This window comes from Candidatus Hydrogenosomobacter endosymbioticus (genome assembly GCF_021654655.1).
Classification (GTDB): domain Bacteria; phylum Pseudomonadota; class Alphaproteobacteria; order Holosporales; family GW7; genus Hydrogenosomobacter; species Hydrogenosomobacter endosymbioticus.
Window position 1 is genome coordinate 230686 of sequence record NZ_AP025225.1, and the last position, 57671, is coordinate 288356.

General features: G+C 41.7%; 46 protein-coding genes, 1 tRNA gene and 2 pseudogenes (2 of these 49 only partly in view). 21 read left to right on the top strand and 28 right to left on the bottom strand.

The genetic code is table 11. From position 1 onward, the window contains the following. The 4 genes from HYD_RS01115 to HYD_RS01130 all read right to left on the bottom strand — a co-directional run. Positions 1–1441, bottom strand: the 5' portion of a protein-coding gene (locus tag HYD_RS01115) for a Mur ligase family protein (protein ID WP_236865476.1). The gene continues 515 nt to the left of window position 1, outside the view; 1441 of the gene's 1956 nt are visible here — the first part of the coding sequence; the start codon lies at positions 1439–1441; its stop codon lies beyond the left edge, outside the window. A 223-nt stretch (positions 1442–1664) separates the two neighbouring features. Next, entirely contained in the window at positions 1665–2078 is a 414-nt protein-coding gene (locus HYD_RS01120; protein ID WP_236865477.1) for a hypothetical protein, read from the bottom strand. A gap of 34 nt (positions 2079–2112) precedes the next feature. Continuing rightward, on the bottom strand, positions 2113–3156 hold the full coding sequence (locus tag HYD_RS01125; protein ID WP_236865479.1) for a hypothetical protein: 1044 nt from the start codon (positions 3154–3156) through the stop codon (positions 2113–2115). A 71-nt stretch (positions 3157–3227) separates the two neighbouring features. Then, positions 3228–4241, bottom strand: a complete 1014-nt coding sequence (locus tag HYD_RS01130; RefSeq protein ID WP_236865481.1) for a hypothetical protein — start codon at positions 4239–4241, stop codon at positions 3228–3230. Between the two features lie 416 nt (positions 4242–4657). Between HYD_RS01130 and HYD_RS01135 the strand changes: the two genes are divergently transcribed. From HYD_RS01135 to HYD_RS01160, 6 genes are all read left to right on the top strand, one after another. Then, entirely contained in the window at positions 4658–5536 is an 879-nt protein-coding gene (locus HYD_RS01135) for a hypothetical protein (protein ID WP_236865483.1), read from the top strand. A 68-nt stretch (positions 5537–5604) separates the two neighbouring features. Then, positions 5605–6639 (top strand): hypothetical protein, encoded by a 1035-nt coding sequence (locus tag HYD_RS01140; protein ID WP_236865485.1) that lies wholly within the window; start codon positions 5605–5607, stop codon positions 6637–6639. 53 nt (positions 6640–6692) lie between these two features. Further along, entirely contained in the window at positions 6693–6989 is a 297-nt protein-coding gene (locus tag HYD_RS01145; protein ID WP_236865487.1) for a hypothetical protein, read from the top strand. Positions 6990–7065: 76 nt separating this feature from the next. Then, positions 7066–7139 (top strand) — tRNA-Arg (locus HYD_RS01150). A 520-nt stretch (positions 7140–7659) separates the two neighbouring features. Further along, positions 7660–8967: a UDP-N-acetylglucosamine 1-carboxyvinyltransferase gene (gene murA / locus HYD_RS01155; RefSeq protein ID WP_419469453.1), complete on the top strand. Its 1308-nt coding sequence runs from the start codon at positions 7660–7662 to the stop codon at positions 8965–8967. A gap of 288 nt (positions 8968–9255) precedes the next feature. Next, on the top strand, positions 9256–9603 hold the full coding sequence (locus tag HYD_RS01160; RefSeq protein WP_236865492.1) for an HU family DNA-binding protein: 348 nt from the start codon (positions 9256–9258) through the stop codon (positions 9601–9603). Between the two features lie 56 nt (positions 9604–9659). Here the strand turns inward: HYD_RS01160 and HYD_RS01165 are convergent, their stop codons facing one another. Next, positions 9660–10424: an ABC transporter ATP-binding protein gene (locus tag HYD_RS01165; protein WP_236865494.1), complete on the bottom strand. Its 765-nt coding sequence runs from the start codon at positions 10422–10424 to the stop codon at positions 9660–9662. A 357-nt stretch (positions 10425–10781) separates the two neighbouring features. Between HYD_RS01165 and glmS the strand changes: the two genes are divergently transcribed. The 3 genes from glmS (at position 10782) to fabF (ending at position 14525) form a co-directional block, all read left to right on the top strand. Beyond that, complete coding sequence (gene glmS / locus HYD_RS01170) at positions 10782–12692, top strand: glutamine--fructose-6-phosphate transaminase (isomerizing) (protein ID WP_236865496.1); 1911 nt, start codon at positions 10782–10784, stop codon at positions 12690–12692. A 247-nt stretch (positions 12693–12939) separates the two neighbouring features. Beyond that, a complete protein-coding gene (locus HYD_RS01175) occupies positions 12940–13182 on the top strand; it encodes an acyl carrier protein (protein ID WP_236865498.1) in 243 nt (80 codons plus the stop codon). An 80-nt stretch (positions 13183–13262) separates the two neighbouring features. Next, entirely contained in the window at positions 13263–14525 is a 1263-nt protein-coding gene (fabF, locus tag HYD_RS01180; protein ID WP_236865500.1) for a beta-ketoacyl-ACP synthase II, read from the top strand. A 1101-nt stretch (positions 14526–15626) separates the two neighbouring features. Here the strand turns inward: fabF and HYD_RS01185 are convergent. Beyond that, entirely contained in the window at positions 15627–16751 is a 1125-nt protein-coding gene (locus tag HYD_RS01185) for a hypothetical protein (RefSeq protein WP_236865502.1), read from the bottom strand. A gap of 155 nt (positions 16752–16906) precedes the next feature. After that, complete coding sequence (gene tmk, locus HYD_RS01190; RefSeq protein ID WP_236865504.1) at positions 16907–17545, bottom strand: dTMP kinase; 639 nt, start codon at positions 17543–17545, stop codon at positions 16907–16909. Positions 17546–17759: 214 nt separating this feature from the next. Here tmk and HYD_RS01195 point away from each other — a divergent pair, with 214 nt between their 5' ends. After that, positions 17760–18845: a septal ring lytic transglycosylase RlpA family protein gene (locus HYD_RS01195; protein ID WP_236865506.1), complete on the top strand. Its 1086-nt coding sequence runs from the start codon at positions 17760–17762 to the stop codon at positions 18843–18845. A 146-nt stretch (positions 18846–18991) separates the two neighbouring features. Further along, positions 18992–20389 carry a ribosome biogenesis GTPase Der gene (gene der / locus HYD_RS01200; protein ID WP_236865508.1) on the top strand — a complete coding sequence of 466 codons (1398 nt, stop codon included), beginning with the start codon at positions 18992–18994 and terminating at the stop codon, positions 20387–20389. A 24-nt stretch (positions 20390–20413) separates the two neighbouring features. Here the strand turns inward: der and HYD_RS01205 are convergent, their stop codons facing one another. Beyond that, a complete protein-coding gene (locus HYD_RS01205; RefSeq protein WP_236865510.1) occupies positions 20414–21406 on the bottom strand; it encodes an NAD(P)H-dependent glycerol-3-phosphate dehydrogenase in 993 nt (330 codons plus the stop codon). 53 nt (positions 21407–21459) lie between these two features. Here HYD_RS01205 and HYD_RS01210 point away from each other — a divergent pair, with 53 nt between their 5' ends. Then, complete coding sequence (locus HYD_RS01210; protein WP_236865512.1) at positions 21460–22536, top strand: hypothetical protein; 1077 nt, start codon at positions 21460–21462, stop codon at positions 22534–22536. Between the two features lie 126 nt (positions 22537–22662). Here HYD_RS01210 and dnaJ read toward each other — a convergent pair whose 3' ends face one another. Both dnaJ and HYD_RS01220 read right to left on the bottom strand, forming a co-directional pair. Beyond that, entirely contained in the window at positions 22663–23805 is a 1143-nt protein-coding gene (dnaJ, locus tag HYD_RS01215) for a molecular chaperone DnaJ (protein WP_236865514.1), read from the bottom strand. 134 nt (positions 23806–23939) lie between these two features. Further along, a complete protein-coding gene (locus HYD_RS01220) occupies positions 23940–24530 on the bottom strand; it encodes a YqgE/AlgH family protein (RefSeq protein ID WP_236865516.1) in 591 nt (196 codons plus the stop codon). Positions 24531–24624: 94 nt separating this feature from the next. Here HYD_RS01220 and HYD_RS01225 point away from each other — a divergent pair, with 94 nt between their 5' ends. Both HYD_RS01225 and HYD_RS01230 read left to right on the top strand, forming a co-directional pair. Then, positions 24625–26481 carry a protein-disulfide reductase DsbD family protein gene (locus HYD_RS01225; RefSeq protein WP_236865518.1) on the top strand — a complete coding sequence of 619 codons (1857 nt, stop codon included), beginning with the start codon at positions 24625–24627 and terminating at the stop codon, positions 26479–26481. A gap of 32 nt (positions 26482–26513) precedes the next feature. After that, entirely contained in the window at positions 26514–27005 is a 492-nt protein-coding gene (locus tag HYD_RS01230) for an RpiB/LacA/LacB family sugar-phosphate isomerase (RefSeq protein WP_236865520.1), read from the top strand. A gap of 88 nt (positions 27006–27093) precedes the next feature. Here HYD_RS01230 and HYD_RS01235 read toward each other — a convergent pair whose 3' ends face one another. After that, positions 27094–28203 carry an FtsW/RodA/SpoVE family cell cycle protein gene (locus tag HYD_RS01235; protein WP_236865522.1) on the bottom strand — a complete coding sequence of 370 codons (1110 nt, stop codon included), beginning with the start codon at positions 28201–28203 and terminating at the stop codon, positions 27094–27096. A gap of 264 nt (positions 28204–28467) precedes the next feature. Between HYD_RS01235 and HYD_RS03825 the strand changes: the two are divergent. Further along, a pseudogene (locus HYD_RS03825) lies at positions 28468–28782 on the top strand (DNA translocase FtsK 4TM domain-containing protein); the annotation flags it as partial. 324 nt (positions 28783–29106) lie between these two features. Beyond that, positions 29107–30600: pseudogene (locus HYD_RS01240) on the top strand (DNA translocase FtsK); the annotation flags it as partial. 90 nt (positions 30601–30690) lie between these two features. Here the strand turns inward: HYD_RS01240 and prfB are convergent. After that, positions 30691–31816, bottom strand: a protein-coding gene (gene prfB / locus HYD_RS01245; RefSeq protein WP_236865526.1) for a peptide chain release factor 2 whose coding sequence is annotated in 2 segments (ribosomal slippage) — positions 30691–31731 and positions 31733–31816 — 1125 coding nt in all. Because the reading frame shifts where the segments join, the coding sequence is not laid out codon by codon here. A gap of 215 nt (positions 31817–32031) precedes the next feature. On the opposite strand from prfB, the gene HYD_RS01250 reads away from it, so the two are divergent. Together HYD_RS01250 and pbpC are read left to right on the top strand one after the other, a co-directional pair. Next, positions 32032–33732 carry a TolC family protein gene (locus HYD_RS01250; protein WP_236865527.1) on the top strand — a complete coding sequence of 567 codons (1701 nt, stop codon included), beginning with the start codon at positions 32032–32034 and terminating at the stop codon, positions 33730–33732. Between the two features lie 281 nt (positions 33733–34013). Further along, positions 34014–36092 (top strand): penicillin-binding protein 1C, encoded by a 2079-nt coding sequence (gene pbpC, locus HYD_RS01255; RefSeq protein ID WP_236865528.1) that lies wholly within the window; start codon positions 34014–34016, stop codon positions 36090–36092. A gap of 246 nt (positions 36093–36338) precedes the next feature. Here the strand turns inward: pbpC and HYD_RS01260 are convergent, their stop codons facing one another. Beyond that, the gene (locus tag HYD_RS01260; RefSeq protein WP_236865530.1) at positions 36339–36611 is read right to left on the bottom strand and encodes a hypothetical protein; all 273 of its coding nucleotides are present in this window, start codon (positions 36609–36611) and stop codon (positions 36339–36341) included. 559 nt (positions 36612–37170) lie between these two features. Between HYD_RS01260 and HYD_RS01265 the strand changes: the two genes are divergently transcribed. Further along, complete coding sequence (locus tag HYD_RS01265) at positions 37171–38385, top strand: hypothetical protein (protein WP_236865532.1); 1215 nt, start codon at positions 37171–37173, stop codon at positions 38383–38385. A 40-nt stretch (positions 38386–38425) separates the two neighbouring features. Here HYD_RS01265 and HYD_RS01270 read toward each other — a convergent pair whose 3' ends face one another. The 10 genes from HYD_RS01270 to HYD_RS01315 form a co-directional block, all read right to left on the bottom strand. Beyond that, entirely contained in the window at positions 38426–39298 is an 873-nt protein-coding gene (locus HYD_RS01270; RefSeq protein WP_236865534.1) for a hypothetical protein, read from the bottom strand. Between the two features lie 223 nt (positions 39299–39521). Further along, positions 39522–40034 carry an SH3 domain-containing protein gene (locus tag HYD_RS01275; protein WP_236865536.1) on the bottom strand — a complete coding sequence of 171 codons (513 nt, stop codon included), beginning with the start codon at positions 40032–40034 and terminating at the stop codon, positions 39522–39524. Positions 40035–40069: 35 nt separating this feature from the next. Continuing rightward, positions 40070–41866, bottom strand: coding sequence for an aspartate--tRNA ligase (aspS, locus tag HYD_RS01280; protein WP_419469454.1), 1797 nt, complete (start codon positions 41864–41866; stop codon positions 40070–40072). Positions 41867–42124: 258 nt separating this feature from the next. Next, entirely contained in the window at positions 42125–44467 is a 2343-nt protein-coding gene (gene bamA / locus HYD_RS01285) for an outer membrane protein assembly factor BamA (protein ID WP_236865538.1), read from the bottom strand. A gap of 308 nt (positions 44468–44775) precedes the next feature. Continuing rightward, positions 44776–45372 (bottom strand): HPF/RaiA family ribosome-associated protein, encoded by a 597-nt coding sequence (locus HYD_RS01290; RefSeq protein WP_236865553.1) that lies wholly within the window; start codon positions 45370–45372, stop codon positions 44776–44778. A gap of 78 nt (positions 45373–45450) precedes the next feature. Further along, positions 45451–45939: a 50S ribosomal protein L9 gene (gene rplI, locus HYD_RS01295; protein WP_236865555.1), complete on the bottom strand. Its 489-nt coding sequence runs from the start codon at positions 45937–45939 to the stop codon at positions 45451–45453. Then, positions 45926–46825, bottom strand: coding sequence for a hypothetical protein (locus HYD_RS01300; RefSeq protein ID WP_236865557.1), 900 nt, complete (start codon positions 46823–46825; stop codon positions 45926–45928). The genes rplI and HYD_RS01300 overlap by 14 nt, the downstream gene beginning before the upstream one ends. Positions 46826–46829: 4 nt before the next feature. Further along, entirely contained in the window at positions 46830–47465 is a 636-nt protein-coding gene (rpsR, locus tag HYD_RS03820) for a 30S ribosomal protein S18 (RefSeq protein ID WP_236865559.1), read from the bottom strand. A 122-nt stretch (positions 47466–47587) separates the two neighbouring features. Next, positions 47588–48064 (bottom strand): protein-export chaperone SecB, encoded by a 477-nt coding sequence (gene secB, locus HYD_RS01310; protein ID WP_236865561.1) that lies wholly within the window; start codon positions 48062–48064, stop codon positions 47588–47590. A 99-nt stretch (positions 48065–48163) separates the two neighbouring features. After that, positions 48164–48490 (bottom strand): 2Fe-2S iron-sulfur cluster-binding family protein, encoded by a 327-nt coding sequence (locus tag HYD_RS01315; protein WP_236865563.1) that lies wholly within the window; start codon positions 48488–48490, stop codon positions 48164–48166. A 266-nt stretch (positions 48491–48756) separates the two neighbouring features. Here HYD_RS01315 and HYD_RS01320 point away from each other — a divergent pair, with 266 nt between their 5' ends. Further along, positions 48757–50145 (top strand): hypothetical protein, encoded by a 1389-nt coding sequence (locus tag HYD_RS01320; RefSeq protein WP_236865565.1) that lies wholly within the window; start codon positions 48757–48759, stop codon positions 50143–50145. A gap of 381 nt (positions 50146–50526) precedes the next feature. Here the strand turns inward: HYD_RS01320 and topA are convergent, their stop codons facing one another. Next, complete coding sequence (gene topA, locus HYD_RS01325; RefSeq protein ID WP_236865568.1) at positions 50527–52998, bottom strand: type I DNA topoisomerase; 2472 nt, start codon at positions 52996–52998, stop codon at positions 50527–50529. 585 nt (positions 52999–53583) lie between these two features. Here topA and HYD_RS01330 point away from each other — a divergent pair. Then, entirely contained in the window at positions 53584–53991 is a 408-nt protein-coding gene (locus HYD_RS01330) for a hypothetical protein (protein ID WP_236865569.1), read from the top strand. 43 nt (positions 53992–54034) lie between these two features. On the opposite strand, the gene HYD_RS01335 is transcribed toward HYD_RS01330, so the two are convergent. The 4 genes in view from HYD_RS01335 to atpA are tightly spaced (at most 46 nt apart) and all read right to left on the bottom strand, a layout consistent with a single transcriptional unit that may run on beyond the window. After that, on the bottom strand, positions 54035–54358 hold the full coding sequence (locus HYD_RS01335) for an ATP synthase subunit epsilon domain-containing protein (protein ID WP_236865572.1): 324 nt from the start codon (positions 54356–54358) through the stop codon (positions 54035–54037). Continuing rightward, positions 54355–55812 carry a F0F1 ATP synthase subunit beta gene (atpD, locus tag HYD_RS01340; protein ID WP_236865581.1) on the bottom strand — a complete coding sequence of 486 codons (1458 nt, stop codon included), beginning with the start codon at positions 55810–55812 and terminating at the stop codon, positions 54355–54357. Before atpD ends, HYD_RS01335 begins: the two co-directional genes overlap by 4 nt. 46 nt (positions 55813–55858) lie before the next feature. Then, complete coding sequence (atpG, locus tag HYD_RS01345) at positions 55859–56734, bottom strand: ATP synthase F1 subunit gamma (protein ID WP_236865583.1); 876 nt, start codon at positions 56732–56734, stop codon at positions 55859–55861. A 21-nt stretch (positions 56735–56755) separates the two neighbouring features. Continuing rightward, positions 56756–57671, bottom strand: the 3' portion of a protein-coding gene (atpA, locus tag HYD_RS01350) for a F0F1 ATP synthase subunit alpha (RefSeq protein ID WP_236865585.1). It continues 620 nt past the right edge of the window; only the last 916 of its 1536 coding nucleotides appear in the window; the start codon falls outside the window, past its right edge; it ends in the stop codon at positions 56756–56758.

Sequence of the window (57671 nt, forward strand, 5' to 3'; positions counted from 1 at the left end):
CGACCTCAATTCTTCCTCCACAAGCGACAAACGCGCCAATAGCGGCCGTAGCATTATCTAGCTGGAATTTACACGCCACCCCCTTAATTTTATCTATAAAAGATTCGCCAAAAATATTGAATCGCACAAAAGAGCTGTACTCGGACTCTTTTCCAATGGTATCTAGCTTTTCAATTGTTCCGCTCTCGTTAATAATTAAATCCCTATCGATTAAATACTGCGACGATTGATGGGGCAGATCTAGCTCTTCCTTACCTACAGATTTCCCTATAGAAAAGTCTTCGCCCCCATCGACTCTGCTAATAACAGAATACGAAAGCCCAACTTCACCGCTGCTACCATTGGTTTTCTCTCCATATAAATGCATGTCTATACACTTTTTTGAGCACATCTCCGATATACGTTCTATATACGGAATATCTTTATGAATAAAGGCAAGTCCATGTGGCTTTACGTGGCGAGCAAACAACAACATTTTCGCTTCAAAATAATTACTCATGCTTTTGTGGTAATCCAAATGGTCTTGATGGAACGAAGAAAATATTCCAACGTCAGATTTGATTTTTCCGAGCCGCATCTGGTGGAGTCCATGGCTGGTCGCCTCCATGACAATATTGCTAACCCCTTTTCTACCAAGTCCGCTAAGTATCTCATATAACGAAACAATACCTGGCATAGAAAAGCTGTGAGTTCCGCTCATAAGAAGTTGATCTATACCAATATTCCCACTCACACAATTTGCGGTCTGCACTCCAAGCGTTCCTATACTTGCCGCTCTTCTTCCGTCAGCCTTCCATAGTTTTCGAACGCACTCTGTTATCGAGGTTTTTCCATCCGTCCCAGTTATTGCGACTATTTTTTCAGGAATAGAGTCGTACAAGATATTGCATATCTCAGAGAGCGCGGCCCTGGCATCTTTTACAAGAATTGTTTTATTTTTTAATTCCGCGCATGTAAAAATTTTATTTTTCTTGTTTAGAGCTCCGGCGCAGTTTTTGCTTTTAGTAAATTCCTCGGCAAAACCAACTTCTGGCCTTTCTGCACCAATACTTCTGTCAAAATTGCTACAAACATGATGAAATTTGCTGATTAACAAATCATTCGTACAACTGCTCGGCCTGCTTACCGCATAAAATTTAGATTCATGGAAGGCGCTTTCTGCTGGATCGCCTATACATTCCTTAGGCAAAGCCGATGGTTCAATAACAACAGCAACCGCCCCCTTTGCCACCGCTTCGCATATAAAGTCGCCTCCATTAGACTGCGCACCAGAAACAGCGACGAAAACAAACTTCCCAACATGTTTATTTTGTATTTTTCGAGAGTCGTCGACTACAAATCCAACATTAGCGCTGGCCAGACTTAAAGGGAGGTCGCCACAAAAAACCAAGCTTTCCTCGCGCAAACGCACAACAATATCCGCAAGCGTTACGTAGCGCACGAGCCAGACCGCGAATCCCGATATGAGATGTTACTACAGTATTATTGACGCGTTCAAGAGTCTTAAAACGTTAAAATACGCCTCCCCCCCCAGTCACGAAAAACTCATCAAAGAATATTAAAATTCGAGAATTTACAAAGCTCGAATTGCATACTGCAAATAGTGCTTCCTATATAGAGGATCGAGCAAACATAATTTTTTTAAAAAGTCAATAATATTTCGCTCAAAGCTCTAACGCATGAAGCAAAGCAACCGCTGCTCTCCAATGACTCGCATCATCCTCAAATCTGCTGCAGTCACCAGATTCCGGGCAGTTGCAGTCAGGTCCGTTTTCCTTATCCTCGGCGAGCTGGGCCTGAAGAGATTTCACGTGGTTTGCGCATTTGCGGTATGCTTTTTCATAGAATTTAAGGCGCATTTCCAAGGGTTTACGCTGTTTGGCGGCGAAGATGCTCATCTTTTTGTTGGCCTTGTCGCCAGCGGCTGAGCGGATACCGCCCTCCACCGGCTGGTCAGCGTCCACTTCACCGGAAAAAAGTCCGCTCGACTGCGGGTATTTCTGCCTTTTCCGTGCGGTGCTCGATTTGACTTGACGAGACGTCTTGCCGCGAGACTGAGTGTGCGATGCCGACCTCATCTGTACGGACCGCGTGGCGCAGGCAAATAATAGCTCAGTAATCGTTCAAAACATCTTGATAATACTGCACAATCTTATAATGATTCGGTATACCTTGACCCGTTTTTCTATATAGTTCTTTGTCTACATTATTCAAATACATTATCTGAGTAGTTAAATCCTTGTCTCTGTGCGGAAACATGTTCCGTCGAGTCTGAATATCATTTACATACCTATCCGCAGTACATTTCAAATTCCTATACTTCTCCATATAGCTATTTACTATATCATTAATCGCCTTTTCTTGTGCTTTTTCTTGCGCATACTGCTTTTGTTGCTGAATCTGCATATTTTTCATTTGCTGCTGCATCTGCGCCTGCATTTCCGCCATTTGTTGCTGCTGTTTACGCTCTTCTTTTCTGGCTTTTTCCTCTGCTTTCTTCTCACGTTGCTGCGCCTGCCATTGCTGGTGTTTTAGATCATGTTCCTCTTTTATTCGTCGCTCATTTTCAAGGTATAATTCGTGATTTTTATCTGATGTTTCTATTATCGCTTCTATTTCTTCTTCTCTTTCTTTTTCTGCTTTTTGTTTGTAAATTGGATAATCAGCCATAATTTCATCTAATTTATCTTTTGTTTTATTTGCTGAATTAACTAATTCTATTTCCTCAGCGTTTAGTTTTTTGATTTGCCCAGAAAGATTTTCGCATTCATTCGCTTTTTCTTTTAATTCTACAGTCCTTAAATGATTCATTTGGCGAACAATAAGATTAGTTTCCTGCTTAAATTTTTCTTTTTCTGAGCCTTCAGTCATTTTTTCCCATAATTTCCATTTTTCCCCAATTTGCGCATCTATTTCTCGAATTTTTGCAGCAATTTGATGAGTTTGTGGAGCTATAAAGCTAATTTTTGCTTTTAAAGCATCTCTATTTTGCCTCAAAATTGTCAAATTATTAATCTTAGCTTGATGTTTATTTTTTAAATGATTTATTTTTTTAACTAATTCATTAAACTCGTCTTGAGCTTTACCTGCATTTGCATTTGCAAAAGCAAGAAATACGCCGAACAAAATCAGCGCCGTGCGATTATAAGAAAACATAAAAAAACCACCAATTAATGACTGCTTGGTGGTTGTAGCAGACTTTTTTAAAAATGTAAACTAGTTTTTTATTATTTTTCCGATGAATTAGAAGCTTGTTGATCTGCTGTCCATTCCTGATTTTCATTTGTAGGCTGTGTTTCCGTACCAATTTCGATCGTAGTTCCTTGATTTTGCACAGTTTGTTGAATAGCTTCGGTTTGTTGCTGATTTGCCATTTGCTGATTAATAATTTGTTGGTTAATTTCTGGATTTTGTGCTTGACTTTGCTGCGGCAAAGTGTTAATATTCGCCTGTTGTTGGTTAACGGGCGCCGAAATTACTTGATTTTGCTGAGTTTTTGCATGTTTTTGCTGATGAACTTGGGCCTGAACTTGCTGGGGTTGTTGAGCTCGGGGCTGTTTAGCAGCTTTAGCCTGTTCGGCCTGCTGCTCAGCTTCTTTCTGCCGCTCGGTGGGCCGCGCCATCATCTCACGCCCTTCACCAGGACCCCAGCCAGCCTGAACTTCCATTTCCTTCACTTCCGGTTTTTTAAGTTTTTCTTTCAGGTCTTTATTTTCTTTTACAAGTTGATCAATTCTTGCTTCTTTATTAGCAACCGCTGCCCTCCAATGACTCGCATCATCCTCAAATCTACTGCAGTCGCCAGATTCCGGGCAGTTGCAGTCAGGTCCGTTTTCCTTATCTTCGGCGAGCTGGGCCTGAAGAGATTTCACGTGGTTCGCGCATTTTCGATACGCTTTTTCATAGAATTTAAGGCGCATTTCCAAGGGTTTACGCTGTTTGGCGGCGAAGATGCTCATCTTTTTGTTGGCCTTGTCGCCAGCGGCTGAGCGGATTCCGCCCTCCACCGGCTGGTCAGCGTCCACTTCACCGGAAAAAAGTCCGCTCGACTGCGGGTATTTCTGTCTTTTCCGCGCGGCGCTCGATTTGACTTGGCGAGACGTCTTGGCGCGAGACTGAGTGTGCGATGCCGACCTCATCTGTACGGACCGCGAACGGGTAGCGGAAGGTGACTTCTTCACCAATGCCAGAGCGGTGTTCGTAGGCGCCGCAAGACCAGCAAAACCGCAGAGTCCTGCCATAATCGCCACCCAAAAACTTTTACTTCGATTTTTCCATAATACAAATTATACAACTTTATTTTTTCTTTGAGTTTATTATACGTCGTCGTGCATAAAAAATAGTTTTTTTTATCGGTTTTTGTCAAACAAAAATGCAAAAAAATTTCTTGCTTTTTTGAAAAGCTCAGATTTGGCTGATTTTTTTATATTGAGGAGTATTTTTTTTAACGCGCAATCTAAAATAAAATATAGAATTTCTAAAAGTAAAAATCGCGCTTTGAAATATTCGAAAGAATTCGTTTTTTTGCTTAGACGTTGGTGGAAAAATTTTTCGAGTTATTTTTGCAGGAAGAATGGCGGAAATCCTCGTGTTTTTAGCATTTTGTTGTATAATTTGTATTATGGAAAATCGAAGTAAAAGTTTTTGGGTGGCGATTATGGCAGGACTCTGCGGTTTTGCTGGTCTTGCGGCGCCTACGAACACCGCTCTGGCATTGGTGAAGAAGTCACCTTCCGCTACCCGTTCGCGGTCCGTACAGATGAGGTCGGCATCGCACACTCAGTCTCGCGCCAAGACGTCTCGCCAAGTCAAATCGAGCGCCGCGCGGAAAAGACAGAAATACCCGCAGTCGAGCGGACTTTTTTCCGGTGAAGTGGACGCTGACCAGCCGGTGGAGGGCGGTATCCGCTCAGCCGCTGGCGACAAGGCCAACAAAAAGATGAGCATCTTCGCCGCCAAACAGCGTAAACCCTTGGAAATGCGCCTTAAATTCTATGAAAAAGCATACCGCAAATGCGCGAACCACGTGAAATCTCTTCAGGCCCAGCTCGCCGAGGATAAGGAAAACGGACCTGACTGCAACTGCCCAGAATCTGGTGACTCTCGAGAGCTCCAAGGTGAAATCGGTCTCCTTCATGGAAGCGTTCAGCAAAAGGATAAGGATCTTGCAAAGCTTGCATCTAGTCTTAAAGAGAAGGAAGGTGAAGTTAAAGAGAAGGAAGGTAAAGCCAAAAAAATGGAAGACGATATTAATAAACTTAAAAGTACCGTTAGTAAATTGACAGAAAAAGTGGCGGCTTACAAAGCTAAATATGGGAAAATAGAAATTCCAAAGCAAACCCAGAAGCCTCATCACCACGCCAATAAAAAACAAAATATTAATAATCAGCAGGTTAACCAAAATTCTCCGCAAAGTCAAGCACAAAATCCAGAAATTAACCAACAAATTATTAATCAAAATATGCAAGCACAACAATTAACGCCAGAGCAGGCGCAGCAACTACAGATGCAACAAACACAAATGCAACAATATTAAATTTCCTATGGACATATTTATAAAAGTATGGTAAACGACTTTTCGTGGCAGTTTAACCATGTATAAATATGTTCAAAATTTCTATAGCGCTCGCGCTTTTCGCGCTGTGCGCTAGTTCTGGCTCTTATGCTGGAAATGATGTTGAATGGGCTCAAGAGCGGCTTGAACAGGCTTTGGCAGAATATAATGAGACGAATTTATTAATGAATAATGCAAAAGAAGAATTTGCAAATATTCAAAATGAAATAAAAAAAGCAATTGATGAAAAAAACTTAATTACTTATAGAAGAGCAGAGATGGACGTCGAAATAGAAAAGGATTTAGCGGACTATAAATCGATGCCCGAAGGTCAAGAAAAAAAAGAAAAAAAAGAGGGGATCGACGAGTTTTGTACTGACAGGAACTCGGTTGCAGCGATGGAGCTCGCGGCAGTTCAAAAATTGCAAGATTTGCAAAAACAAGAGCAAGAAATACAAGAAAAAATAAATACTTTACAGTGGCAGCTTGATGACGCAAAGGAGGATGTTGATCTAGGAAAAGATCTCGTAGAATCTTTGAAAGAAACAGAAGAAGCTCATAAAAGATCAGAAGAAGCTCATAAAGAGTGGGAAGAAGAACATCAAAGAACGCTGGAGATGGAGAGTCGATTCGCGATAGAAAGAGCAGAAGGAAAAAAGCAGCATCAGATGCAAGCATATCAGCAGCAGCAGCAGGCGAAAAAAATGCAGCAAAAACAAGAGCTTCAGTTGAAGCAACAGCAGCAACAAATGGCGGAAATGCAGCATCAGATGCAGCAGCAAATGAAAAACATGCAGATTCAACAACAGAAGCAGTATGCGCAAGAAAAAGCACAAGAAAAGGCGGTTAATGACATAGTAAATAGCTATATGGAGAAGTATAGGAATTTGAAATGTACTGCGGATAGGTATGTAAATGATATTCAGACGCGACGGAACATGTTTCCGCACAGAGACAAGGATTTAACTACTCAGATAATGCATTTGAATAATGTAGACAAAGAACTATATAAAAAAACGGGTCAAGGTATACCGAATCATTATAAGATTGTGCAGTATTATCAAGATGTTTTGAACGATTACTGAGCTATTATTTGCCTGCGCCACGCGGTCCGTACAGATGAGGTCGGCCTAATTTTTTGAAAGACCTGAAAGAAAAACTTAAAAAACCGGAAGTGAAGGAAATGGAAGTTCAGGCTGGCTGGGGTCCTGGTGAAGGGCGCGAGATGATGGCGCGGCCCACCGAGCGGCAGAAAGAAGCTGAGCAGCAGGCCGAACAGGCTAAAGCTGCTAAACAGCCCCGAGCTCAACAACCCCAGCAAGTTCAGGCCCAGAAAAAATCCAAGCAGTCCGCGCAGCCACCCCACCCAAAGGCGGCGATGCATCTTGGGACCTCAGCACGAGCCCGCACATGGCCGGCACACATATGCAAATAAACCATTCCACTACGCAGAACCCGCTGCTCGGTCTCATCTGGCTTTTATCGACTGACTAATATATTATTATCCCTGTGCGCCCATAGCTCAGCTGGATAGAGCGTTGCCCTCCGGAGGCAAAGGTCAGGGGTTCGAATCCCTTTGGGCGCGTGCAACCCCTTTTTGCTATAGTTTACGGTTATATTTACGCGGCCTATCGTTTTTTCTTATTTCACGCGTAGCAAAACCGAGCAGATATCCGAATCTCGACACAAATTTAACCAATAGTTCGAAAAATATCACAATTTTATTAACAATGCAAAATAAGCAACCAGTTAGGCCGCATATATAGTCGCGATTATTATAGTCTATTTTAGCAATCGTTAAAATAAAAAGGAGAAAAACGCAAAACAAACCAAATAAGACTAATTTTCGCTCTTCAATTTCTGCCCCAGCAGCACGTACTATTTTCACCGCCTATATCAAAAACCATTGACTTTTAGCAATATGTATGAACGATCGAAAATCTTTTAAAAATATAAACCACATATGCCCATTGGACACAGAGCCCCCCCGCCCCGCGGAATCTAAAACACTCACCTCACACTCAACGCCAAAGCGACAATGGTGAACTTTTTGTAGTTTTATGCTAGCATCTTCGTGCCAGTTGTTTATCCCTTTCAAAAATCATATGGACAAGATGCTCATAGTTGGTGGCGTTCCGCTTAGAGGCACCATACCAATAAATGGAGCTAAAAACGCTGCGCTTCCGCTTATGGCTCTCGGGCTTCTGAGCGACCAGCCACTAGTTCTAGATAACGTTCCCACGCTCGCAGACCTAACAACTATGGAGTTGCTCCTTTCAGAAATTGGGTCCGTTATAAAAAGAGTAGGGAAAAAAGTAGCCATATACACTCCTTCGATAAAAAGTTTTGAGGCTCCATATGATATAGTGCGAAAAATGCGCGCATCTATATTGGTTCTGGGGCCACTTCTCGCCAGATGCGGAAGAGCTCACGTTTCACTTCCAGGTGGGTGCGCCATAGGAGCTAGGCCCGTGAATTTCCATATAGACGGACTTCGAGCACTTGGAGCAACAATAGAGATAGAAAACGGCTATATATGCGCAAATGTGCCAGGCGGAAAGCTTACAGGAGCTGAATATACTTTTCCTAATATAAGCGTCACTGGAGCGGAGAATATGATATTGGCAGCGTCTCTAGCCAGAGGAGAAACGTGCCTTAAAAACGTAGCGATAGAGCCAGAAATAGGTGACCTGCTTGATTGCCTTCAAGCTATGGGCGTTCAGGTGGAAGGAAAAGGAACGCCTACCGTAAGAATACAGGGCACAGAAAGCCTCTCAGGAGCTTTTCACAAAGTTATGCCAGATAGGATAGAAGCAGGAACATATATTGCTGCCGCCATAATAACTTGCGGAGAAGTGGAGCTGGAGAACATAAATATATCTTTGCTACCAACTTTTGTAGACGCCCTTCGAAATGCGGGTGCAACCATAGAGCCACTAGAAAATGACAAAATATATGTTAGTATGAGCGGTAAAATCGGTCCATTGAGCATAGAAACATCCCCTTTCCCAGGACTCGCCACAGACTTACAGGCTCAATTGATGGCCCTGTTATCAGTCTCGTCTGGAGAATCCGTAATAGTAGAGAATATTTTTGAGAATAGGTTCATGCATGTTTGTGAATTAGCGCGTATGGGAGCGCAAATATCAGTCAGCGGGAACAGAGCACATGTGACGGGCGTTGAGCATTTATCAGGAACAAGCGTTATGGCCACAGACTTAAGAGCATCAACTTCTCTTGTGATCGCCGGCCTCGCGGCACGAGGAGAAACTATAGTCAGCCGGTTGTATCACATAGATAGAGGCTACGAAAGCATTGAAAAAAAACTTTCCGAATGCGGCGCAATAATAAAAAGAGTGAGAGAAGGAGAAGCTCATACCGCCTCAGGTACGAATAAGAAAATAGCCGGATAGCAGCCCCCTGACAGAGCGAATACGCAAATAAAAATTTTTAGCGCGCGCTTGCTTTAGAGTAAAGTTTGCGCTCAGAAGGTATTTAGTTGATTTTTAAGCAAATACGTTTCAAAACGCCCTTATGTACTCTATACTGGTTCGCATAGAGTTTTGGACAAAACAGAGAACATAGTCAGATATTTTTAACCAATGTCGCTAGTGTAACGACAAGAATAAAGGCGTGTTTAGCTAAAAATAAATAAATTATTGTTACAATTCTGTTTGTATAGTAAGAATAGTGTTATTACAATGGTGAAGAAGGATCTCGCACAAGCCGTCGCTAGAAAATGCCCCAATATAACGACCTCTATCGTTAGTAAATCTGTGAATGAATTTTTTAGTGTTATTGCGTCAAGCTTGCAAGCAGGACGAAGAGTAGAAATACGTGGACTAGGAAGTTTTTCCATACGTGTCCGCAAAAAGAGGAAGGCAATCAACCCAAAAACTAAGTTAACAGTTGAAGTTAAGGAAAAAGCCGTTCCGTTTTTCAAACCAAGCCAAGTACTAAGCGACTCTTTGAAAAAAACAGAAAAGAAGGAGAAAAGCAGCGGGTTTTTCCATGATGTGTTTAGAGATATAACTAGACAAAGAGATTAGAGCAATAGAATAGTAACAAGCGCATCGCACATAAAGAATAGAATTTTATTACTTCTTCATCTCTGAAATTGTTCTATAGGACCTTCCACGTCTCCGCGCACAAACTGGTCCAGCACAGCATTTCCAGAGTTCATCATATCCGACGAGCGCCCAATCCATTCGATCTTTCCTTTGTATAGCATAGCGACGCTGTCGCCTATTATCTGCGCGCCACTAATATCATGCGTTATAGTAACCGCAGTCGCGCCCAGAGACCTGATACACTTTCTAATTAACTCGCTTATCATAGAAGAAAAAATTGGATCCAACCCAGACGTAGGCTCATCGAAAAATAATATCTTAGGCCTAGCAACTATCGCGCGAGCGAGAGCAACCCTGCGTTGCATACCTCCAGATATTTCGCTTGGATATAGATTTGCGACCCCTTCCGACATTCCCACCTCCAAAAGTGTATCTATCGCGGCAATCATGGCTTTCTTACGGGACATTTTGTTCAACAACCTAAACGCGACATTTTCCCATATAGTAATCCCATCAAACAATGCAGACGACTGAAAAACAACCCCAATATCACAAAATCTAGATACATTTCTTTCTGCCGGTCTAACGACACTTCCATTTACAAATATCTTACCGCTATCCGGCCGCATAAACCCCAACGCACACCTCAAAAGGACAGACTTCCCCGCCCCAGATCTTCCAACAATCACAAGCGATTCTTTTTCGCAAACATCAAGAGAAACTCCCTGAAGCACTCCTTTATCATTAAAAGATTTGCATACATGATCGAAAACCACGACGCTGCCCCTACTCTGGCTCATAAAACAACAGCATTCAACATCCACCTATCCAATGGTAGATAAAGTTTCAGTCCGCCGCAATGACATTATGCAAAGAATAAAAGCAGAAAATTACACCTAGGCGCCTATTCCAACAATCTTAACAGTAGATTTTATAACCATACATATAAAAACCGCATATATTGAAATACGTTACAAACCTAATGTGTTATAAATTGAGTTAAAGCTGTCGTTTTGGTATCATCGCTGCATAGCATACACTGCAGGCGTTAGCTCTGCCGCAGACGTTACCTGAAGACCATCCGTCATAGATTTACCTCTGGCAGAAGCGCCCTTTTTGTAACGACTGAACAGCAGATATGAGGGAGATAAGTTATAGTGTGTAGCATAATAGGAATTGTCGGAGATTCTCCTGTTGTACATAGGCTGCTAGATGCGCTTGGAAGATTAGAGTATAGAGGTTATGACTCGGCAGGAATTTCCGTCACTAACCCTGCTATAAACCTCGGAGATACTGGAAATTTTCTAACATGGCGATCTGTTGGCCGTGTAAAAGAGCTTTCAAAAAAGATTGACTTATCTTGCAAAAGCACTGTCGGAATCGGTCATACAAGATGGGCAACCCACGGAAAACCGACGGAGCGCAACGCCCACCCTCACACTGATGGTTTTTTATCCGTAGTACACAACGGCATTATAGAGAATTTTTCTGAACTAAAAACCGAACTTATACAATCAGGCATAGTGTTTCAAAGCGACACAGATACAGAAGTTCTTGTACATCTGTTAAGCAAGTATATCAAAAAGGCGCGAAACCTATACGAAGCAAATTCTGCAGCTGAAGCAACAAAATCTCCAGACGATATCCGCCGCACCATACTTAATGACGCAATACAAAACGTACTTAAAAAAATTTGCGGTTCATTTGCGTTTGCCGCTTTATGCTCAGACTTCCCAGAAACTATTTTGGCTGCGCGTAGTACCAGTTGTCCTCTTGCCGTTGGCAAAGGAATCAATGAATTTATAGTCTGTTCGGACGCTTTTGGAATGGCAGGACTTTCGTCGGAGCTCCATTATCTAGACGACTATACATACGCGATCGTTTCTCGTCGAAACCTTTCTGTGTTTGGGTTCGGAGGAGAAAAAGCCTCGACTAGGTTCTACGCTAACCCATTTAAACAAGAAAGCTCAAAGCCAGAAGAGCAAACGCACTATATGCTAAAGGAAATACATGAGCAACCGCTCGTCATCCAAAGACTCCTAGACAAAGTAGCATCGGAAAGAGAAATATACGATATTTCAAGCGAAGTTATTTTAGACGCTATCAATGGACTCACGCTTACCGCGTGTGGAACAGCATTTTATGCGTGTATGATAGGAAGATATTTCTTGCAAACAGTAGCAGGAATACGAACAGACATAGAACTTGCCTCAGAATTTCAGTCTGCTCAGATTTCAGCACGCGACGATAACCGGCCCGTATTAGCGGTATCTCAATCAGGAGAGACCGCTGATACAATAAAAGCGCTAGCGTACGCAAAAGAGCGCGGGCAAAAAATCTTCTCAATAGTAAATGTCCCGCAAAGCTCGCTCGCTCGAATGTCTCACAAGGTGTTTTATACTCACGCAGGGCCAGAAGTTGGAGTTGCAACGACAAAAGCATTCACAGCGCAAGTTTTCGTATTGCTGTCTATGGCTATCGAGTTTTCAAAGAAAAATTACGTCAATTTCCCAAGCGAGGCACTTCCAAGCAGAGATGACTTCCGCAAAGTGGTAGGTTACATGACTAAGACCTTATCCCTCGATTCCCAATCTATTGACATTTCCAACAGCCTTTTCCGTCATGCAAAAAACATCCTCTATATAGGCCGCGGACTGAATTATTACATGTGTCTTGAGGGAGCGCTTAAGATGAAGGAGATTTCGTATATTCACGCAGAAGGAGTTGCAGCTGGAGAACTGAAACATGGACCGATAGCTCTTATAGAAGACGGGACCCCTGTTGTCGTGCTTGCTCCATTTGACGATTTATTCGCAAAAACAATGTCAAACATGCAAGAAGTTGCCGCGCGCGGAGCAAAAGTGGTGCTTATTACAGACGAAATCGGAATGAAACATGTCGACCAAAGCATAGTACACAGCGCTGTAATGCTTCCTCATACGCATAAGCTTCTAACCCCTCTAATATGCGCAATTCCTATGCAACTTTTTGCATACTATACGGCTCTTGCAAGAGGATGCGACATAGACAAACCTCGCAACCTAGCAAAATCTGTTACCGTAGAATAACAATGTATATCGACAACACTTGCTTTTTATTTTAGAGCTCTAGCGTCGCTGGCCATCGATAAAGCTACAGAAAAATTAACGCCACTTCTCTTGATATTATTCCTTGTCATACGGCTTTTTCTCAAGATTTGGGCAATTCATGCTATTTATGCTGTTAAAATCGAATTCAAAAACCAAAGAGTATATGGAATACCGATGAAAAATGTGTTAATCTCTGAGGGGCGGTTGTTTTGTCTGAAGGATAACAATGAGTAGTGATGTTTTTGAGAGAGTAAAAAAAATAGTTGTGGAACATCTTGGCGTTTCTGAAGATAAGGTTATTGACGGGGCGAGCTTCGTGGACGACCTTGGAGCTGATAGCCTTGATACAGTTGAGCTAGTTATGGCTTTTGAAGAAGAGTTTGGATGTGAAATTTCCGATGAAGCAGCTGAAAAAATCGCTACGGTTACGGATGCTGTTACGTTCCTACAGCAAGCTAAATCTAAATAAATAGCTCTTCATGGGTTCTGTCCCAGCGCTCATGTTTGATTGTGTAGTTTTTCGTGTTGTAGTTATATGGGTGAGTTTATATGAGAAGCGTAGTAGTTACAGGTATAGGGCTTGTTACTCCACTTGGGTGGGGAGCTTCTGTCTCTTGGAAGAAGTTGGTTGAGTCTGAGTCTGGTGTGCGGTCTATATCTTCCTTTGATTCGTCCGACATCTCGTCTAGAGTAGCAGGAGAAGTTCCTCAGATATCAGAAGCAGATAGCGCTTTCGTTGAAAGGCTTCCGTCTCAAAAAGAGAGCAGAAAAATGGACCGGTTTGTTCTTCTCGGTATGGCTGCTGCCGCTGAGGCTATAGAGGATAGCGGTTGGTCCGCGGACAACTCTGAGGAAGCTGCGTGTAGAACTGGAGTGTTTATAGGAGCTGGAATAGGAGGACTTCCTGAAATTGCTCGTACAGCTGTGGTACTTCACGAAAAAGGCCCCTCTAGAGTTAGTCCGTTTTTCGTTCCATCATCAATAATAAATATGGTTTCTGGGAATGTATCTATAAAGTATGGATTTAAAGGCCCTAACAGCGCGACCGCAACTGCTTGCGCCTCTGGTACTCATGCCATAGGAGACGCAGCAAATCTGATTAGGCTTGGGTATGCGGATGTTATGATAGCGGGCGGAGCAGAGGCTGCTGTGTGCCGTATAGGGGTTGCTGGATTCGCTGCAGCACGAGCATTATCAACAGGGTTTAATGATTTTCCTGACCGAGCGTCGCGTCCGTGGGACAGAGATAGGGACGGATTCGTGATTGGAGAAGGATCTGGGATTTTAGTTTTGGAAGAAGAGCAGCACGCACGCTTGAGAGGAGCTAGGATATACGCGAAAATTTCTGGATATGGGATGTCTGGAGACGCTTATCACATAACGGCCCCATCAGAAACTGGTGATGGAGCGTATAGATGTATGAAGTCTGCTCTTGAAAATGCGAAAATGGCTCCGTCGGACGTAGATTACATAAATGCACACGGAACATCTACTCCGGCGGGAGATAAAGCTGAGCTAGCAGCCGTCGAGAGATTATTTTGCGAACGCCTGAGTGGTGGTGGTTTGTGTATGTCTTCTACAAAATCTTCTGTAGGACATCTGTTGGGAGCGGCCGGAAGTGTTGAAGCTGGGTTTTCTATACTCGCGCTGCAGGAAGGAGTCGTTCCACCGACTCTCAACCTTGATAATCCTGAAAAAACGTATATTGATTTGGTGCCGAAAATTGCTCAAAAACGTCGTTTGAAAGTGGTTATGTCAAATTCGTTTGGATTTGGTGGTACGAATGCGTCGCTCGTATTTCAGAAATACTAATTTCCTATAGAACTAATTTCCTATGGAACTAATTTCCTATAGAACCATTTTTTGGTGACCGAAATAGACCTGTATTATGCCGCGCAGGTGTGGAATTGGTTTTATAGGAAGAACGCTCGGTTTTTTGCTGAAAAACGTCTGGAAAACGTCATTTTTGACTATGCATTGTTATAATATATGTGCTATTGCACCATATGTACCAATCCCCAACGCAGATCTATCTGTTCGTTTCGAAAAAATATTAATCACGTATTGCAATTAGCTTTTCGTATATACATGTTGTACATATATTTGTGCTCATACACGAATATAACAAACATGTTAGCCTTTCGCACTAGCACAACGCCGCAGAAAAGTTTGTAAAGCTGGCGGATCACTACAGCCGCACGCACCCAACTCATGTTACACCAGCAACTCTAAGCTGCTCATGTGAGGGTAATGGCCAAAGTTTATTTATAAAACGCCTCCGCGATATAAAATCTAGCGTCACCAAATGCCAAGCCACGCCTCATTGCAACACAGCTAGCAGCATCATTTGCACGGGGCCGGGATACTTCCCCCCCAGAACAAATTGACTCGAGACCGCCTCGTGAGCCCCGGGTACGTCCACATAACGGGTACTGAAACTATCGGCTCAGCATCATTTGCACGGCGGGATACTTGGCAATAACCTATGGCAACAACCTATAATAACACGAAACACTTCGAATACTTTTTGCTTCTCAACGCCGAGCGCTAGTTTATATTCTCTACCAGCTCTACTTAGATAGATAATTGAATCGGACGCTCTCTGTCCTTAGAGCCTAACACCGGGCTCAGTCAGGTAAACTGGCGCCATAGCATAGAACAACACAAAAAAAACAGATCCTTGGGGGGTAACCCAATATTTTTATACTCTACAACCCTATGGAAAATCTGCCTAACGAACATATGATGCAACTTCACTCCGTTTTCTTTAGAAACTATTAAAAACACTCCTAAAAAACACAATCAACATCTTTTCCAAAGATAACCAAACAAAAAAGCGAGCGCCCGCAAAAAACAGACGCCCGCACTAGATAGCCAGCCTCACGCATAAGCGCTCACCGACTCATTACACTACTAAAGCGGCCAATTATTACCACTACTAGCTGCTAAACCGTCATTATTACTAGCACCAGCGTCAGCATTGTGGAAAATCCTCGCAATTCTGCTGCCGAGAAAAGAACCATCAACTGCACTAGCGGAAGGCTCCTTATACAACCCTCTGGCAATATTGGATTTCTCCCCAAAAATTGCAGAAAAGTCAACTCCACCTAACGAATTATCTTGATGAAGGCGGCCTGCAATATACCCCAGAGAAGCGGTAAGATCATTACACAAAGCGTTCAACTGCTCACTGAGCGCTCCAGCTGCCTGAGACCTACGCGAAAGACGGTCATGTTCCTCTTGAGCCTTTTTAACAAAAGAAACTAACTCATCATCGGCACCTTTTACAATCTTATCAACGTCCAACTTCGCTGCATTAAGCTCATCAGAAATTCCCCTAGCCGCGGCGATAAGCTTAGGAAGCCTTTTGCTATCGAATACATTCTTCACCTTTTCGCAAACACCTTGGGACAACGCCTGAGCATCCCCACGCGGGAACAAACAGTTACGAACCTCGGCCCTTTCGTCGCCAGTAAACACACTTAAATCATGATCTAAAGGATTAAAGCTAAGGTCATTCAACAACTTCTTCTGCTCCTGAACATTCTTCTCATGAATCCGAACCATATCACCACTAAGAACAATAGCTCTATTAACCTTCGCTAACTTCTCAGAAAGTTCCGTCAGGTTCTTCTTAGCCAACTCTTCCAAAGTCATTTGAGACTTCTTCTGCTGAGCAGCCTCAGACACCTTGTCCGACTCAGAGGACTTGCTATCCGCCTTAGCCTGTTGCTGAACCACAACGTTTGGAGTCGTTACATTCACATCACCAGTAGACTCAACCTTCTTGGCCAACTTAACCTTAGAACTCTTCTCTCTCACGATAGCATGAAGCTTTTTCTTCTGAGCATCAGAAAGGCCCGCAAAAACATTTTTAGCGCCCTTTTCCTTCATAATAGCGAACAACTTTTTCTTATTGGCCTCGCTTAACTTAAAACCCGGCCTCTTTGCCGTACGAACAGCACCAATAGCATCAGAAGACGCCCCGACCACCATCAAGCCAGCGAACGCCACCGATAACATACCCAATTTTTTCATGAAAACCTCCTCACAAATCATGTGCACAAAACAAAAATGATCTTGTCAGACCCATAGTGCAATTTCTACACACTAAAAAAATTTTTGTCAATGAAAAATTAGCTTTTTTTTACAAAAAAGGCAACTCCTATTAAAAAGTATCACGCAAACATAGATTACTTCAGAGTTAACAGTAAATTAGCGGCACTGACAACAAGTTCTGCAACATCTAAGGCGCTTCCAAAACCATCTATAAAAGCGCATCTATGTTGATTATTCGTACATATTTTCTTGTACGCCGCGCACACGGTTTCATGTTTCTCTTCTGACATACTGTCAAACCTATTCAACTTCTCCCTAGCGCACTCGAATTTTCTTTGCATGGCAACTTTTGCACTAACAGACAGAATTATCGTTAAATCAGGCTCAAGGTACATTCCAGCAACTCTGTGCATATCTACAACCCATTGTTCTGGCATACCGCGAAGCACGCCCTGGTATACGACGCTGGAGTCTATAAACCTGTCGCATAAAACCCAAACACCGCTATCAAGAGTTGGCAAAATTTTGTGCACCATATGATCGCGACGCGCAGCCATAACCAACATTAATTCACTTACAACATCCCACTCATATTCTCCAGAAAGAAACGCTGAACGCAAAAACTCTGCACCATAAGTCCCCCCGGGTTCACGAGTTACGATATTTTCTATTCCTTTGGAAGACAAAAATTCGGAAAAAAGAACGATTTGAGTGCTTTTTCCCACCCCTTCCCCGCCTTCAAATGTAACAAATTTTGCCTTATTATTGCTCATCTTAGGTTTATGATTTAGAAAATGTCTCGCTCTGCAAAAGTGCGCGCTGTTGAAACAATATGATACCAGAAATATCTGCTGCCGCTAATAACCAGACCGACAACTCAAAGTATAGCTGCATTCCTTTTATGTCGCACTTTATCAACTTTCTCAAACAATCCCGAACACAAAAAAAAGGAAAATACGCTTCTACACGCCATCCAGGAAATAAAGAATGACCAGATCCATATGTCACTCCGTTGCAATAAGGTCAGCCACCATAGGCGCCATCTCTCTGGTTATCAATGCGTGCTCTGCGACAGAGTATACATCTAAAAAAACGCTAAGCCCGCAAAGACCAACAAGCAAGCCATACAGAATAAAAGGCGACTGGTATTTCCCACAAAAACACTATGAGCTTAAGGAAATTGGTATAGCCTCATACTATGGGATCAAAGATGGCTTCAACGGGAAAAAAACTGCGACAGGCGAGCGATACGATATGATGGCTATGACTGCAGCACATAAAACCCTCCCGCTCCCATGCGTAGTGTATGTGAAAAATCTTGATAACGGCCGCTGTGCGAAAGTGAAGGTCAACGACAGAGGACCGTATAAAAGTGATTTTGGCCCGTATAAACGAGGAGAAAGAATTATAGATTTATCTGTGAGAGCCGCTCAAGAACTGGGATTTTACAATGGCGGAACAGCAAACGTACTCATACAAACTTTGGTTGAAGAAAGCCTGCAGCTCCCAGAAAACAGAGCCTTCTTTTATGGGACAAACTCTGTAGCAAGCCAAACAACGCCACAAATTCACCAAGAGCCGCGCTCTATTTCCACTAACAACCAGAACTATTCTTTTCCTGCAAAAAATAATAAAGTTGAAACCGCCATTGACACAGCGCTAACTCGCTCTTCCCAATACGCTAGTCCATACCCTCAAAAAACACTTCTATATTCCTGTTTAACAAACAAAATGTCGACTTCTCACCAATGCCAAAAAAATCCGAAGAATTTTGAAGAATTGATAAGTCAAACCGCTTCAAAGCCCAACTCCATTAACACAAAGCCAAACTCAAATAATCAGCTGCACGTGTATGTATGCGCCCATATCTCATCATCAAAAAAAGAAGCTGGATCAATTGCCAACAAACTGCGCCTCACTTATAAATGCACAATACAGCAAAGTTTTTCTGGCTCTGTTGCGATATACAAAGTTCTCATAGGGCCAATCCCAAAACCTGAAAACGCCATCAACATACTTAAAAATTTAGCTAGCAGCGGGTTCCCAGATGCAGCCGTAATGACAATAAAATGATTTGAATTAGCTGCAATGCAATAAAATCTCGTTATCACGATTGTGCAAAATCCACACTTATGGAAGAATACTGATAGTTTATTAAGATTTTTGCGCATCGGAAGAAATCATAGTCAGAAATCTATTAGCAAGATATTACACAAATAATGATCGAGATTAAGCCAAGGAAGCAAATTTTTACTATAGCAATAGTTGGCCGTCCTAATGTTGGAAAGTCTACGATGTTCAACAGACTTATTGGAAAGCGAATCGCTATAACTTCCGATTATTCAGGAGTAACCATTGACTACATCTCGAGAGAAACAAAAATCAATGGAAAAGATTCTATAATATTCGATACCCCAGGCATAGTTGAAACTGACCCAAGATATGATAAAATATTGCAAACTATCGACTCTATACTTTCAAAGAGCAATGTCGCTATTCTTGTGATCGATGGGAAAATAGGGCTTACAGAAGGCGATAGATATGCAGCAAGAATTTTGCAAAAATATGGAGTTCCGACGATTCTAGCTGTGAACAAATGTGAAGCGCAAGAAAATTTTGCTTCTGATGGCTATGAGCTTGGACTTCCTGTGGTGGAAGTATCAGCTCAACACGGGATTGGTATAAATGACCTTATAAGTGAGATTTCCGGCTTAATGTACAGCGATAAAGTATCTGAAAATGAGCATATCTCCCACGATAATGAAGCTGTTTCAGAAATAAAGAACGAAGAAAACCAAGTAATTAATGTTATAGTGCTCGGAAGACCAAATGCTGGTAAGTCTACTTTTATAAACGAGTGCGTTGGGTTTTCACGCGTATCTGTAAGCGACAAACCAGGAACTACCAGAGATCCGGTTTATGTCCCATTCGCACGAAACAACAGAGAGTTTAATCTAATCGACACCGCCGGCCTCCAAAAGCAATCAAATATTCGCTCGGAGCTTGAAAGACAAACGTGCTCAAAAACATATAAAGCTCTTGTTTTTGCTCATGTAGCAATAGTTATCATAGACTCAACACGGGAAATAGAGCAGCAGGATTTTGTTATACTAAGCAAGGTGATAAACGAAGGCCGAGCTCTTATTGTCGCGGCAAGCAAATGGGACCTGATACAAAAAAAAGATTCAGAGAATGTTCTTCGTTATTTCAAAAACCGCATCCAGAAAGGATTGGCGACAGCCTGCGCAGTTCAAGTAATACCGTTTTCCTCATCAACAGGATTTGGAGTAAATAAAATATGGTCTAGCGTTGCAAAGGCGTATTATAACTGGAATAGGTCGGTCTCAACCCCGAAGCTCAACTCTTTTTTACAAAACGCAATTTCTGTGCACGCGCCTCCAAGAGCAAATGGTCGCCAGATAAAAATAAAATACATTTCGCAAATAAAAAGTCGCCCTCCGTCATTTTCAGTATGTGGAAATAACGTCCATCTTCTTACGGACGAATATAAGCGCTATTTGATAAACGCGCTCGCAGATCAGTTCGATTTAGGAGGCGCCAATATAAGACTGTTGCTGAGACGAGCACGAAACCCGTACCACAAACAAGACAAGTGAAAAATTGATCTTTTTCAAACACTTTCAATCTTTTTCAAACACTTTCTTAGCAAATTGTTCTATAGAAATTTTACCTTCTAAAACAGAGGCTACTGAGCGAGTTATAGGAATCGCAATTCCGTATTGGTCTGCTCTTTTTACTGCAGCGAAAACAGAAAGCCTTCCCTCTACAAGCGATGCGCTGTCACTTGCTCCATTATCATTAAAACGAAAATTCCTTCCGAATGAAGAGTTTCTAGATTTTTCGCTGGTTGCAGTAAGAATTAGATCTCCAATCCCAGCAAAGCTCATAGCCGCCTCTGTACATTTTTCTGATGAAACTCCACAGGCAAGAGCAAAGTCAGATATCTCTCGCGCAGCCACAGATAAAAACGATGCAAGAGCGTTTTTTGACGATGTATACTGCATCAAAAGCCCATATCCTATCGCCATGGGATTTTTCATAGAGGAAAAAATCTCTAACGCAAAACAGCAACCGATTCTCTCAGAGAGGATTTCTCCGCATTTGAAACAACGCATGAGTTTTTCTGCTACCATATCGCTGCAAGACGCAACGCTTATACCGGCAGGATTTCTATCCATAATCTCCGACGCTAAATTCGGACCGCCAATAGCCCCCGCGACAACACCAGCGCCAAAAACTTCTACAGCAACCTCGCTCATAAAAAACCCCGTAGAAAGCTCTATCCCCTTAGATGCAAAAATAAACGCAGGAAGCTCTTTCTTTTTTTTCCAATACTCTGAGCCGCAAACAACTTCCTTCACAGCCATCAAAACATCTCGCACGGATTGCGCAGGAACAGCAATAACCACAGCATCAGACCAATTAATAGCCTCTTTCAAATCGGTTGTCTTCCATATAAATTCGCAAATAAAGTGCTTGAATGAGGCCTCTCTTCTAGCCCAAACCTTAACTCCTATTCCCGATTTCTGTGCGCAATAAGCGACAGCCGTTCCCCAAGCTCCCGCTCCTAAAATAGAAATTTTATCGGCAGCACCATTATTTGCTATTGACATATACGTCTTTTGCACTTAGAATCCGCGTGCTTTATCTATAACAAGTTATCATTATGATACAAAAATCGCATAAATTACTAAAAAAATCTAATTATGTTTTTGCGTTTATAATAGCGCAGACGATGTTTTCTAGTTCTTATTCTTCTGCAGTTGTGATAACAAAATTACCAGATAAACGCAAGGAAACTTGTGAATATGAATACAAAAAATTTGCAGAAGGAGAACAATTTAAAGCCTCTATGAAATCAATTTATAATGCCCAAGGACATAATAATCACTTTTTCACTCAATACACTGAAAACAAATCTGACGATTCTTATGCAGAAATTGTAAAAAATTTAAAATTCGAAGATATAGAAAAGACTCTTGATGAGCATAACAATGCTGGGATGTTTTTTATTAGTTGCAATCAGGTGTCTAAACTTGTAGAACACGGCCTTAAAGATGGCCTTAAATATGGATCTAGTTTTGTCGTTGGAAAGACTGCAAACAAACCCACAGGAGTCAAATCCGTCAGAGAAGGCGGAATACTAGCAGCAATTGGAGATCCGACAAACCGCATTATTGGCGTTGGAATGTCTGAAAAGAAAGATATAACACTAACTCCATTCTTAGGCCTCATTTTCTCTGAAGAATATAAACCTATCACGATGTATCCTATGGTTGCAACCATATATGACAGTGAGTATGACAGTAATAATAGGAAGCCTAGCAGCATAAATGAAAAAATAAGCGCAAAGTACAAAACATTAGTAAATGAAATTGATGCAAAATATGATTCCAAAGTGAAGAATGAAAATGTTTTTAACATGAAGGACTTAAAAGAAAATCTTGGTATCGAAAAGAAGGAGGCTATAGTAATCAATGAGGCTCATTTTCCTGTTATCAATGGTGCTAATTTTCCTGTTATGAGCGAGGTGTCCCAGAGTAAAGAGGCTACATTCTACTCCATGTATGATATAAGGAACGCCTCTCTCGATCCAAGCGACATCCATCCGTGTCTAGAAGAAAGTAAATCAAATGAATTTAAAAATACTAAAAAAGAAAAGACTATAAACGCTACACAAAGCAAGACAAGACATGAAAAAGTGGCTCCAGAGTTCTACGATCAGTTATGTAATTTCCGATAAGATAAAAGATAAACTCAGCCTGCCTGCGAACAGCTCGCAGGCGTTGTTTTATTAAACACAGATATTGCTTACATTATACAAACTTATACATATCCATATAGCCTTATTTATCAGAGCGACTGGACCTTAGCCAGACCTAGACCAAAAATCACGCAGTTTAGACAAAAATCCTCTAGCCCCTGAAGTGCGATTATCCTCTTCTTCCTGGAATTTTTTGAGAAGTTCCTTTTGCGATTTTGTAAGGTTAACCGGTATCTCCACTATCGCATGAACAAGCATATTACCCCTGGAAGAGCTGCGCATTTTCTGCATACCTTTGCCTTTTATTACAAATTTATTACCAAACTGCGTCCCTTCAGGAATATTAAGCTTCTCTTTGTCTCCCTCTATAGTTGGAACTTCAACATCGCCTCCCAAAGAAGCAGTTATAAACGATATTGGAAATTCGCAGTGTAAGTCATTTCCATCTCTTGTGAATATATCATGCTGCTTTACAAAAATTTGTATATACAGGTCTCCCGCAGCACCTCCCCTAAATCCTGCTTCACCCTTGCCCTGAACCCTTATCTGAGATTCATTTTCGATACCATTTGGGATTTTAACAGTAATACTACGCTTTCCTTTAATGCGCCCAGACCCCTTGCACGTATCACAAAACTTCTCTATTACTTCTCCGTCGCCATGACACGCAGAGCAGGTTTGCTCTACAATGAGGAAGCCCCTACTGGAGCGGACAACCCCCCTGCCGCTGCAAACACCGCACTTATTAACCTTGCTTCCCTTGTATGCTCCGCTTCCAGAGCAATCCTCACACTGCACAAAAGTCGCAAATTCAACCTTAGTTTCCACCCCTCTAAACGCTTCCTCGAGAGAAATTTCCATAGGAAACCTGATATTTGCTCCGTTATTGTCTCTTCTCTGAGCGCCACCTCCAGATTGACGCATAAAGTCGCCAAACAAATCCTCAAATATGTCGGAAAACCCTCCAAACCCACCACCAAAATGAAACCCTTCTGAAAACGCGCTATCGTTAAATCCTCCGCGTTCAAAAGCCGAATGCCCCATACGATCATACGTCTCGCGTTTTTTATCATCGCTCAAAACCTCATACGCGGCTGTTATTTCTTTAAATTTTCGCTCTGCTTCCTTATCGTTTTGGTTTTTATCTGGATGATATCTTAACGCAAGTTTTCTATAAGCCTTCTTTATTTCATCGCTGCTCGCGTCTTTTTTCACGCCAAGAATTTCATAAAAATCCTTACTCGCCATACTATTCTCTTCTAAATATTACCCAAACTACACCGCTAAACTATGATACCACCCGCTTGCGAATAAACCAATGCCAACCTCGCAGCATCACTTGCTCACATCTCAAATTATAAGGCCTCCGTTTGTCAAACCGTTCACGAATTGCCCTGAGTCAACAACAAACAGTCGTCTCGCACTCCCAAAATCTCTATCGCGCGCTTCCACCTGTTTTTATGCTGCTCATAAAATATCAGGTTTCTATCAGGAGGAGTAACAAGCCACGCATGGCTAGCAAGCTCTTCCTCGAGCTGATATTCCTCCCAACCAACATACCCCAGTGCGAGAATATAGTCTTTTGGACCATTCCCGGTGAATATAGCGTCGAGGACATCTACATTAGCCGTCACACCATAATCGTCGTTAACTATTGCTGTGTTTTTCCCATTTTTATAGTCGAGTGAATGCAATACAAACCCTCTGTTCATCTCAACAGGTCCTCCCCAATGAACTGGCGGGTTGTCTTTCATTTCCGACGGAAAATCTATTGCAAAATTTTCCGTCTGACGCAAAATATCACAAAGCTCCAGATTCTCGAGAAGCTGATTTATCACAAAACCCATAGCGCCATTCTTGTCATGCCTACAAACAAACACCACTGTTTTGTCAAAAACGCTCTCGCCAGCACCAGGCATAGCCGTCAGTATGTGACCAGACAATGAACAACCATCAATATTCATCATAACCATACCGTTCGCTGCTTAAACACATAGAGCCAGTTCTCTTCCATATCATAGATTATTCTTGCTATAATTTCGAAAGTTACAACGCTATCAGCAAAAAATGACCATAAACACCGCATCCAGAATTGTATCACAAAAAGTTTTCCATAGTCTTTACCTGTTAATAACGTTTTTCTTATTCTCAGCTCATCTGGCTATCTCTGAGTCATATGCACAAACGACGGAAGATGCCCCTGTATCGATCTCTGTATCTGAAGTTCATATAGACGACAACGACCAGATAAACGCAACTCTAACGATAGATATAAACGATGGATGGAAAGTATATGGACCATCAGAAAAAGGAGATTCTATTAAAAAACCACCAGAAATCTCTATAGATGACGACTCAAACACTAGAGGTAAACTATCAGTCACAGTCAATTGGCCAAAAGCAGAAAAATGGGAGTCCGGCGCTCAGACCGGACACGTATACAAACGAAGAGTGGTTATTCCGATAACTCTGAAATACGATTCTCAGCCAAACAGCGAGCAGAATACGAGAATTCGGTTAAGCGCGCTAGCATGCTCTGAAAATTCTTGCTTACCAATTGAAAAAACGATAGTGATTCCCGCTTGTTCGCCTATGCCATCAGATAGTTCAACTTGTGGAGACTGCTGCGTAATGAATGGAATCGGGAGAGGAAACCAGCCAGACAGCGAGAGCAACTTTTTCTCGACCATAAAAATGCTGTTCTTTGCCTTTTTAGGCGGCCTTATACTGAATGTAATGCCATGCGTGCTTCCAGTTCTCGGGATAAAGTTAAAAAGCATAGCAAAAGTACACCCAGACATGTTCAGGGTAGTATTTTTATCAACTGCACTAGGAATGATTTGCAGCTTTTGGGCCTTCGCATCCATCGCCATAGTGATGAAATATGTGTTTCAAACCGAGATGGGGTGGGGCACACAGTTTCAAAACCCATTTTTCGTTTCTGGAATGGCCATATTCATGACACTATTTTCGCTCAGCATGATGGGAGCGTTCCACTTTCATGCACCAAAGTGGGCGCAATCTCTTTTGCCTTCGTCAAACAGGTCTCTTGCGGGAGCATTTTTTTCTGGAGTTTTATCGGTCATAATGTCGACTCCGTGTTGCGCTCCATTTATGGGAACCACTCTTGGTTTCGCTCTAACTCAAGATGCACTTACCATACTCTTAATATTTACAAGCACAGGTATTGGCTTTTCATTCCCATACATAATCGCAAGCTTCCTTCCCATATCAAAATTTGTTCCAAAACCAGGAGCTTGGTCGTTTTATATAGAGTTTTTCATGGGCGTGCTTATGATGTGCACCTCCATATGGCTTTTAAACATACTTTCACACTTTCAAACTCACACAGAAAAGCTATTGTCTTGGGCGCTAATTTTATGCGCAACATTATGCATAATTTTATATCGATTTCTAAGAATACGAGATGCTTCAACACGAAAAATCGTTGGGTATGTGATTCCAGCAATCTGCTTTATCGCGTTTTTCTTGTTGCCAGTGTTCAGAGACAAAAACCATAATTTTACAAATAAAGAAGTCGGCAGCTCCGAGTCTGGCGTTGTTAGATGGGTGGAATGGAACCCTGAATCCATGAAAAAATACCTTGAAAGCGGGAAAATAGTATTTGTTGATGTTACGGCCAGCTGGTGTTTTTCATGCCAGATGAATAAGCAGCTTATATTGAAAGAACACAGCGTACAGCGCGAGCTCGCTGCTCCAGGAATCGTGGCAATGATAGCAGATTATACCTCTCAATCAGACGATATAAGACAGTTTCTAAGAACACATAAGCGAGTTGGAATACCTTTTAATGTAATAATAAGCAAATGGTACCCTCAAGGAATCATCTTATCAGAACGTCTCTCTGCGGCAGAAATAATACACGCTCTGAGGCTTATGGAAAAGTTAAAACAAGATAGATAAAATCTATAGTATTGGTTTCAGGGAATTATTTTATGTACGAGCAAGAGTATTTGTTCAACAAAGTGGCGATCGCTTCAGATCATGGAGGATTTTTTATGAAGCGAAAAATAGTAAAATTTGTTTGCTCTCTGGAGCCGAAAGATGCCATTACGATAGCAGAGTATGGCGCAGACAGCGACGCGCCGTGCGACTATCCAGACTTCATCCCACCAGTCATCAGTGACGTGCTTCTGGATGGAGCGGCTGGTATTTTGATATGTAAAAGCGGCGTTGGGATGAGCATAGGAGCTAACAGGTTTCATGGAATAAGGGCGGCGCTTTGCTATAACGAAAAAGTAGTGGTTTCATCCAGAAACCATAATGACGCCAATATAATGGTCATCCCAAGCGAATATTCCAGCGCCGAAGAAGTATTCCAGTGGTTAATAAAGTTTATATCGGCTCCTTTTCATGATGGGCGCCATTCCCGTAGAGTGCAAAAGGTAGAACTTCTTCAGACCGATACAAAAAGAATTATTCAGTAACAAGGCGCTCTGCTCATTCCCCGAGCGCCGGCCTTCGTTTACTATATAGGACAGATTTATGGTATAGCTAACAGACTCTGGTTAGTCATTATGCCGAATAAATATCCATAATTTGACGCCGAGTAAGACTAAGCAAAACACCCATAGCAAAGCATAAACTCAAGAACGAGGACCCACCGTAACTTACAAATGGAAGCGTTGTACCTTTTGTTGGGATCATTCTCATAACAGACCCCATATTAAGAAAAGTTTGAATTAAAAGCTGCATCGCTATGCCAACACAAGCAAGAGAATAAAATTTGTCTAACCTATTCATGGCATGCAGCAACGACCTGAACACTATGATCCCATATAGCAGTATTATTATCACGCATAAAATCATTCCGAATTCTTCTGCAGCTACGGCAAAAATAAAGTCTGAATGTCCGTCGGGGATAGAATTCAAAACCACTCCGGCTCCGGGACCTTTTCCAAACCACCCTCCAGAGGAGAATGCCGACAGCGCTTGAATCACTTGATAATGAATTCCAAATTTATCACACCCGCCGGAAAACAAGAATGAATTTATCCTGGCAGCAACGTGAGAAAAGCAACAATATGCCACTCCTACAGCCCCAACACCAAACAAAGCTCCGGCCGCAAACCAAGCAATTGGAAGCCCAGCAACAAAACACTGCACAAACCACACAGATGTGATCAAAAAAACCATCCCTATGTCTGGCTGAAGCAGCAGCGGAAATATCATCACAAAAATCAAAATAAGTGTAGATGCATATCTGTGACACAAATGACGCTTGGTAAACAGCCAAGCAGACAAAACTACAGACGCTGTTTTCAAGAACTCCGATGGTTGAAGAGAAAATCCGCAAACAGATATCCACCGTCTCGCCCCCTTTATATCGCTTCCAAATAAAAACACCAACCAAAGAGCTATCCATGCAAAAACAGCAATCAGTATGGACGACATTATTATGCCTTCTTTCTTCATCATAGATGCGCACATCATCACCATAAGGCCTGGAAACATGACTATAAAATGTTTTTTAAGCAGAACAAACGGGCTCCATCCGTGCTGAATAGCCACCACCGGGCTGACACTCATAATAAGCATGCTCCCTATTCCTATAAGAGCAAGAATGCTACCTAAAATCCAATAATCTATGGAACGAAAAAGATTAGATAGCTGAACAGAAACCATAGCAGTGTCAAAGGCGAAGTCCTCATTATGGATAAATTGTAGACCATATGCTTCATAAAAAAAACTTTCAAAATCATGCTCGGGGGTTGCTGTATGTGCAAAAAACCGCGCAAACCACTAAGATCAAGAAATTTCAGTCCAAACCAATATCAGCACGTCGCATAATACCTGAAAAAACTGACACAGTTTTTGGTTTTATTTTTTCCAATCATGTAATAGACTTTCTCTGTTGATGTGCTGAATAACAAGCTCATTCTCAGATTTATGAGACAGTATATAAGAGATTTTTTTATACGATGTATTGCTAACGCAGCAGCCATCTCTTGTCTCGTATTGGTGTTCTTTCTTATAGCTAGCTTTGTATCATATAACCCTCAAGACCCGAGCATTAACGTAGCATCAGACGAAGTAGTGTCAAATGTTATGGGAGATTACGGGTCATGCGCAAGCGATATGTTATTTCAGTTTTTCGGCATATCCGCGCTGTTAATTCCATGCGCCGGGCTTTGTTTGTTTTATTCGCTCGCTAAATATCATAGAGCTCCGGTATCGGCACTTTTATTCTTGCCGTCTATGCCAATAATGTCTTTTTTACAAAGCAAACTTTTTCCGTCAATAGGAGGCCCATTGCCAAACGCAGCGGCGGAGATAATAGACGCCCACTTATCGGAAATGCCATATATTTCTGAGACATTAGCGTGCATAACTTTTGTGTTTTCAGCCGCTGTAACGGTTCATAAGCTTGCCCCATATATACGATCAAAACTGGATAAGTTAAAGGCCATTAAAAAGCGAAAAACACAAACAAATGGAAGAATAAGCAAATTGCTAAGAGCCAATAAGCCAGAGTCATCCGAAAACTCTACCTATACACCAAAACAGACCATACAAGCAGTACAACTACAGAACAAAAGCGCATACAAGCTCCCCTACCTAGAGCTTTTAGAGCAGCATAAAAACAACAAGAAGCAGCCGATTGATAAAAAAAGTCTATCAGATCAAACCGCTCAACTTCTTGGAGTTTTATCAGATTTTGGGATACATGGTGATATCATAAACGCCCATGCCGGACCGGTTGTAACGTTATTCGAGCTTCAGCCTACAGCAGGGATAAAGGCATCACGAATTATTAGCTTATCAGACGATATCGCAAGATCTATGAGCGCTTTTTCTGCACGAGTCGCGCCCATACCTGGGAAAAATGTTATAGGGATAGAGCTTTCAAACCAGCACAAAGAAACGGTGTATCTTTCAGATATAATAGCTTCCAGCGAATATAATTTTTTCAACGGAAATCTCGCATTAGTTCTCGGGAAAGACATATCCGGATACCCAGTAATAGCAGACCTTGCTCGCATGCCGCATCTGCTTGTAGCTGGAACCACTGGTTCAGGAAAATCTGTCGGCATAAACAGCATGATATTATCGCTTCTTTACAGGCTTTCTCCGTCACAATGTCGGCTTATAATGATAGATCCAAAAATGCTTGAATTATCGGTATACGACGATATTCCACATCTTTTGACCCCGGTTGTTACAGACCCTAAAAAAGCTGTGATGACTTTAAAATGGGTCGTTCACGAGATGGAAAACAGATATCGCATGATGTCTCAGCTCGGAGTACGTAACATCGAAGGCTTTAATCAGAAAGTGTCTTCGTCTCTATCTAAAAATGAAAAACTGAAAAGAAAAATACAAACTGGATTTGACCCTCATACAGGAGCCCCTATATTCGAAGACCAAGAACTAAATCTAGAAGAGCTTCCGTTTATAGTTGTTGTTGTTGATGAAATGGCAGACCTTATGCTGGTAGCAGGAAAAGAAATAGAAATAGTCGTCCAGCGCCTTGCTCAAATGGCGCGGGCAGCCGGCATTCACCTTATAATGGCAACACAGCGCCCATCGGTAGACGTTATCACAGGCACGATAAAGGCTAATTTTCCTACAAGAATAAGCTTTCAAGTCACATCCAAAATAGACAGTAGAACGATACTGGGAGAACAAGGGGCGGAACAACTTCTAGGACATGGCGACATGCTATACATGGCCTCTGGTGGAAGAATAATGAGGGTACACGGACCATTTGTAAGTGACAGCGAAATAGAGCGCGTAGTTACATTCCTTAAGCAGCAAGGATCTCCAGAATACATAGAAACCATACTTCATGAAGAAGAACAAGACACCCAAGCAAACGACATCCAATTTGGTCAAGATTCGTCGTCTATTTATAAACAAGCCGTAGAAATAGTAAAGCGTGACCAAAAAGTGTCCACTAGCTATATCCAAAGACAGCTTCAAATTGGATATAACAGAGCGGCTCGAATCATAGAGCAAATGGAAAAAGAAGGGCTAATATCTCCTCCAAACCATGTTGGCAAACGCGAGATTTTGTTTTAGATAATTTACTTACGTCAAACCCAGCGCCAGTTATACGTAAAATCACACGTCAAATACACTAAAACTCCTCTATAGCCACCTATCCTCCTCTCACCTCTGTTCGGCATGCATCTTAAGGTTAGCCTCCAGTATGTCTTCAAGCTCGCCATCCAGAATTTTGTCAGGACATCCCGACTCAAATCCGCTTCTTACGTCTTTCACAAGCCGATATGGCTGAAGAACATATGACCTAACCTGTCTACCCCAGCTTATTCCAGATTTCTCTGTATTGCTAAGCGCCGCTATGTCTTCTTTCTGCTTTTTCATCTGACTATCATAAAGCCTAGATTTAAGCATAGACATGGCAGTAGCTTTGTTTCTATGCTGAGACCTATCATTCTGACACTGCGCCACAATTCCAGACGGAATGTGAGTAATTCTTATAGCGCTTTCTGTTTTGTTTACGTGCTGTCCACCTGCCCCAGAGGCTCTATATGTGTCTATTTTCAAATCCTTCGGATTTATCTCAATTTCCACACTATCGTCAACTTCCGGAGACACAACTATAGATGCAAAGCTGGTATGCCTTCTTGAGGAAGCATCAAATGGCGATATTCTAACCAATCTATGTACGCCGCTTTCGTGCTTCAACCACCCATATGGGAATTTATGTTCTGGACCAGATATTTTGATAGTTGCCGATTTCAAACCAGCCTCCTCTCCAGGACTTTCATCAAGAGCTTCCACTTCATACCCGCATCTCTGCGCCCACCTCATGTACATTCTCAGAAGCATCATCGCCCAATCCTGCGCCTCTGTTCCTCCTGCACCAGCTTGCACCTCAACGAAACAACAGCTTTTGTCTCTTTCTTCCGAAAATAGGGTGTTAAGCCTGAGCTTTCGAACAGAATCAACTATTGAAAGGATAGAACGCGACTCCTCATCGGCCACTTCGTTCTCTCCCTCATCCACGGCCATGTTGAATATCTCTACTGAATTTTTAAGAGCAGATTCCACGTCCAAAATCTCCCGCTCCTCAGAAACGAGAGCCTCACGGCGCTTCAAAAGCTTTGCCATTTCGTCAGGATCGTCCCAAGTTACGCTCGACTGCGAATCAATTTGATCTATTTGTTCGCGAACTCCCCGCTTTTCAAAGCCACCCCCTTAAAAAATCGAGTATTTCCCTCGCTTCTTTTATCTCTGATTGTATATCGTAAACCGTTGTTCCAGACGCCATATATCTATAAAATTAAGGCCCACCGGAATCAATTCTATATTACAGAATTAAAACTGTCATCTATGCACCCGAATCCGCAGAAAACGTATGGCACATGCGATTTTAGCAACAAATAATCGCCTCCGTCCACACTAAAAATGTTTCGTTGAAAACCTGTGCAAAAGCCTTTTTTTATACTAACATCTGTGTTACGGATTATAAAGCACTGTTAATTGATGGATACTTTTGATAATAAGTCATTTCCTTTGAGTTCGCGCGCATGGCGTGCAACTGCTCTAGCCGTTTTGTTTTTTGCTTCCGGATTCGCGAATGCTGCAGAAAAAGCCGGCTCGCCTTCTAACAAGAAATCTGCCGCAGCACATGTCGCCGAACTCTCCGCACCGCAGAATCTAGAACAACCGAGAAAGGCAAACGAGGTCGCAAGCATAAAGACGTTATCCGATGCTCTGTGCTCGGCATATGAAAAAAATGCTTCCATATTAGCGGCACGCGCAGAAGTTAACGCTTCTGCAGAAGAAGTTGCCAAGGCATTGTCAGAATGGCGACCGGAAATAGACATGATAGCAAGACAAAGCAACAGTTCGTCTAGACATAAAAAGCTTCAAACTCTCCCAGGAATCGAAAGAAGAGCGCCAGAGACGGGAATACACGACGAATCTTCTCTTGGCCTCGAGCTGCGACAAAATATATACTCCGGAGGCGGAACAAGCGCTCGAATAGACTATGCTATCAACAAATTCGTATCTTATTGCTATGTCCTCATAGAAAAAGAACAGGAGCTATTCGTAAAAGTAATAGATGCCTTCCTTAATGTTATAATAGCGCAAGAATTTTTAGCTGCAGACAAAAGGAATGAAGAGCATCTTAATAAGCTTCTCGAACAAACCAGAGTGAAATTTGAAGTGGGAGATCAGACTATCTCAGACCTAAAAGCCGCAGAAGCTAAAGTACTCGACGCGAGAATGAGGATATCGTCCGATATAGCAGAAATAGACTCTACTACCGCACATCTTAAAGACATAACTGGAAACAGCAGTCTTGCCTATAACTTAGAAACACCAAAGCCATTTGAGTATAAAGTTGATTCTTTGGAAAAATTTGTCGCGCAGGCGTCCCGTTCGTTCCCAGAGTTGATCGCCCTTATGTTCAACGAAAAGGCTGCTCTAGCAAGCGTTGCCAATGCCACTTCACAATTTCTTCCAAAGGTTGATCTAAGCGCTGGGCTGAGAAGAAATAAGTCCTTTGCACAAGAAAATCATGGGAGAGTTAATGGTATAGACCGAAGAGAATACCACAATGACGGCAGCGTTGGGGTTACGCTTTCCGTCCCTATATACAAACAAGGCCTAACAAATGCGGCTCACAGAGAAGCCACCCAACAGCTCCATAAAGCACGGCTTGAAAGGGCGCAAAAAGTACGTGATGTAGCTCATTTGTGTGCAAAAAATCTCAGTCATTATGAAGCTGCTGTTAGAAATGTAGATATTGCGAAAGCATCCCTAGACGCAAACAAGGTATCCCTTGACCAGGCAGAAAAACAATACGAATTCGGAGAGCGCGGGTTTGCAGAGACAGTTCAGTATCAGACATATTGGATAGACTCTCTTAAGCAGCTGATAAAGGCAACGTCAGATTTGGTGCGCGCATCGTATAATCTTCCGTATATGGTAGGCAAGCTTCGTCCAAAAACATTGGCGCTCAAAATATCAGAGTACAACCCTTACGTCTACTATGATAAGAACCACGCCAGTTGGTTTGATCTCGGGTCTGATGAGTATTTCGGAGAAAAGATCGCAAAATTCAATACAGAGTTTGATGATTTTGAAAGGCATAGTGCAAAAAATATAGCTCGCACCACGCAGCAACCTGAAAACAAATCTGTGAAACCAAATAGCTCAAACAAGCCATCAAAATAAACCATTGATTGTGGCCTCTCTGGTTTTTGTTCTGATAAATTAGGCTTTGTCTCAAGGTTTGAATCTTTCTCCCGCCCTCCCTCATATCTCTCTGCAGTTTTGGGGGTGGGGAGAGTTTTTCCAGAGTACTTAGCCTTGGTCCTATTTTAATCATCCAACGTTTTGCGCTTCTATACCGCATTCACTGATGATAAAAATTCATTCATAATCATCTCAAACGAAAAAAATAATATACAACAATCATCATCAACCATTTACTCAGAAAAACTATATTTGCATTGTTGACTGCTCTGACTATGGCGGCTATTGCGCTCTCCTTTGCGTTATCGTTCCCGCCTGATCTTACAAAAATAAATGATATTTCCTATGTATTACTCGACAAAGACGGAAACATACTCGCCGCGACAATGTCAAAAGACGATAAATGGAGGATTTTCACAAAATCAAAAAACACATCGCCTATATACATAAAAATGCTAAAAACATTCGAAGACAAGAGGTTCGACAGACACAACGGCGTTGACATATTGGCGATAGTTCGATCTGCAACGCATATCATAACGAAAAAAAAATTTTTATCAGGAGCGTCTACAATAACGATGCAAGTCGCAAAAATGCTAAGCCAAAAAAAGAAAAACAAGATCTACCAAAAAATAATACAGTGTATACGAGCAATACAACTTGAAATAATGTTCCCTAAAGAAACAATTCTAGATATGTATCTCACACTCGCTCCATTCGGATATAACATAGAAGGGCTCTTTGCTGCCTCATGGATATATTTCGGCAAAGCTCCTTCAGAACTTAATACAAGCGAAGCCGCTTTTCTCGTAGCCATTCCAAAATCTCCATCCTGCGTATCAAATAAAAAAAAACTCATAGCTCTTCAGAAAAAAACCCTCAGAAGACTTGTTGATAAAGGAGCAATAACAAAAGAAGATGCAAAACTCACAGAAAAAATCGCTCTATCTTTCTGCAAAAAAAAACCAGAAATGCACGCGCAAAACCTTCTCTATAGATTAATAAACAAGGCCGACCAAAGCAAATCTCGATACTTACTAAACCTATCTTGCAACCAATTGCACAAATCTTTTATGTTTGAAACAACTATAGACAGATTCATACAAATAGAGTGCGAAAAAATACTTTTGTCAGAAGTGTATGAAAGGCTGTCCTCTATAGATCCCATATTAAACGCCGCTGCAGTTATAATGGATGCAAAAAGTGGTTGCATAGTGTCTTACGTCGGCTCTGCTGCATTCGGGGATAAATTAAAAAGTGGGTATGTTGATATGGCTGATGCTCTCCGTTCTCCGGGCTCTACTCTCAAACCATTTATATATGCTATTGGCATGGAAATGGGCTTTCTAGGACCTGCAACAACCGTATACGATGGTAAAACAAATTTTGGAAACAGTTACTCTCCAAAAAATTTACAAAGAGACTTTATGGGAGACGTCACAGTTGAAGATGCGCTTTTATTATCGCTCAACTCTCCGGCTGTTGCAGCTTTAGAAACTATAGGTCCAGAAAAATTTATGCAAAAAATTAGAGAAGCTGGAGCTATAGCAAAAACAGCCAAAAATTCTCCTCCGTCCCTTCCAATAGCGCTAGGAGGGCTGGGAATTTCCCTAACAGACCTAGTATCGCTTTACAGCGCTTTCCCGAGAGACGGAACCTGTTCTAGGCCAATATTTTTTAAAAACAAAACACCGCAAGTAACAAAATTCTTGACAAAAAATTCTGCGAGACAAATACACGAAATACTTTCAATGTCATCAAACAAATCAGCGAGCGACCTCATGACAACACCATACAAAACCGGGACTTCTTATGGAGGAAGAGATGCGCTAACAATTGGTTATACTGAAAATTACGTCATAGGAGTTTTGGTCGGTAGGGCAGACGGCAAGTCTATACCCTCCGTTTCCGGAGAAAGCGCAGCGCTTCCAATATTCACTAGACTAGCATCAGAAACTATTGGCGATTCAGCAAAAATAGTCTATAGAAAAAGTCATTACACAATACTAAGTCAACGGCTATCAACAAAACTCCCTAAAAAACAGCGGCTATTCCTATCTAGGATGCAAAAAATGGCTCTCGACAATCAAATATACATAAGTTTCCCAGAAAATTCCTCGACTCTGTGCGTCCATCGCGGAGAAAACATTTGTGTAGTTACGCAAAAAGGAACCGCTCCTCTCTCTTGGTTCATTGACGGACATCCGCGCATATCTGAAAAAATGCACGAGAGCACACTGATATGGATTCCAGAAGACGAAGGCTGGCACAAAATTACAGCAGTCGATACAGATGGAAAATATAGCTCTATACTAGTAGAAATTTTATTTATAAAATAATAGAACTAACCTGTCGCAAAATAACAAAATAGAAAATAAAATAATTTAAAATATCCGCCTAGCAACTAACGGTCAATAGTTATACTATTCGCAGTTTACTTTTGTTTTTTTCCAGAATACTATCTCACTTGAATATGCCGCAGATAACTAGTATTACTCGTATTACTTTTTATGAAATTTTTTATAGAGAGATATGTTGTTTTTTGAATACCTTTATAAGGTTTGCTCTATCGCATATAACCTCTTTTATAAAATGCTGTCAGAGCGGCCCATGTTTATTCCTTTGTATATAGCGTCTGCAGTATTTATAATTCTCAACAAATTTTTCAATAGAAAATTCCAGATCGCGTTTAAATTTGCAGATAGTCTGATTGAAAAACTAACAAATACATTATCGTTCAAAACACCTTCTTGTAGCATTTTCACAAATAGTTCTATTTTTATTTCTTTGGTATTGTGGTGTTTTATTTGCATATTAGTATTTTTAACGTCGTTTTCATTTTTCTTTAATTTTGACATCGCTGATGAGGCGCTTCACTTGTATTGCTTGGCTCATGGTGGGATGGCAACTAAAACTCCTTTATTTCTAAGCATGTTTTACATACCATTTCATTATATCGGTGAAGTATTTGGTCATTTACTTATTGGGTATAGGTTTTTGTCGCTTACCATAACGGTAATGCTACCTGTTATTTTGTGCAAAGTTCTGCGCAAAACAGTAAATTCTATGGGAATTGGGAACATTATAGCCGGGCGAGAAATAATATTTACTCAATACTTCATATTGCTATCGTTTTTTAACTATAGCTATAGTTTAAAAAATTTTTCATATTACACAACTGCCGTTATCTCTTCTATTGTTTGCGTTATAGCCTTGTGCCTAGTTTCGACAGCACATAGGACGAGTTCCGCGCTATTTTCTTCAACGCTGCTGTCAAGCGCGATTTTTCTGGCAATGTTATCAAGGCCTCAGCAAGGTTTGGCTATGCTTTTGTTTGCCATCGGATTTTCAGTGCTATTATATTCATATACAAAAAATAGAATTTATTTATATATCTTAGCTTTTACAATATCTTTTTTGTCGCTATATTTTGCGGCCTTTTGGCTTTTATACAAAGACGTTGCGATAGGATGCTTTAGGTTATATAAAATAGCAGCTACAGGGTTTTATAGCAACCTTTTACTTAGATATTTATGCTCTGCAAAAAATTTAACTATAAAATACTTTCATTTATTTTTTATAGCTTCGTTATGGGCTGCGTCTACCGCATCAGAAAGAATTCGATATAAAAATCTTGCCTCAGTGGCCGCCGCCGCATCATTTTTAGTTATAGTCTATGAGGCTTTCAGAATAGTTTGTTTTGAGCCAGCCTCAATGGCATGCGTAGAAACAAATTGGCTATATTTCGTATTATGCATATGTGCTGGATTGCTGTATATATCACGAGCAACAGAAAAAAAACCGGCAGCAGCTTTCGTCATAGTCTGCGTTTCTGTTTCTGTTATTTCATCTCTCGGCTCATACTGTAACATGTTTTATATATCTTCGCTAACAATGCCTATATTAGCCTCTCCAGCCATACTTCTACTATTTGACGTTACCAAAGGACTAAAAAAACACCTTTTTTCATCGATATCTGTTGGAGCAATTACATTTGTATCTCTGTTCTATGCAATACTTGAAAAACAAGTCATCCATTTTTGCGGAAATGGTCCGTTCATGAATCAGACAGATTTCACAAAAAGCAAATATCTTCAGTTTATAAGAGTAGAAAAAAATTTTGCCTACCCGATAGATAGAATTATACATGAGCTTAACGTAATTGGGTTTGATTTTGAATATGACAGAATCTTCGCATACCCTTATCTTGCCGGAATCGTGTGCGCGTCCGGGGCAAAGGCTTTCGGCTGCGTATGGAATATGGCCGAGATAAACATCACATCAGCAAAAACAGCTCCTGAAATAGTAGAATACAAAAATATATCCCATTTAAATGCAGAATATCTCAGGCTCTCAGCGCACAAAGATAGCTGCATTCGAAATGTGTATATTATGGTTGGAGAAAAAAGCGGAGAAAACATAGCAAAAAAAATAGAAAATATGTTTTTCGAAAGATTGCAAGTCTCCAAAGAGCTCGAGGAATTGAAAACCGCACTGCTACCAACTACCGAAACGCACAAGAAATACATTTGCGAAATATACACTCACAATCCAGATTCCGGCTTCAAAGATGCTCGCCCTAGAAAATTGTACCTCATAGGCCCTTACAAACTGAGAAAGCCGCATTCTTAAACTTAAAAATAAAAAGCTTTAGGATTAAAAACGAAAAAGACTAAGCTGTCTTCGCTTCAGCCGCCATTTTCCCTTTCCCTTTCTTCCTCAGCATTTTTCTTTCAACTTTCATAAAAGCCCTTGAGAATACATCCATCAGAAAAAATAAAGCAATTAAGCTAAGAAGTGTAAAAACTTGCCCATTTTTACGCGCCCCATCCTCTATACCAACAGCTTTTCCTATAACAAATGCAATAAGCTGCTCGGATTTGTCTCTATAATTAGTTTCAGTGAGATTTTTTTTATCATTCATATGAACAAGAAGTCCATATTTTGTGTTTATTATCGGGCTACGCAAATCTTTCGAATTTCCATACTCTATTTTGTGCGCATTATAGTAGTTCATGAAAAGAGAGCTTTTCGATATGGACTCTTTTACAAAACTTACCGTACCTAAAGATGTTATAACAAAAAATAAAAGACCGAGCATCAGCAAAACGTGTGCAAAAGTAAATCTCACCACATGCCTATAGTTAAATGGAGCGTTTTCGTCTAACGCATCAATTACCAACCTTTTATTAATAAAGAGCCACAACAGATACAGAGCACATATAATGGTCATACAAATACTAATAGCGTACACCGACTGCAGCATCAAATTTTTTCTTTCATACTGAGCTATTTTCAAAATATCACTGTTTTCCTGCTCGCGAATTCTGCTTATCTCTTCATCTTTTTTCGCTGAAACATACTCGAACTGCGAAATGTTCGTCTTTTTTTTCCACAGTTTATACGATATATTGTCCTGAAAGCACCCAACTTCTGCGCCGGTTTTTTCTGAAAGAGAGCGTACATAAACAACAGGGTTGTTAAAACCTTGTATACCGCTGGAAAAATTTACAATTTCAAACAATAACTTTGAAAATATAATCATCGCGGCAATAGCAAAATATGTGCTTGTGACTGTTTTCAACTTAAAGTTTAGAAGCATCGCAGCGAACAGGTAACGTTATGCCGTGCCAGAAATGCTACTTCTAACAGATAAACTTTAGGTTAAGATCTGGCAACATATTACGACCAAACATCGACACACAATCGATCAAAAAACCATCTTCATTTACGCTCGCAAAGCATCAGCAAAACACCATAAGCATTAATTATTGATAGTCATCCCCAGAAAAATCCGCTCCTCCCCAGCAGTCACTTTTTTCTATCCAACCGCTGTATTTTTTGTCTTGAGTAGACACATAGCACCTTCCGTTAGTTATTTTATATATCCTGCATATAACACCTTTTTTTAGTATGGCGACAGTTCTACCTGTTCCGTCCGGCCTGCTGTTCATGTGGCTTTCTTCAGACGTAACTACTACCGTTTTTTTATTGCTAAGAAAATTTTTGTTTACCCATCCGCACGTGCCATAGCTGTCACGAATATAAGCCCAGTTCGAAAACTCTCTGATAACAAGAACAGGTAAACCAAACCTTTTATATATCCACTCTATAGGATTTTCATACCCAGGCCCCGACCTCCAATTCACTTCATTAGACCTGAGCGAACGATATTTCTGAGACGAAACTTGCGTGGCTGCCTCGCAAATAGCGCAGCAAAAACCAATGGCATAAACAAAAACCTGGAAAATACAATAATTTTTCCTAATAATATCTATCATAAACAACGCCCTTAAATATCTATTTCAGATCTATTTCAGCGAACCACACGTATATGCAATTCTTTTAAGCTATCAGCAGACACAGCAGATGGCGCATCCATCATCAAGTCTCGAACCTGCTGACTGAACGGGAACGCGATTACCTCTCTTAAATTTTTAGCTCCAGAAAGTAACATGATCATCCTATCAATACCTGGAGCAAGTCCTCCATGAGGAGGGGCGCCATAATGAAACGCCCTGATCATTCCTCCGAACTGCTCGTCCACATGATCCTTACCATACCCCGCAATTTCAAACGCTTTGTACATTATCTCTGGCACATGATTTCTTATAGCACCGCTGGAAAGCTCGATTCCGTTGCACACAATATCGTATTGATATGCCTTTATACTTAAAGGGTCTTCTGAACAAAGCGCGTCCATTCCGCCCTGAGGCATAGAAAACGGGTTGTGAGAAAATATCACCGCTCCGGAATCTTTGTCTCGCTCATACATTGGAAAGTCCACGATCCAACACAGCTCAAAAGAGCCATCACGAACCAGTCCCAAAGTTTCTCCCAAGTGTATACGCATTTTCCCAGAGATTGATTCTGCCAAGCTTTTTTCGTCCGCTATAAATAAAACTCTGTCGCCAACGCCAAGATCAAGAGTTGAAAAAATATTGCCCCTATGTCGTTCATTCAAAAACTTTGCTATAGGGCCAGAAAATGACGCTTCGTCGCTCACATCTAGAGCTTCAACAGTCACATATCCAATCCCCTTAGCTTTCTCGCGCTCTGCCCACTGCGCCAAAGATCGGAAAAAGCTCTTTTGTAGAGAGTTTTTTTGCCAAATATCAGCTTTGATAACCAAAGCTCTCACAACACCACCGCCAGAAATTGCTCCAGAAAATGGGGGGCATGGGTTACTAGAAAATTCCTCTGTGAGGTCTCGGATAACAAGCGGGTTACGCAGGTCAGGCTTGTCGCACCCATACAGCAGCATCGCATCTTCATATGTTATTTTTGGAAAAGGTATATTTGTGACGCTAGCCCCTCCACCAAACTCACAAAACACAGAGCGCAAAACTGGCTCAATCACTTCAAATATCTCACTTTGAGTTGCAAACGCCATCTCTATGTCCAACTGATAAAACTCTCCAGGAGACCTATCTGCCCTCGGGTCTTCGTCACGAAAGCATGGCGCTATCTGAAAATACCTATCAAAACCAGACACCATAAGAAGCTGTTTAAATTGCTGAGGAGATTGAGGAAGCGCGTAAAACTCACCGGGATATAACCTGCTTGGGACTAAATAATCGCGCGCTCCCTCAGGACTCTGCTTAGTCAGAATCGGCGTATGAAATTCTAGAAATCCCTGCTCTATCATTCGCATGCGCAAAAAATTCACAACTTGGCTGCGCAAAACTATATTTTTGTGAAGCTTTTCTCTTCTGAGATCTAAAAATCTATACTTTAACCTGGTTTCTTCTGGAAACTCTTTTCCAGAGTTGACGTTCATCGGAAGTGGCCCCGCCATAGACAAAACGTCAATCGATTCTACGACAACCTCAATCCCCCCTGTAGATATTTTTTCATTCACAGTCTCTGGAGAGCGCTTTGCAACGACGCCGTCAACTTTTATGACACTCTCTAGCGACACTTTTTGTGCATCAATAAAGCGCGAACACGAGGAGTAGAAAACGCATTGAGTCACTCCATAGTGGTCCCTCAAGTCGATAAACAATATCTGCCCAAGATCGCGGACCCTATGCACCCATCCTGAAAGACGAACCTTGCAGCCAACTTCGTCTTCCGATAGCTGCGCGCATGTGTGAGTTCTGTATGAACTTATCGATGCAATCTCCGCAGATCCAGAACAGTTTTTATGACAACTAAACGACACCTTCCCTCCTCATTAGCACGCAGAACCACCACAGCAAGAAAGATTCTATACGAAATCGCTGGTCTAAAACAGTATTTTCAGAAAATGCCAGCCCGAGATGAGCCGGCCCAAGTAGCCTCTCAAACTACCACGACACCTTAACACACCACACATAAACCACGAACAACGGCATCTGCATAAAGCGAAAGATCCACGTCTCCAAAGATACTAGAAGTCCTGCCCCCACAACAACATAAAATTACGCCTATCATCTTGCTTTTTATATACAAGAGCACGAGAGAACATCGCTCCAAGCTTACCAAGAGGAGTATTAAATAGAACACCACCACCAAAAGATATCCTATTATAAAATTTGTCATTTATAACCCATGTTCTTTTCATATAGTGATGTCGTTCCCTCGCATACCTAACCTCTCCAGCCATTCCAGAATTCCAAAGAGAACCAGATTGAATATACACTATTCCTTTTACTGGGATCTCCCTAGGAAGCCCAAGAGGAAAGTATAATTTCAATGCCGCAGAATAAAACTGCCTACCACCAAGAAAATCGCCTGTAACCCTGTCCTTAGGTCCTATCCCATTCTCGTCAAACCCACCAAACGGTATGCTGCCGCCTCCCATATTAAACAAATCGACGAACCTTATATATCCTAGACTTCCGATAACACCATATTTGCTTTCGCATCTAATAACCCAATCCTGCCTCTCGTCGAGAGAGAAATACTTAGAGGCAGAAAATATATTAGATAAATACCTGACGCTTCCGCCAACTCCAGCGAGCTCATTCTCAACCTTAAGAAAATAGCCACCAACAGGATCTCCAGCAGAACGAACTGTCTTATCGTAAATAAGATCATGGCTCACTGATGACACGTAATTGGTAGCTCTTTTAAGTTGCATAAATGGAGAAGACCATCCATCCCTAAGCCTGGTTTTATCCCTTTTAATTCTATATCCGAACACTTGCGCCATGTTTTTGTTTATCTGGTAACCAACGCGCGTCCCTACTCCAGAGCTCAGCTGCCTATACCCGCCTTCTTTGCCGAAAGTACCCCTTGTATCTCCTCTATAACTGCTGTGAAAAATGTCAACACCGCCAGCCAGTTTTCTGCCAAACAATCTCGGGTTCGTATACCCTGCATTAAGGCCAAAGCTTCTCTTAGAAAAGTTCGTATCCAAATTCAGAACATGCCCCTTGCCAAGGAAATTCCTCTCAGTTATTCCAGCCCGACCAATTGGACCTTCAAACGTAGAGTATCCAGCTCCAAACACAATATCACCCGTTGACTTTTCTTTAACTATAACATTAAGGTCCTTCTGCGAACTGTTTGGGGTCGGAACTTCCTCTATCTTTACAGACTCGAAGTAATCAAGATCGGCAAGATTTTTCTCAGACTCTGATATTTTAGCGCTACACAGAGAGTCACCACTCGCCACATCTAGCTCTCTCATTATCACAGTGCTTTCAGTCCCAAAATTCCCCCTCACTTTAACGCTTCTCACATATTTTTCAGGAGCTTTTTTTATAACAAAAGTAACTCCAACCAACCGGTTTTTCTCGTCTTTGTTTGGAACAGGTACAACATCTACAAACGGGTGCCCCTCATCATTCAGTGTCTTAGAAATCAAATCAGACACACTCTGAACTTCTCTATGACAAAACCAATCCCCTTCTTGCCAAGCAATACACTCTAAAACCCTATCACTCACACGAACTCCGCTAGCTTCAGAAACTACTTTCGTTTTACCAAAACGATATCTTTCTCCCTCGGTCATCGCAAATGTGATATGAAAGTCTCCAGTATCCTGCGCCATCTCCGATAGAACAGAAGAAATGTTAAAGTCCACATAGCCAGCATCTAGGTATTTCTGCCGCAACAGCTCTCCATCATATTTCATCCTAGCGCTATCATACGTGTCGTCATTGCTAAAAAACCTATACCAGCGATATTCTTTGGTAGAAATAGAATCCAGAAGAACATTGTCGCTAAATTTTTTATTACCAACAAACACTATAGACCGCACAAATACCTTCTTCCCTTCGTTTATCTTAAACACAAGGTCGACTCTTCCATCCCTGTTAATCACCTCTGCACAAACTACAGTAGAAGACATCCCTTTCGCAGCGTAAAGAGACCTTATGCGGTGAACTGCCTCTTTAATTTTTGCCGGAGAAAACGGCTCTCTTGGAAATACTTTTGCTGCTTTTTGAAGATCCTCGTCTTCTATATTCTCGTTCCCTTCAAACACTATCCTGTTAAATATCTTATTTTCCACAACATTAACAGAAAGAGTATCCCCGCTCACAACCATCTTAACGTCAGAAAAAATCCCGGTAGCGAAAAGCTTTTTTAGATACTCATCTAAATCTTCCTGCGTATACTTCATGTCTTTGCTGCGCTCAAAATTGTCGACAATCACGCTAGAATCAGCCCTTTTATTTCCACTAACCTTTACGTCACGAATCAAAAACGTCTGAGCACTAGCGCACACAGACGTCAATAAACCAACAAAAAACGCAAACGCCGCAACAAACCTGAAAAAATTCACAAAACGCCCAGACGCAAAAAACTAAAAACCCGTTAAAGGGTACTAAAAAGCTCTTAAAAATTCAATGCCTACCACCAGAAAACGCTATAAATTTCTTTAACAAAATTTTTGCTCTGGCCTTTCTTGTCAAAACGCAACTGCCAGTCCAAAAAACAAAACTGTATAGCTCCGCATGGCTGGAACTATATTTGCAGAATTTTCCCCGCAAAGCAGCCTAGCTACACATTTCCTCGTCTCGCATAATGACAAAGCCGCCTCATACAACCAGCTAAACAAGACGTGACAACTTCCTCTCTCCTAAAGGCCGATCACGCAGACTGCACGGTTAGCGTAGGGTCAACCCATCCGATTGTACCGTCACCTCTCTTGTGAAGAACATTAACAGCCCCCGTAGACTTGTTTCTGAATATTAGCGCAGAACCACCCTCAAGCTCCATTGTAGCAATAGCCTCTGAAACAGTCATCTCGCTAAAAGACTCAACCATTTCCGCAACAATAGGCGGAGTATCAGCATCCTCAAAAGCATCTGCACTAATTGGAATAACCTTGGTAACAGCATCTATCTTTCCAGACTGCCGCTCGCTTTTCTTTCCATGGGCTATTATACGCTTCTTATATTTACTAAGATTTTTTCTCAATTTATGAAAAGCGCTGTCAAAAGCGAAATAAAGCGCCTCACCCTCAGCGTGCGCCTTTATATACGCCTTTTTACCAATTTTCAAAGAAATTTCGCAAACGCTTGCATAAAAAGGCTTAGAAAAAGTAACAACGCTCTCTACTGGCGCTATACCATACGTTGCGCAGAGATCCCGAACAGCATCTTCTGCATAAAGCGAAAGCGAAGCTCCGACAGACACCTCATGCCTAACAATCTGCACACTTACAACTCCGTCGCGATTATCCATGGCCCCCTCCCTTTTTTATAATAGTTTCCAGCAGTATGTTATGTCCCCCGCAGCATATTTTTCGTCACGCCTGCAGGCTCACTCTGACCTGTCATCATGATGAGAATCGCCGCCTGCGCGAACAACGCTTATATTAATATCGACGACAACATCTGGGTGAAGCTCAATCGAAACAACATGCTCCCCAAGACTCTTTACCGGCGAATCTAAAATAACGCTTCCTTTTTTGACAGGAGCTCCGCGCTCTTCGAGGAAATTCGCAACGTCAGACGCAGAAACAGACCCATACAAATGGCCTGCCTCGCTCACCTCTTTCTCTATCACAAGAGGACCTATTTCTCTAAGCATCTCAGCCACTTCTTCTGCAGCGGCTCTCTTAGCAGAGTCCGCCTCAAGCCAAGCTTTTTTTTCGGAATCCCGTCTTTTAAGATTATCATCCGTAGCCAACATAGCTCTCTTCTTGCCGCACAAATAATTCCTAAAAAACCCACGCCTAACAGACACCACGTCGCCAACTACACCAAGATTCCTGATAGACTCTAACAAAATAACTCTAGTCGTTCCCATGACAAACCCTTCCACCCACAGACCACCGTCTCCATTTTAACCAAGGCTGGAAAAAACTGCAAACAGCCATCACGACTATCGGAACGACGCAAACGAAACAAGAAACCCAAATGAAAATCTTGCCATATGACCTTCCAACGCCAATCTTCTTTATCAGCGCCCTACCACCGTCAATAAAAAACGGAGCCAAAGCCACCGCTCCAGCATTAGCAAAAACGAGACTATCGTCACCAGACAAAATCGTACTCCCCAAGACGCATCCAGCTACAGCATAGTAATCCGCTTCAGAAGGAGAAAAAAACGCAAACGGACTGTCAACAACACTCCCAGAACCGACCCTTTGCGCAATTTCCAAAAAAACAAAGCTCACTAGACAAATCACAAGAGCACCAACACCAATAGAACAGTCGCATAGATAATAGCACCAAACAAATTCTAACGGCGGCATTTTTCCAACAACACTAGTTTCAAAAAAGGCTCCTACAAGAAACAGAGCAACAACTGAAGAAAAGAAAAAACTCAAAATCACCCTTGAAACAGTAATTTCATCGGAAGAGCCTCGCCCATAATTCTTCACTTTAGCAAAATTAAGATACGAAGACATAACGATAGAAAAACCCGAACAATAAACGATGAAAAACAAAGAAACCTGAGGACTAAAGAAGGCACAAACAACTGCAGAAAGCAGCATCATAACAATAACAAGAAGCTCAAATCCCAAAATAGAAGCAATCGCCAGGACAGGAACCACGCACAGCGCCCTAATCGCGCCAAAAAACTCCCCAGCAAACAACATACCCAGCAACAAAACAACAGAGGCTGTCAACCAAAAATCCCTGCGAGACCTATACCCGCAAACACAAGACAGCCGGGTAATGATATCCACAAGACTACCCCATAACATAGGGCATAAGAGCCAAAAACCGCGCCCTCTTAATAGCCAACGCTAAATCCGCCTGTCTCTTCCTCGCCAGCTGAGACATTCTAGAAGGCATTATTCTACCACTTTCCGTCACAAACCTCTGGAGAAACCTAACATTTTTATAGTCAATATCTTCACTCACAACAACTTCCCTTTTATCAACCGCAGAACCAGAACGCCCTTCTTCCGCCTTTTTATCGCCAAAAGATTGAGTATAAGAATCATCATCATCAGAACCTACAGTCCTCGGAGTCCCAAACGACTCACTAAACAAATCAGCATCATACAACGGGCTAACGCCCTCCGCATCCTTCTCAACCCTAACAACAAGAGACCTAACAACGTCCCTATGAAACTTAAGCCAATAAGACAGCTCAGACAATGCTTCAGAGCTTTCCTCAGGGGCCATAAAGTTAATCAGCACATAGTGCGCCTTGCGTCTCTTAGCCAAACGATACGCCAACGTCCTAAACCCACAATACTCAGCCCTAGAAACGCGAACATTTTTCTCTGCAAGAGAAGAAGCCAGTTTTTTGAAATCACTCTTCATCTGAGACACAGAAACATCAGGCCTCACCAAAACATTAGCCTCATAAAAACGCATAACACCCCCAAAAAATAACCGCTATACCACCACAAAAACCACTAAAATTCTCACACAATACTAACAATTTTGCAATACACAAAACATCTCCTATAAGCGAGATCAACCGACTACCGCTCCTATTAAGAACTCCTATCTATCTTGCTTTTTAAAACATCGGCAAAATCTATTGGCTGAAGATCAAGCGAAGGAAATCCGCTGTCCCTTGTAACCCCAGAAATAACTGCTCGCGCGAACGGAAACAACAATCTTGGGCATTCTATCAACAATATCAGCTCTAAAAACCCATCTTTGACTCCGCTGAGCTTAAAAACTCCGGCATATTTTAGATCCAGAAGGTACACCGTCTCCTCTTTCTCCCTAACCTGGGCCCGCAAACTAAGAACGACCTCATACGAACCATCGTCACGCTCTTCATAACCAACATCAACGCCGATCCCAGTGTCGAACACAGCGCTACCATCCATTCTCGAAAGAAGATGTTTAACAGGGCTTGGATTCTCAAACGACAAATCCTTAATATACTGAAGAGAAATCTCTATCGAAAGTTGCTCGTCCTTCCCGCTCATCTCATCGCTTCCCAATTTCTTACCAGCCACAACGACACTCCATCAAACACGCCATCAGCAATGATATCCCAACCACAAAAAAATTAATAGACAACCCTGCATCATCCGCACACCAAAACCTCAAATACATCACCCGCAACAACATCTTTTTCCTGGAATTTTTACCTCTATCCCGTCCATATCCTCCGTAACTATAACCTGACAAGCCAGCCTCGCCGTCTGCTCACACGACTGAGTGCAAGCTAGCAAATCTTCCTCATCATCGCTCGCAGGCTTTATTTTATGGAAAAATTCTGGTGATATCGTAACCCCGCACATCCCGCACGCCAAAACACCTCCACACGGACCACTTAAACTAACACCACACCTCTCAGCGGCATCCAGCAAAGACTCTCCGACAAACGCATCGACGACAACAACCTCGCCACAGCCATACACAAACTTCACCTTAGGCATAACCGCTATACCAACGAAACCTCGACGAAAGCAATTCTATTTTCTTTGTAAAACAAAAATCAAGCCCCAAATCGACACAACCATCAAAAACTTACAGTCACCCGCAGCAGCCCCCATCTTAACTTGTTGTTTTTTCATAATTATTAATTTTTTCTAAAAAATTTTTACTTCTCGCGAAAAAACTGTTTACACAAGATAATTTTTGGTTAATAATCGAATCAGCGCGATCAAAAAATATTACATGCGCCATAGAGGGGGATATAAACATGAAAAAATTTACAGTTAGAATTTGCTTTGTTCTAGCGTCAGCACTAATAAACCATAATGCTTCTGCAGCGAGATCTGTCGCAGAAATATTGGCTGATATAGATTACATAACAACAATCAAAAATGAAAAGTCAGACACTTCTGCCGTTCTAAAACTTTTTCAAAAAATAGATGAAGAGAAAAATAAACTATACACAGCGGGAACAAAATTAACTAAATTGCTTTGCGAGATTAATTATATTGGCAATGGGGGACTAGACGGAATAGGAATCGGAATCCTCAAAAGTCAGGCTAAAAACGCCATGAAAGATGAAATGGAAAAAAGCATAAATAACGATGTTGATAAGATGCGATCGAACATCGTTCCAACAATAATAGGACATTTAACTTTTCTTGAAAATCTTCGTTACGAACATATCTATTACGATATAAAAAATTCGTGCGCGAACAAAATCCTAGCCGATCTGAAAGCAGAACTAAACGAAGTTATACAAGAAAAAAGCAAAAACGATAAAGACTTGTTGCAAAAAAAACGAAACGCCATCGCAAGTAACAAAAACGTGGAAAATATGCAAGTTGGCGTAGAGAAAAATGCTGAGCAAAAAGCCATCCATGAACAAGCTAATCAAGCGGTTCAGAAACATCCGTTACAATCTGAGAATATCAAAATCAAACCTCTGCAACCCGAGAATAATGCCATTGCTCGGATTGCAAGCAACTCTCACAACGAGCAGCAACTCCTTAGCTTAAACAACAACTTATACAGTGCGGCTAATCAAAAAAACTACAAAAACCACTATACATATCAAAAGTCAGTTTATGGAGAGTATAACCAGCAATATCAGCAGTATAAAAATGAATTCAACTCTTATGGACAGAAAGAGCCTGAGCGCGGATACATCCCAAACAACTATCGAGAGCCTGCCTCAATAAATGGTTATGGACAACAGAACAACAAAATGGTACTACCATATGTGCAGGAGAAGAAGAATATTGCAAAACAAAGCGAGCAAATTAAAAGCGAAAACTATAACATTCGGCATAGATCCAACAGCTGCGCTACTCTTCTGGTGCGCCATCATGAAAAAAGCGCTATGGACCAAAATTCTCCTTTTTCATATAAAAACATTAAAAACGCCGTTGGCAATAAAACAAAAGATAGCATTTGCTCCATAGACGAAGAACAAGAAGAGCTTCCACTTGCAATAGATTCTGAACAACTATACGAAAATGATCACCCTTATTTCAAAGATGAAGAAGCGCAAAAACTCGGCCTTTTCAAGTCAAGGGCCAGCGATCAAAAAAACAACGACTATGATTTGCAAGAAAAACAAGATAAAAATTATCAATCAAAAAAAGCGACTTCAAGCAAAAACGAAAACAATTAAAAATTTGATTATTAGTATCACTAGTAGGCGAGGCATAAAATAGTAAAACATAAAAAATAAAGGAAAGCTAAAGAGAGCGCAAATTTTTCGTCTCAATAATGCTACATACAAACGATAAACCTTAAGTGAGCGGCTTTTATTTTATTCATGCGCGCTCACTTAAACTAACCGTCGAAAGGAGCATCTTAAGGGACTTTATTTGGATAGAAATGCCGCACACACTGCTGTTTTACATCTCTCGGATCATGCGCTTTAGCTCCTATCAGAACACTTTTACATCCGCCGAAGCATCAGAGCGACTATTACAAGCCTCCAAGCCTTTTGCAAAACTCAACATGATAAATAATCAAAAATACGTGCTCAGTTGATCGACACATGTTATTAATTCGAAGAACCGATAGCATTTCTACGAACCCTCTTCTTACCAGATCTACTCGCCGAAGAAGCTGCCGCCCCAGCTGCTCCCCGTTTTCCGGGTCGCTTCACATAAGAAATTTCGCCAAGCTTACCCTCTTCCGGCCCACCGCTGCCATTTGACTTTGCTTTTTTCTCGGCCTTCTTTTTTCCTGCTTCTATTATCTCTTCAGCATCCTCTGGAGAAATATTTGTAACCTCATACCTCGCTCCCACAGAAAAAAAGCTCCCAGAGTATTTGATATATGGTCCAAATCTCCCAATTCCAAGAAACATCGGATCCCCAGTTAACGAATGCTTACCAATCAACACAGGCAAACTTTTCAACCACATCGCCATCGATAGGTCCTTAGGTCTACCTCCAAAAATCCTCGGAATCGAAACGCGCTTGAGGCTATTTTTCCATTCAAAATATGGTCCATAAGGCCCAACTTTAAGCGCGATCTCCTGACCGTCTTCCTCATCTTTTCCCACAACGCCACCGGAAGAAGCCCCCTCAGACTCGCCACCGCCAGCACGCGCTCCCTGCAAAGGCTTAGCATTCGAACACTCAGGATATCCCGTACACGCAAGAAACGGCCCAAACTTACCCATACGCAGCCCCATTTTTGCTCCACACTTTTCGCAAACAAGGGCTTGAGAAGAAACATGCGGCAACATTTCCTGCTCGATATATCCTATAACCTCGGCTATTGGAACCTCCTTAGATGACGAAACCGCCTTCTCAAAATCTGTCCAAAAATCTCGAAGCACTTCTTTCCATTCCTTCCTTCCAGACGACACCTCATCAAGCTGCTCCTCCATCCCAGCAGTAAACCCATAGTCTACATATCTCGCAAAAAAATGCTTCAAAAATATACTAACAGCCTTACCTTTGTCTTCAGGAATAAGTCTTTTTTGGTCGCTGCGGACATAATTTCTGTCATACAATATCTGCAAAATACCGGCATATGTGCTTGGCCGCCCAATCCCGAGCTCCTCAAGATTTTTTATCAAAGACGCCTCGCTATACCTCGGTAGCGGCTGCGTAAAATGCTGAGATGCGCCTATAAAAATCGGACTAGCAAGAGAGCCCTCGCAAATCCCTGCAGGAATTTTCATATCCTCATTCCCGTCTTTATCTGATGAGTCATCAACAGAAACCATATACACACGCAAAAACCCATCAAACACCAGAGTGGACCCGGTAGACCTAAACTCAGCCTCCTCTGTATGCGATAAGATGGAAACGGTCACCTGATCATATAACGCGTCCTCCATCTGAGATGAAACCATTCTCTGCCATATAAGCCGATACAATCGAAACTGATCATTATCCACGAACCCACGAATGCTTTCCGGAGTACGCGATATATCCGTGGGACGTATAGCTTCGTGAGCTTCCTGAGCATTTTTCAGCTTCGACTTGTACAAATGTGCTTTTTTTGGAACATACTTCGGCCCAAAAACATTCTCTATATACCCTCTGCACGCTGCAATAGCTTCTGGGCTCACGTTCACGCTATCTGTTCTCATATAAGTGATAAGTCCCACGGCCTCACCTCCTATATCAACCCCCTCATACAAACGCTGAGCAAGAAACATTGTCCTTGACGGAGAAAACCCTAGTTTTCTTGATACCTCTTGCTGCAGACTAGAGGTAGTGAACGGGGCGCTTGGCCTAGACTTTGTCTGTTTTTTAGAAATAGACGTAATGGAAAATTGGTCTACAAGTAACGCTGCCTTTATTTTTTCTGCAGTCTCTTCATCTCTAATAGAAAATTTTTCTAACTTGTCCCCTTTAAACGCAACAAGGCGCGCTTTTAATGTTGCGTCAGAGTCTTTTTCGCGCTTTACACCAAACTCTCCCTCAATCGACCAGTATTCTTCTGGCTTAAATGAGAGTATTTCATTCTCTCTGTCTGTAACAAGCCTAAGGGCAACGGACTGAACCCTTCCAGCAGACCTACATCCAGGAAGCTTTTTCCAAAGAATTGGAGACAAATTAAAGCCTACCAAATGATCCAAGCTAAGCCTTGCAAGATATGCCTCCACAAGACCATTATCAATTTCTCTCGGAGAATTCATTGCTTCAAGAACTGCTTGCTTAGTGATGGAGTTGAACGAAATCCTACTAACGCCGACGCCATTTCTTATAGCTTTACGCTCCCTTAGAAGCTGCAGCAAATGCCATGAAATCGCCTCTCCTTCCCTGTCCAAATCAGTTGCCAGTATGAGCTCCTCAGCACTTTTCACTAGAGATTCTATCTCTTTAAGAGGCCTCTCAGCCTTCTCTATAATATTCCATGTCAGCAGAAAATCATGCTCTGTATCAACGGCCCCAGGCTTAGAAACAAGATCTCTAACATGCCCATAGCTCGCAACCACTTTATATGACGAACCAAGATACTGAGACAGCGACCGCGCCTTTGCCGGCGACTCGACAACAACCAACTTCATATTTTCCCCTACCGTGCACCTGCATATAATCGCTTTTATGCGACCTACAATCAATACAAAATTTTGCACAAAAACTTATAAAAATTGATTATCTAAAATTTCAAAAAACAACACTCTAAGCAAAAATACACATGAAATAAAATATTTTCAATAAATTAAGATAGTTTTATATTTTTTTGCATATATTTTCACGTTTTTCAATTATTAATTATTAACAAATTTCTTAAAATTATAAAATCAGCAGCAACTACCCTTAATTTTATCAACTCAGGCAGACGCTATTAATTCAGACAATGCTTGTTGTGGGAAAATAAAACATACATATCATAACTTCTTTCCCTGCTGCGATGAAGATATCGTGTTCAGAGTTAATTTTACTGAGTCAGTTGGGGCGTTTGTTACTTCGTAGCCCAAATCTCCCATACTAGACGAATACACCGCATACAACATTGAAAAAATGCATAACTTCACATACATTTTGTTATTATGGCGAATTCAAAATTTTATACTAAAGAACAAAATTATTGCTATTATCTTTTTTCTACCATAGACTAGCCGATGTGTCATAGTAACGATACTAAAAACATGAAAAAATTATATACATTAGCTCTAGCCGCAATGCTTTTTTCTTTCTCATCAAAGTCAAACGCAGTGTTTCTTTCACACGCTTGCAAAAATGATCTAATTGCATTTTGCAACGCTCGCTTTCCTATGGATGAGGAGCATCTATTTTCTGAATATTTAATAGAAAGCTTTTTTGCTGTTACTCCAGAAAATATGGGCGGTCTCCAGACATATGTCAACGCTGTGAACTATGCTATTCAAAATATGGAAGAGCTATTTCAACAAGATAACGAGCAAGATGAAAATCAAGCACAAAATCCTGTTGGAGCAAACGCCCCAGAAGGTGATGCGGAAATTCAGGCTTTTGCTCAGCAGATTCGCCAAATAGTGACCGCTCATCCATTTATGATGGAACCTGATATTGAATAGGAATAGAAAAAAGAAAAAGCGGATGCAGTTAATTAATAAATAATTAATAAACTATAATAACTTTTTTCCCATCAGTAAAACACACTCCATCCCCCGATGTGATGGTAGTGTGTTTTTTTTCCGCTGTTGTAAAAAGTATATCTCCTGCTTCGACAGTTGTCATATACGGGAAATGACCGAACATTATACAAGTAACTCCTTCTGATAAACTTTTAAACGTAACGCTTTTTACAGAGTCAATACTAACATCAGAATTAAAAGATATTATCCTGCACGACAACACACCTGGTTCCAGACCATCTAATCTTTCAGCTGCGGAAGCGTTACTAAAGCTTTCATTATTACCCGATTTTGCACCTATCATCATTTAGTAAGTCCCTTTGCTTTTTCTTCGGCCTCTTCTATAGTCCCAACCATATAAAACGCGGACTCCGGGAGATCGTCGAGCTCGCCACCTAGTATCCTTTTAAAACCATATACACTTTGCTCTAGCGAAACGAAAACCCCCTGGCGACCAGTAAACACCTCTGTAACGTGAAATGGCTGAGACAAAAATTTCTGCAATTTTCTGGCGCGAGACACTATAAGCTTATCTTCTTCAGAAAGCTCATCAACGCCAAGTATCGCTATAATATCTTGCAAATCCTTGTACTGTTGAAGCACGCTCTGAACCTCTCGGGCAACTGAATAGTGCTCCTGCCCAACTATCATTGGGTCTAATATAACAGAAGTAGAGTCGAGAGGATCTACAGCTGGATATATGCCAAGCCCAACCATCTCTCTGCTCAAAACCGTTGTCGCATCAAGGTGAGAAAACGAAGTTGCAGGAGCAGGGTCTGTAAGGTCATCAGCAGGAACATATATTGCTTGTATGCTTGTAATTGACCCGTATATAGTGCTCGTTATTCTCTCCTGCAGCGCTCCCATTTCTGTCGAAAGAGTAGGCTGATAACCAACTGCTGAGGGGATCCTACCAAGAAGCGCCGACACCTCCGACCCAGCTTGCGTAAATCTGAAAATGTTATCTATAAACAAAAGTACATCTTGATTTTCTTTATCTCGAAAATACTCAGCTATAGTAAGTCCAGACATAGCAACGCGCGCCCTAGCGCCTGGAGACTCGTTCATCTGTCCATATATAAGAGCTGCTTTCGACCCGTCACCATCTAGATTTATGACCCCAGAGTGGATCATTTCGTTATATAAATCATTTCCTTCTCTGCTTCGCTCTCCAACACCAACAAACACAGAATAGCCGCCATGCGCTTTGGCTATGTTATTTATGAGCTCTTGTATCAATATAGTCTTTCCAACCCCTGCTCCGCCAAACAATCCAACCTTTCCTCCTTTAAGATATGGAGTTAGAAGATCGATCACCTTTATCCCTGTGACCAAAACTTTTTCCTCGGTCGATTGCTCAACAAATGTCGGAGCAGGCCTGTGTATTTCCCAATAATCTTTTGCTTCAACCGGACCGCGGCCATCAATTGGCTCACCCACAACGTTAATCACTCTGCCAAGAGTTCCTGGCCCCACCGGAATCTTGATCGGCGCCCCAGTGTCTAGAACTTCAAGGCCACGCCTCAACCCATCTGTAGAACTCATTGCTATAGTTCTTACGACGTCCTCGCCAAGATGCTGCGCCACCTCTAGAACAACTTTCGTTCCATCATCCTTTTTGACATATACAGCATTTAAAATTTCTGGAATTTTGTGCATAAACTGAACATCGACTATCGCGCCAATAACCTGCACTATATGTCCAACAGGATCACCTTCAGCAACAAAAGTCTTCGTCTCATCGATTTCACGCGTATTCATCTATACAACCCGCCCTTTCAATAATTTCCATTTAATATCAATAATTTCATACAGAGTCAGCCCCAGAAATTATTTCTATAAGCTCCTTAGTAACCATATTTTGCCTAAGTCTGTTATATTGCAACTCTAGCTTTTGTATAAGGTCATTTGCGTTATCAGTTGCTGTATTCATAGCCATAACTCTTGCACCATTTTCGCTTGCCTCGTGCTCTTTCAGCAATGAAAAAAAACGTGATTCCAAAAATGCCAACAATGCTTTAGACAAAACTCCATCTTCGTCACTGCAAGATATTGCGCCACCGTTCACAATATTCTTAGGCGGCTGCACGTTAAGCTCCATTGGAAGAAGCCGTATAGAAGTTGGTCGCTGACGCAGAACGCTCTTGAACGTACTATACACAACGACCAATTCTTCTATGTTCTTACATTCGAACATGCGTACTCCAGATCTCATAGCACTAATCGCATCACTGAAGCTAAAATAGGAAATATCGCAACCATCAACAATACTTCCGCATACTTTATGCATTTTCTCTCGCCCTTTCCTACCTATGCAAAAAATCTTTACAGATTTATTACTTGACATACTCTCTTTAACAACTCTAGCCGCCATAGCCATCATATTTTCGTTAAAAGAACCACAAAGCCCCTGCTCTGAGCTCAAAATTATAAGAAGCACTTTCCCGCGCTCACTGGGAGCAGCACGAAAAGCCCGAACTTCCATCAAAGACCCTTTTTCAACAAACCAATGCGCAGCAGCTGTATCCAGGACAGATCGCACAATAGACTCTAGTTCTTTGCTACGAGACAAATCAGAAAGCGCTTTTGAAAACTTCGCACTAGCCACAAGTTTCATTGCGGAAGTAATTTTGCGAGTCGTAGTTATGCTGCTCTTTCTTTTTCTTATAGATTTCAAGCTCATGACCTATCCCCAAACGCACAACTATACGAATTTGCTTTTAAACTCTTCCGTGAACACCTTTAACTTTTCAATTAACTGGTCAGACATCTCTTTTTTTTCGTTAACCTCTGCCATAATGTCCGGAGCCTCTTTTTCAATAGCGGATATTATCCCTTCCTCGAAGCGCGACACATCTTTCACATCTATCGAATCAAGATACCCGTTCACAGCTATGAAAATACTAATTACCTGTGAAGCAACAGACAGAGGCGCATACTGCCCCTGCTTCATTACTTCCATAAGTCTAGCTCCACGACGAAGCATGTTTTGCGTAGTAACGTCTAAATCAGAAGAAAACTGTGCAAAAGCACTCATTTCTTTATACTGCGACAGCTCCAGCTTCACTGGACCTGAAACGGATTTCATAGCTTTCGTTTGGGCGGCCGAGCCTATCCTACTCACAGAAATACCTATATTTATTGCTGGACGAATACCTCTGTAAAAAAGATCAGCCTCAAGAAAAATTTGTCCATCGGTAATAGATATGACATTAGTTGGTATATACGCAGAAATATCGCCAGCCTGAGTTTCTACTATTGGAAGCGCCGTCAGCGAACCTCCTCCCTTTGCATCGCTCATCTTTGCCGCACGCTCAAGAAGCCTTGAGTGCAAGTAAAACACATCTCCAGGATATGCTTCTCTCCCTGGAGGCCTGCGCAACAGCAGAGACATCTGCCGGTATGCAACTGCATGTTTAGAGAGATCGTCATACACCACAAGAGCATGCCGCCCACTATCCCTGAAATACTCTCCCAAAGTACACGCGGTATACGGAGAGATAAACTGAAGCGATGCAGATTCAGACGCGGTCGCAGCTATTACAGTAGTATATTGCATAGCGCCAGATTCTTCTAAAATCTTCACCATATGAGCAACCGTAGACCGCTTTTGCCCTATA

Excerpts from the sequence above, each read along its gene's own strand:
- HYD_RS01120 (WP_236865477.1), bottom strand. The coding sequence starts at position 2,078 with ATGAGGTCGGCATCGCACACTCAGTCTCGCGGCAAGACGTCTCGTCAA.
- HYD_RS01125 (WP_236865479.1), bottom strand. The coding sequence starts at position 3,156 with ATGTTTTCTTATAATCGCACGGCGCTGATTTTGTTCGGCGTATTTCTT.
- HYD_RS01130 (WP_236865481.1), bottom strand. The coding sequence starts at position 4,241 with ATGGCAGGACTCTGCGGTTTTGCTGGTCTTGCGGCGCCTACGAACACC.
- HYD_RS01135 (WP_236865483.1), top strand. The coding sequence starts at position 4,658 with ATGGCAGGACTCTGCGGTTTTGCTGGTCTTGCGGCGCCTACGAACACC.
- HYD_RS01140 (WP_236865485.1), top strand. The coding sequence starts at position 5,605 with ATGTTCAAAATTTCTATAGCGCTCGCGCTTTTCGCGCTGTGCGCTAGT.
- murA (WP_419469453.1), top strand. The coding sequence starts at position 7,660 with ATGGACAAGATGCTCATAGTTGGTGGCGTTCCGCTTAGAGGCACCATA.
- HYD_RS01160 (WP_236865492.1), top strand. The coding sequence starts at position 9,256 with ATGGTGAAGAAGGATCTCGCACAAGCCGTCGCTAGAAAATGCCCCAAT.
- HYD_RS01165 (WP_236865494.1), bottom strand. The coding sequence starts at position 10,424 with ATGAGCCAGAGTAGGGGCAGCGTCGTGGTTTTCGATCATGTATGCAAA.
- HYD_RS01175 (WP_236865498.1), top strand. The coding sequence starts at position 12,940 with ATGAGTAGTGATGTTTTTGAGAGAGTAAAAAAAATAGTTGTGGAACAT.
- fabF (WP_236865500.1), top strand. The coding sequence starts at position 13,263 with ATGAGAAGCGTAGTAGTTACAGGTATAGGGCTTGTTACTCCACTTGGG.
- HYD_RS01185 (WP_236865502.1), bottom strand. The coding sequence starts at position 16,751 with ATGAAAAAATTGGGTATGTTATCGGTGGCGTTCGCTGGCTTGATGGTG.
- tmk (WP_236865504.1), bottom strand. The coding sequence starts at position 17,545 with ATGAGCAATAATAAGGCAAAATTTGTTACATTTGAAGGCGGGGAAGGG.
- HYD_RS01195 (WP_236865506.1), top strand. The coding sequence starts at position 17,760 with ATGACCAGATCCATATGTCACTCCGTTGCAATAAGGTCAGCCACCATA.
- der (WP_236865508.1), top strand. The coding sequence starts at position 18,992 with ATGATCGAGATTAAGCCAAGGAAGCAAATTTTTACTATAGCAATAGTT.
- HYD_RS01205 (WP_236865510.1), bottom strand. The coding sequence starts at position 21,406 with ATGTCAATAGCAAATAATGGTGCTGCCGATAAAATTTCTATTTTAGGA.
- HYD_RS01210 (WP_236865512.1), top strand. The coding sequence starts at position 21,460 with ATGATACAAAAATCGCATAAATTACTAAAAAAATCTAATTATGTTTTT.
- dnaJ (WP_236865514.1), bottom strand. The coding sequence starts at position 23,805 with ATGGCGAGTAAGGATTTTTATGAAATTCTTGGCGTGAAAAAAGACGCG.
- HYD_RS01220 (WP_236865516.1), bottom strand. The coding sequence starts at position 24,530 with ATGGTTATGATGAATATTGATGGTTGTTCATTGTCTGGTCACATACTG.
- HYD_RS01225 (WP_236865518.1), top strand. The coding sequence starts at position 24,625 with ATGACCATAAACACCGCATCCAGAATTGTATCACAAAAAGTTTTCCAT.
- HYD_RS01230 (WP_236865520.1), top strand. The coding sequence starts at position 26,514 with ATGTACGAGCAAGAGTATTTGTTCAACAAAGTGGCGATCGCTTCAGAT.
- HYD_RS01235 (WP_236865522.1), bottom strand. The coding sequence starts at position 28,203 with ATGGTTTCTGTTCAGCTATCTAATCTTTTTCGTTCCATAGATTATTGG.
- HYD_RS01250 (WP_236865527.1), top strand. The coding sequence starts at position 32,032 with ATGGATACTTTTGATAATAAGTCATTTCCTTTGAGTTCGCGCGCATGG.
- HYD_RS01260 (WP_236865530.1), bottom strand. The coding sequence starts at position 36,611 with ATGTCAAAATTAAAGAAAAATGAAAACGACGTTAAAAATACTAATATG.
- HYD_RS01270 (WP_236865534.1), bottom strand. The coding sequence starts at position 39,298 with ATGATTATATTTTCAAAGTTATTGTTTGAAATTGTAAATTTTTCCAGC.
- HYD_RS01275 (WP_236865536.1), bottom strand. The coding sequence starts at position 40,034 with ATGATAGATATTATTAGGAAAAATTATTGTATTTTCCAGGTTTTTGTT.
- HYD_RS01290 (WP_236865553.1), bottom strand. The coding sequence starts at position 45,372 with ATGGATAATCGCGACGGAGTTGTAAGTGTGCAGATTGTTAGGCATGAG.
- rplI (WP_236865555.1), bottom strand. The coding sequence starts at position 45,939 with ATGGGAACGACTAGAGTTATTTTGTTAGAGTCTATCAGGAATCTTGGT.
- rpsR (WP_236865559.1), bottom strand. The coding sequence starts at position 47,465 with ATGCGTTTTTATGAGGCTAATGTTTTGGTGAGGCCTGATGTTTCTGTG.
- HYD_RS01315 (WP_236865563.1), bottom strand. The coding sequence starts at position 48,490 with ATGCCTAAGGTGAAGTTTGTGTATGGCTGTGGCGAGGTTGTTGTCGTC.
- HYD_RS01320 (WP_236865565.1), top strand. The coding sequence starts at position 48,757 with ATGAAAAAATTTACAGTTAGAATTTGCTTTGTTCTAGCGTCAGCACTA.
- topA (WP_236865568.1), bottom strand. The coding sequence starts at position 52,998 with ATGAAGTTGGTTGTTGTCGAGTCGCCGGCAAAGGCGCGGTCGCTGTCT.
- HYD_RS01330 (WP_236865569.1), top strand. The coding sequence starts at position 53,584 with ATGAAAAAATTATATACATTAGCTCTAGCCGCAATGCTTTTTTCTTTC.
- HYD_RS01335 (WP_236865572.1), bottom strand. The coding sequence starts at position 54,358 with ATGATGATAGGTGCAAAATCGGGTAATAATGAAAGCTTTAGTAACGCT.
- atpD (WP_236865581.1), bottom strand. The coding sequence starts at position 55,812 with ATGAATACGCGTGAAATCGATGAGACGAAGACTTTTGTTGCTGAAGGT.
- atpG (WP_236865583.1), bottom strand. The coding sequence starts at position 56,734 with ATGAGCTTGAAATCTATAAGAAAAAGAAAGAGCAGCATAACTACGACT.